Here is a 49,007-nt window from a genome sequence, read left to right on the forward strand (position 1 = left end):
ACGAGCCAAATTAAAGCACTTCTTGTGATGAAATCATGTCCCTGATTGTACAAAAAACAGTTACGGGACACACCCTAAATCTAGCACAGAATGGATAAGAATTACCCACAGCCCGTGAACCGAACTGTGGGTAAAGAAAGGCAGGAGAAAATCCGTGTGACGTATCAGGACGGACGGGATTCCGCCGCCGCGCCGTCATGACGACCGGACAGCACATCGTCCATCTGTTTGGAATCAAGCTGTTTACACCATTTGGCGACGACCACGGTTGCAACACCGTTACCGACCAGGTTGGTCAACGCACGGGCTTCGGACATGAAGCGGTCAATCCCCAGAATCAGCGCCAGACCGGCAATCGGCAGATGTCCTACAGCGGAAATCGTTGCCGCCAGTACGATAAAGCCACTGCCTGTCACGCCCGCAGCACCTTTCGACGACAGCAGCAGCACCACCAGCAAGGTGATCTGATGCCAGATATCCATGTGGCTGTTGGTCGCCTGAGCGATAAATACCGCCGCCATGGTCAGGTAAATCGAGGTGCCGTCCAGGTTGAAGGAGTAGCCGGTCGGAATCACCAGGCCCACGACTGATTTCTTACAACCCAGTTTTTCCATCTTCTCCAGCATACGCGGCAGCGCAGACTCCGAAGACGACGTTCCCAGAACGATCAACAGTTCTTCACGAATGTAACGAACGAACTTGAAGATGCTGAAACCGGTAGCTTTGGCGATAGAACCCAGCACCAACACCACGAACAGAATACAGGTGATGTAGAAGCAGATAATCAACTGGCCCAGTTGTACCAGCGTACCTACGCCATACTTGCCGATGGTGAAAGCCATCGCACCGAATGCCCCCAGCGGCGCCAGACGCATGATCATGTTGATGATGCCGAAAATGACATTGGAGAAACTTTCGATCACATCAAAAATCACCACACCTTTTGGCCCCAGACGGTGCAGAGCGAAACCGAACATCACCGCGAACAGCAGCACCTGCAAGATGTTGCCGCTGGCGAAAGCACCAATCACACTGGAAGGAATCACATCCATCAGGAATGGGATAACACCCTGCTTGCCGGCTTCAGTCGCATAATTCGCTACCGCTGCCGCATTCAGCGACGCCGGATCTACGTTCATGCCGACACCAGGCTGCAGCACATTCACCACTACCAGGCCGATGATCAACGCCAGCGTACTCACAATTTCAAAATAGAGCAGCGCGGCAGCGCCGGTACGTCCGACGGCTTTCATACTCTCCATCCCGGCGATCCCGGTGACGACGGTACAGAAGATGACAGGCGCGATCACCATTTTGATTAATTTCACGAATCCGTCGCCCAGAGGCTGCATCTGCTGCCCTAGTGCCGGGTAGAAATGCCCCAGCAGTATCCCGATGGTAATAGCTGTAAGCACCTGAAAGTAGAGACTTTTGAATATTGATTTTTTCATAGTGTGACGTCCTTTGATGGGAAAAAACACAGGGGACAAAGAACGATAAAATTGCCGCCTGTGCTTGCGCCGGAAAATAACACCCTGATAACAGAGTGAATACTTTTATAACTTTAGTTTGTGAACATCCGGTTAAAAACAAGAGCTGAATCGCTTCAACACCCCATTCCCAAAAAACATTACATTAATTTATTGATAACATCACGCACAACCAACACCCTCTTGCCGCGCGAACAAAGCGCGCTGCAGTACTATCTTGCGCTGATTCATAAGAATTTTTTGTGAATAGGATCACGAGTAACAATCAGGTTAACAAAGCGTGAAAAATAAGATGTGAACAGGGGAATACAGAGAGAGGAAAACAGAACAAAAAAGTGGCGGGAACGACATCCCCGCCATATGTGCCGCCGCGCCGTTACTGACCGCGCGCCAAGGCAACCAGCAAACGCAAGCTGGACGAGTAATAATCTTCCGCCGCGCCGGGCTGATCGCTAAGCCCGTCGAAACTGCCCATCGTCAGGTCACGCACCGCCAGTAAACCGCCCTGCATACTGTAAGGCGCGGTGTTATTGCTCAGCACATCGACCCAGGCCGGCGTCGCCAAACGGGGATAATTCCGCCAATACAGTTGGAACGGCACCAGCGCCATCGTTTTGGCGTCATACCAGTACAGGTACAACGGAATACGAATAGCATCATAACTGAAACGCGACGGCCAGGCGGTTGCCGGCGCCATGCTGCCATCGGCGTTTAACGCCACCCAATCCGTCGGCAATCCCGTCTGCCCGAAACGCATTTCTCCAACCAACGATAAGCTATCGTCAATCAGTTGCCGCCAGACCTGAAGGTGGCTGCGATTGGCAAAGTCGCGCCAGGCGGGGAACAAGAAATACGACGGGTTAAGGACGACATAGCTGTTCTTGTTGAAGCCATACGCGCCCGGCAACATCACGGTGCGCCCGGCGAACTGAATAATCTCGTTGCTGATGATCGCTTTCTGGATGCCGTCGGAAGCCTGCAAATAGCGGTTGTCCTGCCACTTGTTACCGGCCTTCAGCAACGCCCAGGCAATCAGCACATCGCCGTCCGATGCGTTGTTCCGATCGGCTACCGGGTTGGATGCCGCCGGGTCATAACGCCAGTAAAACAAGCCGTTGACGGTATTTTTCAGGTGGCTCTGCGTCCAGTTCCACAGGTTATCGAACGCCGCACGGTCATCGTAATGTACCGCCATCATCATGGCGAAACCCTGGCCTTCGGTATGGCTGACATTCTTATTGCCGGTATCCTGAATGCGCCCGTCTGCGGTCATGAAGCGGCTTTTATAGGTTTCCCAGCCGGTTGCCGCCGTCGCCGACACACTAAACCACACCATCAGCATCAATATCCAACCACGCCACATTGGCTTTAGCATGTTATGTCCCCGGCTCAGTGTTGGTAACGAAACAGCAGAACCGAACTATCGTCGGTTTCCTGATAAGACAACGGCACCTGTTCCGCACCGCCCTGCTCGCGCAACCAGCGACTGTACAGCCCCTGCAATACTGCCGCCATCGCCATACGCCAGCGTGTGCTGCCCGCCGTATTGAACAAGCCAGGCAATGCCAGATGGTAGATTTCCAGACGGTTTTCATACGGGCGCAGATCCACGCATCCCCAGTGAAACTGCGACAACACCTGATTCATCTCCCGCTCAAGATCCACCACGGTTATCGCTTCAGACAGCGGGTAGCGTTCAGCCAGTTGTTCACCCATGTGGCGTAAAAACGCCAGTCCTTCCTGTTCGCCGGCGTTATCCATCATCCCGTTGACGATCACGCCGAACAAATCCGCCCAGCCGGGTGGCAATTGCTGCTGGCGATAATAGTTCAGTGCATGTTGTTGCATGTCACTCATGCTTATTTGCCTCCGAGCCCATAGCGGAAATAGAGCTGGGCCGTGGTTTCGTTATAGTTGCCAAAGGTGTCGTAGCTCATCTGTCCGCCGACGGTCACATCTTTAGTTACGCGATAGTCCGCGCCGACATGCGCGTTATAGCCAACGCCGCTCTTACTCTCGCCGGCATAGTGGGATTCTTTGGCTAACCCAGCCGATTCGGCAGACTCCAGCAACGTCTGCCAGTCGGGATTATTGGGAAAATAGGCGCTGCGATCGCGTGAATAAGATTGGAAACCGACCGCTACGCCCGCTTTAACGCTCAGGTCATCATATTTCTGACTCCACTCCACCGGCAACGACACTGACACATAGTCCTGCGGGCTGAAATAGCCCCCCTGACCATAGCTGTAATAGCCGAGGTTTTTAGAGAAATTCATCCAGCTCAGGCTCACGCCGGTTTTCAGTTCACGATCACGGTCATGGAACGGCCGGATATAGGCGCCGGCATTCGCCATCACGCTGGTATTGCTCTTCACATTTTCGCCGAGATAGCTGTAAGCGCCGCCGCCGCCATAGAAACCGACATCGCCGTTGTCATAGCTCAGCAGTACGTTACCGCCGTTCTTGGTGACCTGCCCCCAGCGTTTGCCGGTCAAGGCATCTTTAGCGCCGACATACGACAACAGACTATCCGTTACCGCACGACGCTCGCCGGTCACCACCAGTGTCAGGAAGTCGGTCAGTTTGGGCGACCACTGCACCCCACCTACCAGTGTATTCAACTCCTGGCCCAACGGCGTACTACCGAAATCAACTTTATAATTCTTACCGATCAACGCCAGATTCAGCTCCGCCCCGGACGCACGCTGCCCACCGGGTGAATCAACATTCACCAGATCGATATTTGGCTTACGAGTCGAATTCTGCAGGATGCCTTGCATATTTTGCAGGTTTGTCAGCCCGGCGGTGGTGAGTGGGTTCAAATCGTTAAAACTGAGGTTAGGCACGTTGGCGCCATTCGCACGCTCGTTTTGCAGAGTCTGAACCGCTGCGGTAATCGACTGAGACAGCGCACCGGTGCCGAAACGTCGGCTGGTTGTACCGTCGGCCGCGCCGGCATTCATGGTGATCGGCGTAACACTAAAATTGATCCGCGCATCGCCAAACGAGCCGCTCGACCAGGTCAACGGAGCTTTGGCTTCGGTTAACCGGCTCAGGCCCGACTCGCCATCACGGCTACGAATCTGCACCCCGGTTTGCGCCCAGCCGCCGTTATCCCTCTCCAGATCGTCCATCATGGTGTTGATCTGGGTTAGCGTAGCCGCTGACTGCTGAGCCGGTGCGGTATCGCCGGCAGCAACATCATTACGTTGCTGCCACGGCATCACGGTGCCATAAGCGGAAGGATTACCGGCAGTACGGGCCGCCGCTGGCGTCGCACGATTGATGAACGGATTATCCGCCACGGCCAGACCGCCGATCGCAGGCGCTTTGCCGGGGGCGGCGCCTTCCAGCCCCACGGCTTTAGCACGGGCGGTTCTCAGGTAAGCCAAGGCCTGATCACGGTTGCCTTCGGCGTCCGCGACGCGGGCCAGCAGCAACAATCGCTCCGGCGTTTGCTCGCCCTGTAACCCGGCGGACAACGCCTGCGCCTTTTTCGCATCGCTACGCTCCAGCGCCACATTAATGGCGCCGACGCGCGCTTCCTGTGTCGGCGTATCGTGCGACAACAGGTAGTCGTAAACGTCCGCCGCCTCTTTGTGCATTTTGCCGGACTGGTATAACCGGGCCATGGCGAACATCAGATCGGTATTTTTCGGATCGCGCTGCAGCGCACGGGCCAGCTTGTCGTAGGCCTGTGCATACTGTTGGTTCTCTCGCAGACTGTCGGCTTCGCGCACGACGAAGCCGGTACGCAGCTGATCCAACTGCGCGGTGCTGCTGCGCGACACCAGCTCCGGGCGGCTCAGCCACGACTGCGCCTCGTCGCTCAATCCAGCCTGATTCAGCACGCCGACCTGATCGGCGTAATCGCCGGCGTTGCCCTGCACGCCGCGCTGCATGTTGTTGCGCACCAGCGCCACCGCCGCCGTAGCATCGCCCGCCGCCGCCAGCGACCGGGCCAGTTTGCCCGCATCGGCCGGGTTGTCCGGCGGTGTGACCGACAGCGCCCGCAAGGTATTGGCCGCCGCGGCGTTCTCGCCCCGCGACAAATACACCTGCGCGGTCGCCATCTGCAAATTGAAATTGACCCGCCGCGCCAGGCTCCGGGTATCCTCGTTCTGATTGCGCGGCGGAATGCGCGACAGCAACGTGCTGGCCTGCTGCCAGGCGTTATTTTCACTGGCGAACAGCGCCGCGGCGTACAGGTCTTCGGCACTGGCGCCGGTGCGGAATAACGGCTGCATCAACGCCGTCGCCGCCGCGGTATTGCCCTGCTGTTGGTAAATCCGCGCCAGATCGAGCTTCAACCAACCGTCGTTCGGGAAACGCTGCACACCCTGCTGTAGCAGGCCGATGGCCCGGGTGGTATCGCCCGCCGCCAGTGCCTGTTTAGCTTCATTACGAACCGGCGAGCTGGTGGCGACCGGGCGCGGCGCCATACTGCGACGCACGCTCTCCGGCAAAGCGGTAAACAGGGTATTGGCCTCGTCGGCACGATTCTGCTCACGCAGAACGTAATACAGCCCTTCTTTGGCGTTACGGTTATCCGCATCCGTTTGCAAAATATCGCGGTACAGCCGTTCCGCCTGCGAAAAATTGTTGGTACGACGCAGTACATCCGCCCGGAACAGTTTCGCCGTCAGCCCTTTATCGCCGCCGGCCTGCGCCAGCGGTTCGCTCAGCGTCAACGCCTGCGCCGTATCGCCGCTCTTCATCGCCTGCTGAGCATTCGCCAGTTGGGCGTAGAAACGGGCGTCGTCTGCCTGCTGCCGGCGTTGCGCACTGTTTTCGCCGCCTTGCCGGGCGGCCCGGTCCAGATAGGACGCCGCGGCGGCGAAATCGCCGCGACGCTGGGCGGCATACCCCATGCCCGCCAGCGCATCCGCGTCTTCCGGGTTAGCCTGTAGCACCTGGCCGAATGCGGTTTGCGCACTGGACAGATCGCCGCTGTTGAGCGCGGTAAAGCCTTTGTCTTTCTCGTTGCCGCCCACATTTTTGCGGTAATAGTCCATCACCGCGGAATCCTGCGGATGCCGCTGCTGGTAGAGCTGATAGAGCGGGGCGTCGTCTATCTTCGGCGCCAGCCACAGCAGCGCCTGCCGCATCGCCTGATCGGCATCGGCGCTGCCGGACGCCAGCCCGCTCAGCATCTGCATCCCTTCGCGGCGGGTCGATTCCTGATAGGTCAGCGCCTTGCCGAGCGCCACGGCGGCATGGGTATCTTGCGGGTGCGCCGCCGCAAACTCGCGCAGGTGGTCAATCGCCTGCGGCAATAATGTACGGTCGCCCGCCATGGTCAGGTAGTATTCCGCTGCGATGCTGGCCGGCGGCTGGCTGCCGCTAAACAGATTGCGCCAGGTTTGCAGCGACGCGCTGATATTACCGCTGCGCGCCTGCTGACGCGCCAGCGCCAGTTGCGACGGCGGAATAGTCGCGGCCTGTCGGGCATTATCCAGCGCCTGCAATAGCGGGTCCTGCGGCGATGCCTTGCTCAGGCGCTCACGCCATTTGGCGGCCTCGGCGTTGTCGCCGCCGTTTTGAGCGTACAACGCCATCAGGTACAACGCCTGCGTGTTGTTGGCATCCACCATCAGGATTTTTTGCAGCGCGTTGCGGGCAAGATCGTCGTGAGAACGCTGATGCCAGTAATCCGCCTGTTCAAACAGCGCCTGTAGCGCCGGATTGGCCTGTGCCGCCAGTGCACAGGTCGACAGCATACCGCCGACCACCACCCCGGTAAGAGACAGTGACTGACGGATGCGGGCTGTTAATGTCGTCATCTTCATAGGTGGCTCGCTTATTTTTTATCCGATCCCGCATCACGTCGGGTCGACAACCTTTTCTCCGCCAGCCGCCGGAGGATCGATGCCAGGCTCAGCCCTATGGCCGCCGCCAGCAGCATTGCGGCGACCGCCATCAACACCGAATGCTGATTGGCGTACCAGACAATCATCATGTACCAGGGCATTTCACCACTGGGGAACTGTGGCCCCACCCGGAAACTGCGCACGCCGTTTTCATCGGTAATGATGGCGGTATCGCCCCGCACCGCGGCGTTAATGTTCGGTGAGTTCAGATCGCCGTACAGCCGCAATAACTGCTCGTCGTCGCTGCCGGTGGCAACGACCACCACATGTTCGGGACTCCACGGCGAACGATAGCTCAGGAAACCGCGCCAGGCTTCGTTAGACGAGAAGTAACGGTCGGCATCCAGCGGTGTGCGGTCCCAGTCGCCGGTCACCAGGGTTCGCAAACGCTCCCAGATGCCGGGCGTTTTCACGCCAAAGGTACGGTCATTGACCATGTAGGGCGAATCGGCCAACAGTTTTTGATTGAACGCCGCCTGCTGCAACGTAGTCACCGTTAGAACATCGCTGTTTTCCAGTTTCTGGCGGTCAGCGGCGTTGCCCGGCAAGCCGAACATCACACGGTTGTGATTAAGGCTGACCCCTGTGGCGTCGCCGGCGCGGCCGGCCAGATCCAGCAATAGACCGATTTCGGCATCGGAGGGGTTTTCCGGCAACAGCATGACGGTTTGCGCGTAATCCGCCTGACGGGTGAACGGAAATGCCACGCCTACAAAATAGGACAGATTCGGCAACAAGGTGAAATGGCGCGTCCGGCTCAGATCGATCGACGCACTATCGGCAATCTGGCTCTTGATGTTGTTATTCAGCAGCACGCTGCACGGCGCATCCTCTTTCGCGCGGATGTTGAAGTAGAGCTGGAACTGGTTATAGCCGTAAATCAGATACGGGTCGACCTTCAGCGTATAGCTCTCCTGGCGGGTATCGCCGCCCATCTCGCGCCACAGTTGTTGCAACACGCCGATCTTGTTCACCGTCAGGTTGCGCAGGAACGTGCCGTTGAGCATCACGTTCAGGTACGAACGGTTTTCATCAATCCAGCTTTCCGACGGGAAACGGTAATCGACTTGTACCGGAATGGCATCGCCGTCCCACAGGAACAAATCCGGCGCCGCGCGGAAATTAATCCGCAGCGCCTCATGCCAGAGCCCGCTGACCGTCATATTTTGATCGGCGCGCAACAGTTCGCTCAACCGTACCGGCCGATCGGTGTTGATCCAACGCGGTGCGTCATAATTGCGGCGAAACGGTATTGTCTGCGGCGTGACCGAGAGGGTGGAAGCATCGCCGGTCAACGGCTGGCTGGCCAGACGGTACGCCGCCTGCCGCAGTTGCTCGTCATCCTTGCCGACCACCAGCATCAGTTTGTAAATGGGATTCACCGGGTTATCAATCAGTTGCAGCGTAGGCACGGCAACCTCCGGCAGCGTCAACGCGCCGACTTTCTCCCCTGGGCGGCCAAACACCATGCCGCTTTTTTCAGGCAACGCATCGCGTATTACCGGGAACGTCACGCCGTAGCCGTCCATCCGCATTCCCAACCAGGAGGCGACCAGCGATGCCGCGCTGACTTGCCCTGGCGTCACACTCGCCGGAAACACCATGGTTACCGAGGCGGGCGTCATCTGCAACGGGTCGACGAACGGACGCGGGAAATTCTCCAGCCGGGTGCCGATATCAAGCTGCTGACCTTCCAGATGCAGAATCGTGGTCGGCAGGATGGTCAGGTTGTAGCGGGTCGCGCTATCGCGCTCGCACAGCAGACGGTCGGCATCATTGACGCGAAAACTCAGGTTGTTGCTGGATACCACCATCGCGGCGGGAATATCCAGTTGAAACAGCGTGCTGTCGCCCGTCGCGGCATTCAGCGGCACGGTGCCCAACGGCTGACCGTTCAGCATCAGTTGCATCGAGGTATTCAGCGCCGCCAGCTCCGGCGACACCCGCAACGCCAGATCCAGTCGCGCGTTGGTGACTACCTGGTCGCCCGGCAGAGTAAAAATCACCCCGGCCTGCGCCTGACCGCCCGCCAGCGTGATCCCTTGCGTTTGCCCCATCTGCGCCACGGAAACATCGCTGGACAGCGGCTGGTAGCCTGCGCCGGCCTGATCGCCGACAGCCGCAGGCAGCAACATGGCCGGCGTCGTTAACGACGGCGATACCGGCAACGGAGACTCCGGCGCTATCGGCGCCGCATCCGGCTCCGCCGGGAGCGATGACGTTGATGATGTTGATAACGTTGATGACGTTGCCGGGGCCGGCGACGTTACCGGCGGCATCGCAGGTAACGATATCGTCGGCGCCGATTCCGTCATGGCCGGCGGCGGATTACCACCGCCGGGGCTGAGCATCGCAGGCAGCGGCTCATCCGCCGTATTATCGCCGGCCGCCAGCACACCGCCCGCGCCCAGCGTCAACACGCTGCTCACACACAGTGACAGCAGCGCTTTTAGAAAACGTGGCGTCATCATGCTGCGGCGTCCTCCTTTTTCAGGTCCGCTTTTCTGCCGCGGCCCCGCAAACTCATCCAGAAGAACGCGCAGACCGTACAGACTACCGCCCACAGCGAGCGCAAGGGGCGATCCTGCGGCCAGGGCTTGCCCATCCAGGCATCCGCTCGCGACAACACCACGCGTACCAGCGCCCGGCGCTGGGCCAGCGGAATATCATCGAATCGCAGGCGAATGGTGTCGTCGTCCGCCGCCACCGACTGCGCCGGCAGGCAGATTTCGCTGGATTGCAGCAACAGTTCAACCGCCTCAATCTCATCGGTTTTGTGGCGCTGGTCCGGCGCTTTAAGCTGCACCCCGCCCATCGACAGGTTGACGGTGGTGGTGCGGGATGCAATACCGCTGGCGTAATGGATAATGGCCGGCACATCCACATCAATACGGATGGTCTTGCGCACCTGTTTGGTTTCCCGCGCCACGGCGATCGCCGCCAGCAGGGTCAACAAGCTGAGCAGCGCCCATCCCACGTTCAGCAGCATCACATAAGGGTCAACATTGAAATAATCATGCGCGACGATACGGGTAATGCCGGCCACCACGCCTGCGCCCAGCAACACCGCCGCAACGATATGCGGCCGCACGATACGAAAATCAAAAAAACCTTCGTCCAGCAACCCGCCTTTATCGGTCACGTTAAATTTGCCGCGCGTCGGCGAAAACAGGGTGACGATCGTCGGAATCACCAGATGGAACGCCATCACCGTTTCGTAGATTTCGCCCCAGAAGCTGTACCGAAAACGCCCGTTCATACGCGAGTTAAGGTACATCGACACCATCAGATGCGGCAGCGCATAGGCAAAGATCATCGCCGCCGAAGCATGAATAATATTGAGATTAAACAGCAGGTAGGCCAGCGGCGCGGTCAGAAACACCACGCGCGGTAAGCCGAACTGGAAATGCAACATGGCATTGAGGTAGCACAACCGCTGCGGCCAGCTCAGCCCACGGCCGAATAACGGGTTATCGACCCGGAAGATTTGCGTCATGCCGCGCGCCCAGCGGGTACGCTGAATCACATGCAGCACCAGCCGTTCGGTCGCCAGCCCTGCCGCCAGCGGCATCGACAGAAAAGCCGACTTCCAGCCTTTGCGCTGCATCTTGATGGCGGTATGCGCGTCTTCCGTCACGGTTTCCACCGCAAAGCCGCCGATCTCGTCCAGCGCCGAACGACGAATCACCGCACAGGAGCCGCAGAAAAAGGCCGCGTTCCAGAGATCGTTGCCTTGTTGCACCGGCCCGTAAAACAGCGCGCCTTCGTTCGGCATATTACGCGCCGCGCGCAGGTTACGTTCGAACGGATCCGGCGAGTAGAAGTAATGCGGCGTCTGCAACAGCGCCAGCTTCGGGTCCGACAGGAACGGGCCGACCGTCGCCTGCAGGAAAATACGCTTGGCGACATGGTCGCAGTCAAACACGCAAATCAGTTCGCCCTGCGTCAACCTGAGCGCATGGTTGAGGTTACCGGCCTTGGCGTGAGCATTGTTATCGCGGGTGATATAACCGACGCCCGCTTGCGAAGCGAACACGGCGAACTCGCTGCGCTTGCCGTCATCCAGCAGATAGATTTTCATTTTTTCGCGCGGGTAGTCGATGCACTGCGCCGCCAGCACCGTATCACGCACCACATCCAGGCTCTCGTTATAGGTAGGGATATACACATCCACCGTCGGCCACGATTGGGTGTCCTCCGGCATCGGCTCAATCACCCGCTCCAGCGGCCAGGCCGTCTGGAGAAAACCTAATAACAAAATAACCCAGACATAGAGCTCGGCGATAAATAAGCCAATACCCAGAATGGCTTCAATTTCAGAATTGAAATGCAGGGTCGCCGTTGCCCGCCAGTATATATAGCGTGTCGAGGTCAATACCGACAAAACAATCAGTATGACCGTAACTTGCCGACTCTTGTTTAATCCCAGCAAAAACATCAGCGCCAGGCTAATCAGGCCGAATATATATTGTTTTTCACTGTCCATCGGGGTGATGACAATCACCGCCGCAACCGGTAGCAATAACAACAACACGGTTAAAAACAGGATTTTTTTCATCGATTATCCTGATACTTCATTGATGGAAAACGTTCGCGCGCACATACCTTGCGCTGAGAAAGCCAGCCGGGGAACATGAATTCCGTACGGATTAGGCCGAACCGGCGCTTAATTGGCCGGAACAGTCTGGTAGGCTGGAAAATCGGCGTGAACTTCTCCGTTACCGATGCGGATATCCAACAGCGACGCAACGCGTTTTCCAATCAGCTCAATATCAAACGCAGCGGCGGAAACCGGGCTGAAATCAAAAATAGATCGCTGGGAAGCGTTGGCTTCAGCGACGCTTTCATCACGGTGTACGCTGCCAATCAGTTTATCCGGCATACGTTGCTGGACAAACGACGCCACCTGGCTGCTGATCGTACGGCGGTTGTCCGTCTGGTTCAGCAACAGGTAAGATCCCTTGCGGCGGTTCAGCGCCTGGCCAGTCAGCTTGTTGCCCTCAATGTGCGGCATCAACGACAGAGAGGCGGTATCCGCCATCATCACCACCAGATGCAGATCGGCCAGTTCGGTCATGGCCTTCAGCGCCGGGCTCGGCCCGGGCGGGAAATCCGCCACGATCACCAGCCCCGGATAGTTCATCACCGTACTCAGACCGCGTTTAATAAACAGCGGGTCGGTCGTCAGACGGTGCTCAAACGCCAGCCGCTGCTCCTCGGTGACATTGCCGTAGGGCAATACGAAAATATTATCGTCCGTGGTCAGGATAGACTGGCTCCAGTCAGCCGTTTCATCGGATTTGGCGACGTAACCGCGCTCATCGCCCAGCGGCACGCCAAAATGCAGCCGCAGTGCGTTCTGTACATCAAAATCAATCGCCAGCACCTTGCTGCCGCCGCGGGCCAGCGCATAGGCCAGATTAGCCGCCAGGGTGGTTTTGCCGACGCCACCTTTCGGAGAACAAACACAAACTAACGGCATAACGCGATTCTCTCCAGCAAGGGTTTCAACAACATGGTCTTCGGTGCCGAATGGATTTCATCAGGGTGGTGACGAGTGAATAACTGGCGAAACCGGCCGGCTTCTGGAACAACCTGAGCCCCACCTATTACCGGGGCAGACGCCAGCGGATGCGGACGTGCCGCTTCCGGCGCAACGTCGCTCGCCGCCGCCGCTACCGGCACAGCGGCTGGCGCTGGCGCTGGCGCCGCCTCAACCGGCGGCAATGACGCAGCAACCGCATTAAACAGAGCAAGCGGGGTATCTTCGGAAGAACCGGAAACCAGAGCTGATGTTGGCGTTACACGCCGAGACGCTGACGGCGCCGGCGCAGACAAAGCATGTAGATTAGCCGCCACCGGTTGCGCAATACTCACCGATTGCGCGCCGGACAGCGAATCGTCGCTTGCCTGATTGCGCAACAGCTGTTTCATGATCGGCCAGACTACGGTGTCAGATTGCAATACCTGGCCGGACATGTCCCTGAAATTAATATCGTTTATCTGGGCTTTATCCTTAAAGCGCTGCATATCATCATAACTATTCATCTAACTGACATTTCCCTGGAAAAGGGTGACGGCGAATATAGCGCTGGGCGATAGCGCAAAAAACAATCTTTTAGGATTAGTCTTATACCGAGATTTGCGATGAAGGTAAATTACCCCGGAAAAATAAATAACATCATCCGCAAGTGAACATTATCTTCTTTAACGTGCTGAAAGCAGAGTAATTTATCGGGCTAAGATTTCACTGTATCAATAATCCCCTGGTGGTTAATCACCGAGGGAATTACCTGTTCGATGCCGAACAATAAATGACCGCGAGAAGATAGCGTAGTGTTCGCCTAAAATCCACGATTAAATATTAACCAGACGGTTAAAATAAATTAAATGATCCCACCCCTCGGATTACCACCCGACAGTACGTCATGACTGACGCGCCAGCCGCAACGGCCAGCACCGCGCGCCGAATACATTGACCAGCAATCCCAGCATCACCAGCAACCCTCCCGACAGTTGCCCGCCCGACAGACTTTCCCCCAGCAGTAGCGCCGCGCTCAGTATGCCAACCACCGGCACCAACAGCGATAACGGCGCGACCCGCCAGGTTTCATAGCGCGACAACAGATAACCCCAGATGGCGTATCCGAAAAGTGTAGAAATAAACGACAAATACATTAGCGCCATTACGGTAGGCAACCGAATCGTCGTCAGGCTGGCGACAATGGCGTCTCCGCCCTCAAATAACCAGGAGCACAGCAGGAACGGTCCCACCGGAATCAACGCACTACAGACCACCAGCGACATGGCGTTGACCTGATAACGACGCATAATCTGCTTGTTGCAGATATTGCCGCAGGCCCAGGACGCCGCAGCAGCCAGTGTCAGCAACAGCGTGGTCAGCGTCATGCCCGGCAGCGATGCGTTCACCGTATTGCTTTCGGCCAGCAGCGCAACATTGCCGCTCTCAAGTTCACTTCCACCATGGGCACCTCGCTGACGCCGCAGGTGGCACTGGCCGAGCTATTGCGCAACGGCGGTTACGACGCCCATCTGGGTCACGCTGCCGCCGGGCTGTCGCTCGTCGCGCGAGTTGTTTTCCCGCGCCCGGCAAGAGGGCATCGGTATCGCGCCGGGGCACATCTTTGCCACCGACCAGCGCTACGACCACTGCCTGCGCCTGAACGCCGGTTTCGGCTGGAACGAAGAGGTGCACGACGCTATTCGGCTGCTGGCGCGCTGGGTCCGGGAGAGCAGAACCGAGCGGCCATCGGGATTGATGACGTAGCCGACAACATTAGTTGCTACCATATTAGCAACGAATGTCATTTCTACGCCATATTTGCTAATATAGTAGCAAATATGGCGTATTCAGGAGCCTTGATATGCTATCGCTACACACGGCTTACGATATTCAACAAAACCTCAAACAGCACCTGAAAGCGATGCGCAAACATCGCAAACTCTCTGTCGATGCGCTGGCCCGACAGTCCGGTGTTCCCAACAGCACTATCCGCAAATTTGAAGCGACAGGTAACATCTCACTCAGACAGTTTCTGATGTTGTACGAAGTTCTGGGCAACCTGAACGATCTCAACACGCTCACCAATCAAGCGCATACGCCGACCAGCATCGAAGAGGTTCTCAAAAATGCTTAGTGTGCCTCTGGGTGTCATACGCCGCTTAAGTGATGGCCGGGACGAACGGGTTGGACAACTGGCGGAAAACCGCCAAGGTGTCTATTTCCAGTATGACGCAGACTATCTCGCCAGCCATACATCCTCTCTCGGCCCCTTCAATCTGGCGTTCAATAACCAGCTTCAGGCTGCGCCACGCCAGCCTCATTACGGCTTACACGGCATATTTGGCGACAGTCTGCCTGACGGCTGGGGTTTGTATCTGATGGACCGATTTTTCCGCCAGCAGGGTTATAACCCCGCTCGGATTACGGCTCTGGAAAGACTCGCTTTTATCGGTCACCGAGGTCCGGGTGCATTACGCTATGAGCCAGCAATGTCCCGTCCTGACGGCGTTGGTGAAGAGGCCATTGAGTTGATCCAACTGGGTCACGCCGCCGTCGAAGAGTTCGAAGGTACAGAATCCAGTCTGATTGCACACTTGATGAACGCTGGGGGTTCTGGTGGCGCCAGACCGAAGCTCAGCGTGACAAAAAAGCCTGACGGCACCTTTACCACTCGTCAGGATACGGCGGGCGACAAACTACTGGTCAAGCTCACATCAGAGAAATTCGCTCTCCAACATGCTGAAAGCCAAATCGAGTACCTCTATATGAAAATAGCCAGGCAAGTCGGTATTGATGTGGCCGACTTTGAGTTGCTGCCTGTCGGTGAAGGGCGCTACTGGTTACAACAGTCCAGATTTGACTGTGTCGGCGAAACAGGCCGGTTGCATATGGTGTCCGCCAGCGGCTTGCTGGATGCCTCCTTCCGTGCGCCTTCTCTGGATTATGTCGATCTGATCAAGGCAACACGCCTACTGTGCGGAGTGACAGAAGCCAGAAAGCTACTGCATCGAGCACTGTTCAATTACCTGTTGGTCAATCAGGACGACCACGCCAAAAATTTCTCGTTTCTGGCGGACGACCGGGACAACTGGCGACTTTCCCCGTTTTATGATGTGGTCTACAGTCCATCGCCACAGGGAGAGCATATGACGGCGTTTAATGGTCACGGTTCCCGAATTACCTTAAGCACAATGGAGCAACTGGCGGGACAGGCTGGGTTATCAAAGGCCAAAGCTGTACTCGACATGGCGGATGAGCTCTACGACGTCGCCAAAGGATTTCATCGGGAAGCCAGCCATTTCAACCTACCAGCTCCATTGATCACCACCATTCAGCGGGAGATCGATAGTAAGTGGCGGCAATTGAGAGAATAAAGCGCCCTATCCCGTCGAACGTCTAACACAATTACTGATGTTATAAGGATATAAAAATGAACAAGTTACTCCCTCTGGCGCTGCTATTTTCCGCAGCGGCCTATGCCGCCGGCACGCCAGCGCCAAAACATGCTGATGCGGATACACTCAAAGCCGAGCTGACGGCTCCCAGCGTCGCCCCTGCCGCTGAAGAGGAAGAAGAGGAATACGTGGATACCGATGGTGCGGCAAAACAGGCGATTGCCTTTTATCAGTGGTATCTCGGGCAAATTATCCAGGACAAGCACCCTATTCAGGATAATGACCCGGCACTGGAGAAGTATGTCACCCGCGACACCGTCAAGGCGCTGCGTACCTCAAAGGTTTCCATAGATGTGGATTTCTTTCTCCGGGTACAAGATTTTGACGATGAAGACTGGCGGCAGAATATCAGTATCGAAAGTACCGATGCCGACCCTGTCTGCGTCAACTTGTATATGGTGTTGGGCAAAAAAAGCCCGAAACGCCTCGTCAGTTGCTATGTGCAGGAAAACAGTGCCTGGAAGCTGCGATCGGTGACGGATCTGGACGAGATGTTTACTAAAAAATAGCTGATGCTGGCGAAAGCCGCTCAGCCGATTCTACGTATAAAAAAACAGCCCCGGTTTTAATCGGGGCCGTTTTTGTTTCACTACCGATGTTACTTACCACAGACGTCAGCTTACCTGGCTGTCCTCCTGCTCCACCGCGAAGCAGGCGACCAGTTGCTCGCCGTGCGGTTTCAGGTGCGGTTGCAACTGGGTGCAGGTGCCGAAGCGGTGCTGGCAACGGGCGTTGAAGGCACAGCCCGGCGGCGGACTGAGCGGGCTTGGCAGCTCGCCGGTCAGTTTGATGCGCTCACGGCGGGCGTCCGGGTTCAGGCGCGGCGTCGCAGACAACAGCGCCTGGGTGTACGGGTGGCGCGGATTGTTGAAAATCGCGTCTTTGCTGCCTTTTTCCACGCAGCGGCCCAAATACATCACCATCACTTCATCGGCGATGTGTTCCACCACCGACAGGTCGTGAGAGATAAACACGTAAGACAGCCCCAGATCCTGCTGCAAATCCATCATCAGGTTCAGCACCTGCGCTCGCACCGATACATCCAGCGCGGACACCGGTTCATCGGCGATCACTACGTCCGGGTCGAGCATCAACCCGCGGGCAATCGCGATACGCTGGCGCTGGCCGCCGGAAAACATGTGCGGGTAGCGGTCGTAATGCTCGGTTTTCAGGCCGACTTTCGCCATCATCGCCAGCGCTTTTTCACGGCGTTCCGCCTTGGTGAGATCGGTGTTGATCACCAGCGGCTCTTCCAGGATCTGGCCGACCTTTTTGCGCGGATTGAGCGACGCATACGGATTCTGGAACACGATCTGAATTTTCTGCCGACGCAGCTTCTGCGCCGCCGGGTCCGGCTTGAGCAGATCCTGGCCCTGATAATACAGCTCGCCGTGCGACGGCGTTTCGATCATGGTCAGCAAGCGGCCCAGCGTGGACTTGCCGCAACCGGACTCACCCACTACCGCCAGCGTTTTGCCGCGCTCCAGCGTAAAAGAGACGCCATCCAGCGCTTTCACCAGCCGCTCCGGCGCAAACAACCCTTTTTTCACCGGGTAGTGCTTTTTCAAATCAATCGCTTCGAGCAGGTACGGCTGCCCGGCGGCATTCATGGTCTGGCTCATACGGTTGGCCTCCCCGCATCATCCAGCGGTGTGTGACATTTCACCTGACGACCGGGGATATCCCGCATCTCAGGCTCTTCCTGACGGCAACGATCGCCGGCGTACGGGCAACGCGGATTGAGCAAACAGCCGGTCGGCCTGTCGTACTTGCCCGGCACCACGCCCGGCAGCGACGCCAGGCGGGACTTGTCCACCGCGAATTCCGGCAGCGCGCGCAGCAGCGCCTGGGTATAGGGGTGACGCGGAGCGCGGAAAATGTCCGCCGCTTTACCGGATTCCACCACCTGCCCGGCATACATCACGATGATGTGGTGCGCCGCTTCCGCCACCAGCGCCAGATCGTGGGTAATCAGGATCAGCGCCATGTTCTCTTTCTGCTGCAACTCCAGCAGCAGTTCGATGATCTGCGCCTGAATAGTCACATCCAGCGCCGTCGTCGGCTCGTCGGCGATCAACAGTTTCGGCCGACAGGCGATCGCCATCGCGATCATCACGCGCTGGCTCATCCCGCCCGACAACTGGTGCGGATACACATCGAGCCGCGATTCCGGGTCGGGAATGCCGACCTGATTCAACAGGTCGATCGCCCGCTGACGGCGGGTTTTACGGTTGCCGCCCTGATGCACCTTGATGGCTTCCATAATCTGGAAACCCACGGTGTAGCAAGGGTTTAGGCTGGTCATCGGGTCCTGGAAGATCATCGCCACTTCCGCCCCCACCAGTTGACGCCGCTCCTTGTCGGACAGCGTCTGCAAATCGCGCTGGTTGAACTCCAGCCGGTCGGCCATCACTTTACCGGGGAAATCAATCAACCCCATGATCGCCAGCGAACTGACGGATTTGCCGGAGCCGGACTCGCCGACGATGCCGACCACCTGCCCTTGTTCCACCTGATAGCTGATGCGGTCTACTGCGCGAAACGGCAACCCCTCATCACCAAAGTGAACGGACAGTTTCTCTACGTTGAGTAACGCCATCTCTCTACCTCTATAACTGCTTGCTCTATTACTGCTTGAGTTTGGGGTCGAGAGCATCACGCAGGCCGTCCCCCATCAGGTTAAATGCCAATACCGCCAGCAGGATCGCCAAACCGGGGAACGTCACCACCCACCAGGCGCTCTGCGCAAATTGCAGCACGTCGGAGAGCATGGTGCCCCATTCTGGCGTAGGCGGCTGTGCGCCCATACCGAGGAACCCAAGTGCAGCCATGTCGAGAATGGCGTTGGAAAAACCCATCGATGCCTGCACGATCAACGGCGCCAGGCAGTTAGGGAGAATGTTGACGAACATCTGGCGCAGCGGGCCGGCACCGGCCACGCGCGAGGCGGTCACATAGTCGCGGTTCACTTCCACCAGCACCGCGGCGCGGGTAAGGCGTACATAGTGCGGCAGCGATACGAAGGTCAGCGCCAGCGACGCATTGACGATAGACGGGCCGAAAATCGCCACCAGCACCAGCGCCAGCAGCAGGCTCGGCAGCGCCAGCATGATATCGACCAAACGCATAATGGCGGCGTCGACCGTACCGCCAAAGTAACCGGCAAGCAGCCCGAAAACGACGCCGAGGACAAGCGACATCACCACCACCAGACAGCCTACCAGCAGCGACAGGCGCGCGCCGTACATCAGGCGCGACAGCACGTCGCGACCCACATCGTCGGTACCGAGGATGTACTGCCAGCTGCCGCCGTCCTGCCAAACCGGCGGTTTAAGCAGCGCGTCGCGGAACTGTTCAGCCGGTGCGTGCGGCGCCAGTACGCCGGCGCCAATCGCGACCACCAGCATCAGGATGATGTAAACCAGGCCGACGACGGCCCCTTTATTACGTTTGAAATAGTGCCAGAACTCCTGCAACGGGGTCATGGGCTTCGGCGCAGCCGTCGCCGCGGATTCGGTAACGTGAGTCATCTCCGCGTCCCCCTTATTTCTTATGCCGGATGCGCGGGTTAACCACACCGTAGAGCACATCCACCAGCAGGTTCACCAGAATGATCATGGTGGCGACCAGCAATACCCCGCCTTGCACCACCGGGTAGTCACGGCGCTGCAATGCGTCTATCAACCAGCGGCCCAACCCCGGCCAGGAGAAAATGGTTTCGGTGAGGATCGCCCCGGCCAGCATGGTGCCCACCTGCAAACCAATCACCGTCACCACCGGCAGCATGGCGTTGCGCAATGCATGTACCACAATCACTCGCAGGCGGCTCAGCCCCTTGGCACGGGCGGTACGGATATAGTCTTCGCCCAGCACTTCCAGCATCGCCGAGCGCGTCATGCGTACAATCACCGCCAGCGGAATGGTGCCAAGCACAATGGCGGGCAGCACCATATGCATTACCGCGTCTTTGAAGTCACCTTCCGCACCCCAGATTAAGGTATCGATCAGCATAAAACCGGTCAGCGGCAGGGAGTCGTCCAGAAATACGGTGTCGCCCACCCGGCCGGACACCGGCGTCAGGTTAAGCTGTACCGATACCAGCATGATCATCATCATGCCCCACCAGAAAATCGGCATGGAGTAACCGGTCAGCGCCACGCTGACCGCGGTATGATCGAACACGGAACCGCGTTTGACCGCCGCCAGTACCCCAACCGGAATGCCGACGATCACCGCGAAAATCATCGCGCAGACGCCCAGTTCCAGCGTGGCTTTGAAACGCGGCACGAATTCATCCCAGACCGGGATGCGGCTCTTGAGCGATATGCCCAGATCGCCGTGCAGCACGCCGTTGATATAGTGGACATATTGCTCCCAGAGCGGCTTGTCCAGCCCGAGTTCCGCCATCAGTTGCGCGTGGCGCTCCGGCGAAATTCCGCGCTCTCCTGCCATGATCATCACCGGGTCGCCGGGGATCAGGTGCACGAAAGCGAAAGTCAGTAGGGTAATACCGATAAACGTTGGGATAACCAGCCCCAAACGACGGAGTATGAACTGCAACATATCCCGAACTCTCTGTGCTTTCTCGTATAGAGAATAAAGGGCCCGATGGTGCTCACCATCGAGCCTGACATTGCTCACTGCATTAAAACAGGCGTTGAAGCGCCCCCTGCCGTTCCCCTACGGAAACACAAGTTTCCAAAAAACTCACTTAAAGAAACACGCATTTCCAAAAACAACAGGGGCGATAGCGCTGCCATCGCCCATAAATGTGACGTGATAAGATAATTAATCTACTGATACGTGATTGAAGCTATGTACGCCGCGCGGCTCGATAACGTAGCCTTTCACGTTTTTACGGATCGGTTCATACACGGTAGAGTGCGCCACAATCAGTGCCGGAGCCTGATCGTGCATCACAACCTGAGCCTGTTTGTACAGTTCGATACGTTTAGCCTGATCGGACACCGCACGAGCCGGCTGGATCAGGTCTTCGAACGGCTTGTAGCACCACTTGGAGTAGTTGGAGCCTTTCTTCGCCGCATCGCAGCTGAACAACGTCGCCAGGAAGTTATCCGGATCCCCGTTGTCGCCGGTCCAGCCAATTAGCATGGTCTGATGCTCACCAGCCTTGGTGCGCTTGAGATACTCGCCCCACTCGTAGGTGACGATCTTGGCTTTCACACCGACTTTAGCCCAGTCAGCCTGAATCATCTCCGCCATACGGCGCGCATTCGGGTTGTACGGACGCTGTACCGGCATCGCCCACAGGTCTATCTCAAAGCCATTTTCCATACCGGCTTCTTTCAGCAACGCTTTGGCCTTGGCCGGATCGTAAGCGTAGTCCTTAACGTCGTCGTTATAGCCCCACATGGTCGGCGGAATCAGGTTTTTCGCTGCCTGACCGGCACCCTGATACACCGCTTCGATAATAGCCTGCTTGTTCACCGCGTAAGTCAGCGCCTGACGAATTTTCACGTTATCCAGCGGTTTCTTCTCAACGTTGAACGACAGGTAACCCACGTTCAGGCCCGGCTTCTGCAGCAGTTCGATGTTCTTGTCCTGCTTCATGTTGGTCAGATCGGCCGGGTTCGGGTACGGCATCACCTGGCATTCGTCTTTTTGCAGCTTGGCGTAACGCACAGAGGCGTCCGGCGTAATGGAGAACACCAGACGGTCGATACCCGGCTTGGTGCCCCAGAAGCTGTCAAAACGTTTGTAGAGAATGCGGGAATCTTTCTGGTACTGCTGCAACTGGAACGGACCGGTGCCGATCGGATCCAGGTCGATTTTCTCCGGCGTACCGGCTTTCAGCATTTTGTCGCCATACTCGGCAGACATGATGGAAGCAAAGTCCATCGCCAGGTCAGCCAGGAACGGCGCTTCGGCGCGGGTCAGTTGGAAGCGGACGGTATAGTCATCCACTTTCTCGATTTTGCCGATCAAGTCCGACATACCCATGCCTTCAAAGTACTCGTAGCTGCCGCCGGAGACTTTATGGAACGGGTGGTTGGCGTCCATCTGACGCTGGAAAGAGAACAGCACGTCGTCGGCGTTGAAGGTACGGCTCGGTTTAAACTCTTTGCTGTCCTGCCACTTCACGTCTTTACGCAGGTGGAAGGTGTAGGTTTTGCCGTCGGCGCTGATGTCCCACTTTTCGGCCAGGCCCGGCTCGATTTCGGTAGTCCCGCTTTTGAATTCAACCAGACGGTTATAGATAGGAATGGAGCTGGCATCAAACGTCGTACCGGACGTAAACAGCTGCGGGTTAAAGCCTTCTGGAGAACCTTCTGAGCAATACACCAGGGTTTTTGCCTGTACACCGGCGGCGACGGACAGCGCCAGCAAACCAAGGCTGAACTTCAGCACCCTTGATTTCATCAGGGATTTAGCCATTACATGAACTCCATTGTGGATGTTGTGTGTCAGTCAGACCTGTTGTTGTCATCGCGACTGTTGTGATTGCAACAGGGATATCGCAATTGGGGTTATCGCGATGATTCTTATCGCGGCGGTCTGTACTTTTCTTCTATTTCAGCCCGAGCAATGCACCCAAAGACTGATGTAATAGTAAACAGGGAGAGACAACAGTGCGGGACAAGCAGGAAAACTCCCGCCAGCCCTGTCGGATCAATCATGATGATTCCAGGTACTCTGCCGCCCTCCTCCTTGTGACGCCCACAATGTGTCAACAGATCACAATCGCGTCAATATAACCTGTTAGGATTTACAAACAGAAACCGCAGAATCAGCAAGATATAAAATTAGCTCAATTTGCCATTTGTTTGGTGACAACACCCACAAAATAACAAAAAATCAACAGATAAAACCACATCCTGTACAACATGCGATAATTATCACCAAACAATAACTCATAGGAAAATCCTCTCGAATGGTGAATTACTGCACAATAAAACGTGTTAAAAAGGTTAAATTCAGGTGAAAATACTGACAAAACCCCAACCGCGATGATGTATTCCTATCATCCCTGCTGAGAGTTCGCCAACTATTTGCGCATTATAAAAAAACTTTATCCCACCGCGCATAACTCACCCGGCGACAACCGACAATACCCTCGCCCGGCTTATACAAGCCCTTGCTTTGTTTCGTCTACCTGGTGCGATGCACAAACAAAAAGTGAGCGAGTCAATCGCCGAATGACCAATCCTGTCCTAATATCTTGTTACACATCAGTGTCTTTAAAGTTCAAAAAAAAAGCGCCGATAGTCAAATAACAGTAACTTCACTGTTAAGCGTTCGATATTGATTACGATAGGGATCAAGATCAGGAGAATCATATGGTCAACCAATCACTACCAAAAAAGACAATGAGTATCCGCACCCAAATGTTGTTAATGGGCTCATTAACGATTGCTCTTGGTTTTGCTGTCACCATCGGGGTACTGAGCTGGCAATCCAGTCGAGAACAAAAATCACTGGCGGAGAGTTATTTACAACAGATAGCCCAAAGTGAAGCGCTGAAAATTCAACAAAAACTCAACTATGACCGTGACGTGGCGCATAACCTCGGGCAGGCATTGATTTCGTTGCCGGCGGCGGGCATTAAAGACCGCGCAATAGTCGATAAGGTGACGGAATACGCTCTGCGGGATAATCCGGATTACCTTTCAGTGTCGGTTATTTTCGAAGAGAATGCGTTTGACGGACGCGATGCCGAATTTGCCGGTAAACCGGGTCAGGCTCCCAAAGGCCGCTACGCCTGGTTTGTCGACCGTGACCCGGCCGGCAATTACAAAATGAACCCGCTGCTTTCCTACCTGACGCCCGGTCAGGGCGATTACTATTTGCTGCCGCAAAAAAGCCAGAAAGATACATTAATCGAACCCTATTCGTATGCCTATAACGGCGTCCCAACGCTGTTGACATCGGTAGCGGCGCCAATGGTGTCTCAGGGAAAACTGTTTGGCGTGATCACTGCGGATATTTCTCTTGCATCATTACAGCAAACCGTTAATCAAATTAAACCCTGGTCAGGCAGCGGTTACGCGATGCTGCTCTCCAGCGCGGGCAAAGTGGTTTCTTATCCGGATAAATCCATGACGAGCAAGGTCTGGAACGAGAAAACGGATAGCCTTACCTCGGCCGTGGTGCAACGTGATGATGCGCTACTGGGCGAAAAAGCGCTGGTAACCTGGTACCCCATCACCATCGGCAACAGTACGGATAAATGGTATCTGGGTATCGCCGCGCCGGTGAACAAAGTCATGGAGGCTGCCCAACAGCAGTTAATCAATGCCGTGATTCTGATGGTTTTCAGCATCCTGTTGGTGAGCGCGTTGCTGGGAATGACCTTCAACCGGAAAGTACTTAAACCACTTGGCGGCGAACCACTCGAAGCAGCCACCATTGCGCTGTCGGTTGCGAGCGGGCAGCTCAACAATACGATTGCGATCAAACCGAATGATCGCAGCAGCCTGTTTTTCGCTTTGCACACCATGCAATTACAGTTACGTCAGGTGGTAGAGCAAATCAAGGAAGCAGGTGACGCGGTGCATCAAGGGGCGGCAGAGATCGCCAGCGGCAACATCAATCTCGCCTCACGCACTGAGCAGCAAGCCGCCGCACTAGAGCAAACCGCCGCCAGCATGGAGCAGATAACCGCAACCGTGAAACACAATGCCAACAATGCTCATCAGGCTACGGCATTAACAGAAAACGCCACACAAATCGCCCGTCGCGGTGAAACGCTGGTCGGCCAGGTGGTTCAGACGATGGCGCAGATTGACGATAGCGCGAAAAAGATCGGCGACATCACCACCATGATCAACAGCATTGCTTTCCAGACCAACATCCTGGCGCTGAACGCGGCGGTTGAAGCCGCTCGCGCAGGCGAACAAGGCAGAGGATTCGCCGTGGTGGCATCGGAAGTTCGCAGTCTGGCGCAACGCAGCGCCAACGCGGTGAAAGAGATTGCCGCGCTGATTGAAGAATCCGGCCAGCGTGTTGAGAATGGCGTACAACTGGTGAACGATGCCGGTAAAACCATGCAGGAAATGACCCAAGCCGTCAGCTCGGTACAAACTATTATCAATGAAATTGTTAATGCATCGGATGAGCAGGCGAAGGGGATAAGCCAGGTCACCATTGCCGTGAATGAGATGGACGGCGTTACACAGCAAAACTCGGCGCTGGTGCAGCAAATGTCTGCCGCAACCGGTTCACTGGAGGAGCAAGCCATGCTGTTGGCACAGGCGATAGAGCATTTCCATTTAGAACAACACGGTCATTCAGGGCGCCATGCCCCGTCGCGAGCGCAACACGCATTACCCAGAACGGTATAAAACCCCAAAGGGAAAACCAGCCACCCGGTGACCGTCAGGCAATCCATGCTGGAGCGGTTCACCGGGCCGGCAAATTGAATTATTTTGGGTATACAATCGATTTTTCCCTGCCGTTACTTAAAAAATTTTATTTATATAACTTTAAAAATTTATTTTTTATTTTACCCCTAACGTGTTACTTTTATATAGCAATAAATAACCCATCCATATAAATATCCCACCCACAACATTCACAAATTAATTTTAATTACAAAATGGCGAATTAAGTTATTTAAAGATGAATTGCTGTGAGGTTCACAATTCCCCTATATTTGTAGTGAACGGCTATTATTTTTAACATTTCTCCATGCTAGATTACCTGCCATATTCTTATAAAAATAACATCGCATTCGTCTTTGATGGTGTATCTCATATACCCAAAATAATTCGAGTTGCAGGAAGGCGGCAAGAGAGAGAATCCCGATGAGCTTACTCAGGTAAGTGATTCGGGTGAACGAACGCAGCCAACACACCTGCAACTTGAAGTATGACGGGTATGACCATGTGCTTTGCGCCCTAACGCCGTTTCCACGTCTTGCAGAGCAAGCTGATTATCTCTGTCCTATGCCGCTACAACAGGGTGAATATAATGAAAAATATTGAAACTGAAATCATGAGCGATAACACGCTCGCTACCGCCGTACCATCACCAGGTTTACTGGAAAGCATCAATAAAATACGTATTGGTTCTGTGCCTTTTATTCTCTTTCTGGTTATTTCCGCGATTGTTTTTATTGCTTCCTATGCAGGCTATTTGCCTAAAAACATGATCGGCGGTTTTGCCGTTATTATGACCATGGGATTCCTGCTGGCTTATATCGGCCAACGTATTCCGGTACTGAAAGAAATCGGCGGCCCGGCGATTCTCTGCCTGATGGTGCCGTCGATCCTAGTGTATTTTCATCTGTTTAACGCCAACACGCTGGATACCGTCAAGCTGTTGATGAAAGACGCCAACTTCCTCTACTTCGTCATCGCCAGTCTGGTGGTGGGCAGTATTCTGGGCATGAACCGCGTCATTCTGATTCAGGGCATGATCCGGATGTTCATTCCGCTGGTCGTGGGCACCGCTACAGCGGTAGTGACCGGTTTACTGGTCGGTAAACTGTTTGGCTACAGCTTCTATCACACCTTCTTCTTCATCATCGTGCCGATCATCGGCGGCGGTATCGGCGAAGGTATTCTGCCGCTGTCGCTGGCTTATTCCGCTATCCTCGGTCAGGCGCCGGATGTCTACGTCGCCCAGTTGGCGCCGGCAGCCGTAGTCGGCAACATTTTTGCCATCATCTGTGCCGGCGTGCTGGCCCGTATCGGCGTATGGCGCAGTGACCTGAACGGTAACGGCAATCTGGTGCGCAACGAAACCGACAACGCGTTGTTTGCGGTAAAAGACGCGCCGAAGACGGTGGATTTCCATCTGATGGGCGGCGGCCTGCTGCTGATCTGTACCTTCTTCATCGTCGGCGGGCTGTTTGAAAAAGTGCTGCATATCCCCGGCCCGGTACTGATGATTCTGATCGCGGTGTTGTGTAAATACGGCCGTGTTATCCCATCCAGCATGGAAACCGGTGCCAACAGCTTCTACAAATTCGTCTCCAGCTCACTGGTGTGGCCGTTGATGATTGGTCTGGGCATGTTGTATGTCCCGTTGGAAAGCGTGGTGGCGGTGTTCTCCATCGGTTACGTGGTGGTGTGTGGCTCCGTGGTGCTTTCGATGGCGCTGATCAGCTTCTTCATTGCACCGTACCTGAAGATGTATCCGGTCGAAGCCTCCATCGTGACCAGTTGCCACAGTGGTCTGGGCGGCACCGGCGATGTGGCGATCCTGTCGGCATCCAACCGCATGTCGCTGATGCCGTTCGCGCAAATCGCCACCCGTATCGGCGGTGCTTCCACCGTAATCGCCGCCACCCTGCTGCTGGGCTGGCTGGTGTAATTCTCCGCGGATTTATATGCGACAAGGCCACAGATAGCGTGGCCTTTTTCGTTTTACACGCCCGATAAAAAAGCCACGGTATCCGTGGCTTCAGACTGCTGACAGACGCATTAAGTACAGGATGAGGCATCTTTCCGGCGTCAAAAACTGCGCTGAGGTGGGCGGCTTCGCCGGGTGAGCGACAGGACGTCGCGAAAGCCCGTGCCGCTCCGGGAGAGCGTCACGGGCGGCCCGAACCGCGAAGTCGAACGCCGAAGGTAGCGCGTAGCGCCGCAGTTTAGCCACCAGCCAGTGGTCAAGGAGAGGTGGCGTTTGAACCTCTCCTTGTCGGGCGTGCGATGAAGCAGCAAAGAAATTACACCGTTTATCCCGCACGAAATTATTCACTGACCGGACAAACTTCACCATTCACAAGGCAATATAGCTGTTTGTCAACAGCCTCAAGCCACGGTATCCGTGGCTTCGTTGTTTTGATGTTATTCGCAGTACTGACGCAGTGCGTCCTGCTTTTCCGGCAGTAGCCGGTAGAGATAAACCGGGCGGCCGGTGGAACCGTAGAGAATATTGGTATCGAGAATACCGGTATCGGCAAGATAGATCAGATACTTGCGGCAGGAAACGCGGGAGATGCCAATCGCATTGGCCAACATCTCGGTAGAGAATTCCGCGCCCTGATTGCCCTCAATCCACTCACAAACGGTGCGCAACGTCAGGCTGGTCAGCCCTTTCGGCAATTTCTTGCGCTCCACCGTCGGCGTGCCGCTGGTGCGACGAATCAGGTTATCGATATCCGACTGCGCGACAAACTCACGATGTTTGAGCAGGTTGGCCTCTTCCCGGTAAGCCGTCAGCGCCTGCTCGAAACGGGCGAACTGGAACGGCTTAATCAGATAATCCACCACGCCGTAGTGCAGCGCTTTTTTGATGGTATACACATCGCTGGCCGACGAAATAATGATGACATCCGTGTGTTCGCTAAATTCACGGATCGTAGGCAGCAAATCCAGACCGTTATCCTGCTGCATATAAATATCCAACAGCACCAGATCAATTTCGCAGTCCGGCTGCATCAGCAAATTTCGCGCCTGCTGCAACGTCGGCACCGTCGCGTAGCAGCTAAACCCGGAAATCTGATTCAGATAACATTTATTCAACTCCGCCACCATGGCGTCGTCATCGACGATCAGTACATTTATCATGGTCAAATTGCCTTAATCATGGTCAAACTGCCTTGCTTGATAAGGGATATTCACAAAAAACTGGGTATAAACGTCCGGTTCGGATTCAAAATCGATGGTACCACCGATTTTTTCCAGACTCTGCCGGGTAAGATACAGGCCGATGCCGCGCCCGGAGCCTTTGGTGGAAAATCCTTCCTGGTAAATACGCTGCTGAATATCCGGCGCAATGCCCGGTCCGTCGTCACTGACCGTGCAGTGCAACTGCCCATCCTGATGATGGAACGTCACGGTAATCTCACGGTTTTCCAGACCGGATAAGGCATCCATCGCATTTTCGATGAGATTACCCAGCACGGTAATCAATTCATTGGTGGACTGCGAATCGTCGGTATCCGGCAACAGGCTGTCTTCGCTGATGGACAACGTGACGCCCAGATCCCGCGCACGGTTGATTTTACCCAACAGGAACCCGGCAATCACCGGCGATTTTACTTTTCGGATAATCGAACCGATTTCCGCCTGATAATTATTGGCGGTTTTTAAAATATATTCTTCCAGCTGTGGGTAATATTTCAAATGTAGCATCCCGAGAATCACATGCAGTTTGTTCATGAATTCATGCGACTGGGCACGCAAGGCGTCGGCGTAATACGACATCCCGGTCAGGCGTTGCAGTAACTGGCTGACTTCCGTTTTATCACGGAAGGTGGCGATGGCGCCGATGATATCGCCCTTCACCACCACCGGTACGGTGTTAATCAGCAGCAGGTTGCCGTTGAAATTGATTTCTTCATCCTGCCGCGGCGAACCGGACTCCAGCACCTTTTCCAGATTCATCAACGCCGGCCAGTGACTAATCGTGCTGCCGATCGCCAGCGTTTCACCGGACCCATGCTGGCTGAACAACCGCTTGGCTTCGTCGTTGATGATGGTAACGCGCAAGTCGGTATCGACCGCGATCACCCCTTCCTTGATTTGTTTGAGCATCGCATTACGCTGCTCAAACAGATTGGAAATCTCGAACGGTTCAAACCCCAGCATGATGCGTTTAAGGGTTTTCACCAGGAAATAGGTGCCCAGCAGGCCGACCAGCGCACCAAACAGAATGGTCCAGGGAATAATCCAACGATTCTCATTGATGACGGACTGTACGCTGGAAAGCGAAATCCCCACCACGACCACACCGAGTTGGCGGTTATTTTCGTCAAATACCGGCGTAAACACGCGTAGCGCCGGGTCCAATACCCCGCGATTCACCGCCGTATTCTCCAACCCCAGCAACGCCGGGTAGAGATCATCGCCGATAAAGTGACGGCCGATCTGTCCCGGCTCCGGGTGAGAATGACGGATGCCGCCCATATCGGTCACAATCACAAACAACAGGTGGTTGCGGCTTTTCACATTCTCGGAAAAGTTTTGTACCAGCATCGGGTCGCCGATGCCTTTCAGGTCATTCACCACGAGCGGCGAATTGGCAACCGTGCGAGCAATCGCAAAAGCTTTATCTTTGAGGTGCGTTTCGGTCAGTTCGGTAATACGGAAAAACAGCAGCGCGTAAACCACCAGCAGTACGGAGCCAATCACCGCCGACACCATCAGAATGATCGACGTGCCTAACTTCAGCGGTGTCTTTTTTTTACTCATTTCTCGCTCCGGAATTCGCATCATCGATCCCGTTATCTTAACCTGTTCAGGCTATTTCTGCGCGTGCTGATAACAAAACCGCCGCCCGTATTCGGCGGCGGTAAATCCCATTTTGGCGGGCAGCAGGTTATTACCACAGCCCCAGCACTTTCCACCACAGGCTGCCGACACCCAGCCAGATAGGAATGACGACCAGTCCAATCAGGAAGCCGATTTTCCACCAGGTTCCCAGCGGCAGGTAGCCGCAACCGAACATGATCGGCGCCGGGCCGCCGGAATAATGCGTGGTCGCCATGAACAGGTTACTGAATGCCGCAAACGCCAGCACCGTCAACACCGGCGGTGCTCCGGCCGCAATGGCGATCGATACGAAAATCGCGTACATGGCGCTGATATGCGCCACCGCGCTGGCCATGAAGTAATGGCTGTAGTAGTACACCAGCAGCAACAAGCCCAGCATCGGCAACCAGTGCATTCCAGCAACGGCGTGACCGGCCATGCCGCCCAGCCAGGCAATCAACCCCATCTTGTTCAGTTGGGTCGCCAACATCATCAACACGGCAAACCACACCACCGTGTGCCAGGCTTCTTTCTCGCCGGTGACGTCTTCCCAGCTCAACGCACGAGTCAGCAACAGCACGCTCAGCCCACCCAGTGCGGTCAGGGTCGCGTCGATATTCAGCGACGATCCCAACACCCAGAACACCACCAGCCCGAGGAAGACGCACAGTACAATCCATTCGTTGCGGCTCATCGGCCCCATTTCCTGCAGACGAACCTTGGCCAGTTCACGCATTTCCGGCGTTTTCTTCAGCTCCGGCGGATAGAAACGGTAGAGCACCAACGGGATGACTATCAACGATAGCAGCCCCGGCACCAGCGTCGCCGCCGCCCATTCGGTCCAGGTCAGGTGCACGCCGAACTGGGTGGCCAGCTTGCTGATCAACGGGTTACCGGCCATTGAGGTCATGAACATCGCCGACGTGATGGCGTTACACTGGAAAATGGTCTGCACCAGAAACGCGCCGATACGCCGCTGAGTGCCCTGTTCCGGCGTTGAGCCGTAGGCTTCGGCGATGGAACGGAACAGCGGGGTGATAATGCCGCCGCAACGTGCGGAGGTTGACGGCATCGCCGGGGAAAACAGCAGGTCGGTAAACACCAGACCATACGCCAGCCCAAGACTGCTGTTACCAAGTTTACTGATGAACAGAAATCCGATACGGCGACCGAACCCGGTTTTGATGAAGCTACGCGAAATAAAAAAGGCGCAGGCAATCATCCAGATAGTGGGGTCGCTAAACCCGACCAACACATCCTTGACCGGCAGCAAACCGAGCGCCGACACCGTGGTAATACTAAAAATGGCAATGGCGCCAAGGGGATAGGGGGAAAGGATTAGCCCGACGACTGTGGCAATAAATATCGCCAGCAGATGCCATGCGGTGGGATTAACACCCTCAGGAACCGGAACAAACCAAAATATAACGGCTATACCGAGGATAATAAGAAGCTTCACTAACCTGCTATTATTTGCAGACATAACAACACCACTCAAAATTAAAACGAAATCGGCCGCCTTTACCGGAGGTCCCGCATTATGAGTGGAGGAGTTATTTTATTTCTTCATCACCCTTAATTTCGCTATCTGACAAAACAGGTAAATGCAAAAGGCATAAATAAATGCAGATAACGAGTTTCGGCGTGCCATCGCCATCTTTCATGGCGGGATACGACCTGACAAACACAACGGGTACAGCATCAGTAAAAAAAAGACGAGAAAACAATAAAGAGCAGGGTGCTTTTCTCGTCCCATCAAAATCAAGTGAAGTGATCAACGAGGGAAATAGTATTATAAAAACGGAATACACCATTGTTATTTTAATTACTAAACAGATTTAATAATTTACTTTTTAAAATAAAAACACCATTTCAAAAATAAATAAAAGTGAATTATTAAGCTATAAAATAACAATTATCAAACATGATATTAACGATGATGTTAATAACAATCTATTAATAGATATTTTTTCTACCGTGATTATTTATCGGTTTATTTCACCCTATTTGGTCAGGAAGTAAAATAATTTTGAAGTGTTTTCCAACATTTTTCCTGCAAATGAAAAAAACTATTCAGCCGGCATAAAGCAAACTCTCGCCCACCGTAGTTCGACAACCGGGGAAAACGCGAGGAGATGTTAAAAAACCGCTCGCCAACACCGTGCGAGCGGCTAGTGATGACCGGTTACGCCTGTTCGTTCGGCGCACCGTCAATACGTTCAGGCGCCGGGCGACCAATAGCGATGCGCTGCGGCTGCAATGCCTGCGGCACCTCGCGGATCAGGTCGATATGCAGTAACCCATGCTGGAACTGCGCTTGCGAAACATGCAGATGCTCGGCCAGGGTAAAACTCAACGAAAATGGTTTGAACACCAGCCCCTGATGCAGATACTGCACTTTTTTCTCCGGTAATGTCGGCGTGCCCTTCACGGTCAGACGCTGGCCTTCCACTTCAATATCCAGCTCCGGCTGGCGGAACCCGGCCAGCGCCAGTGTAATGCGGTAATGATTATCGTCGATTTTCTCGATGTTGTACGGCGGGAACTCCACCGCGTCCTGATTCCCCATGGAACTGGCAAGCTTGTCAAAACCGATCCACTGACGCAGCAGGGGGGACAAATCGTAATTGCGCATATTCATAACTCCTTCTGTGAAGCGAGATAATGGTTTCCGGTCGATAGCCGGGCGTCCCCGTACGGCGGACGAATAGCGAGACAGACGCCAGGCGACGTTATCGCTCCAGGCGGCTCTCTGATCGCCGCGGCGTAAGATGCCGGCGGCCGTCGCGATTATTTGATGTCGATGCGGCGCGGTTTCAGCGTTTCCGGAATCACCCGCTGTAACTCGATGAACAGCAACCCATTCTCCAGGCTGGCGCCGTTAATCTGAATGTGTTCGGCCAGTTGGAATTTGCGTTCGAAATTGCGCTCGGCAATCCCCTGATAGAGGTAATTGCGCGGGGTGGCGTCGCCGCGGTGTGATCCTTTGACAATCAGCATATTGTCGTGCGCGGTGATCTCCAGTTCGCTTTCAGCAAAACCGGCCACGGCAATCGCGATGCGATACTGGTTTTCGTCAACCAGCTCGACGTTATAAGGAGGATATCCGCCATTACCCTGGCTCTGGCCAGCTTCCAGCAGATTAAACAGACGATCAAAACCAATAGCGGAGCGATACAGCGGGGAAAAATCGGGATTACGCATACAATAATCTCCTGGCATACAGCGAGGTTAAAATAGGGCGGCCCTCCATCCGGACGGGCTCCTGACCGCAGCAACTGTATTCAGGAACACAGCCTTATACCCTGTCGGCGTATGTCTGCAGGTCTGATAGGGATATGGTGATTTATCTCTGCTTTTCAACAAGGCAGACGGGAAAATTTTCTTATTCTTTACCCGGCTCCGATGTAATCGCATACACTGGACAACAAGCACATTTAGCTAAAGCATGTGAAGGCCGCAGCGCAAGGTTGCTGTAAGCACAGCCAACCGCGTAACCGGGACGATTTTCCTCAAGGTAACATGATGACCATACTGAGAAATACCTCATTGTCGCTCGTACTGTCAGGCGGGATACTGGCGACATGCAGCGGTTGTTCCAGCGTGATGACTCACTCTGGCGGCGAGCAGGGGTACTATTCCGGCACCCAAGCCAGCATGGCTACGCTGAAGGATGAGAACACCAGTTGGGCGATGATGCCGATGGTGGTGCTTGATGTCCCTTTTTCCGCCATGCTGGATACGTTGCTGCTGCCCTATGATTATTACCGTACCCACAGCGACAGCCACAGCACCTCGGCCCGTGATCGACTGGAAGAATATGAACGCCGTCAGCCGATGGGCAACCCTCCGCCATTGATGGTCATCCCCGCATCGGCGAATAACCCCCGTCAGTGATGTTCCGCCTGATGCGGTTGTGCCGCCGTTTAACGCCAACGGCATCGCCGTCAATGCCCACCCGGCCCACGCCCCTCGTTTTGACGCCTCAACCACAAGATATTCTGCAAGAATCCCAGCATAGCGCTCATGGGCGACGTGATTGACGGTATAACCGTACTCGGTCGCACGCGAGTGGATGTCGCACACGGATGGATGTGTTGCCGGGTTTTGGCACGGATACGGTACTGTTTTGCTTTTCCGTACCAGACGTACCTCGTTGCGGACAGCTTCACGGCACTGGCAATCCGTTCAACTGTTTACACCATGAAACAACCTACCCCGGCCGCGACAATCAATCATACGTCCTTGGTCATATCCCGGCGCGAGGTTTCCGGCGCTTTCCAGGCGGCGAATGCCGCCACCAGCGCGGCCACCATGACGTAGGTCGCCACCAGCGTCCAGGATTCGTTATCCATTGCGGTGAGCCCCTTGGCGATAAACGGGGTGAAACCACCGGCTACAATCGCCCCCAGTTGTGCGCCGATAGACGCGCCGCTATAACGAACCTTCGGGCCGAACAGCTCGGTAAAGAACGCCGGTTGCACCGAATTAATAGAGTTATGGGCGATGTTGATCAGCAGAATGTAACCCAGCACCATCAACCCAAAAGAGCCGCTTTCCAGCAGATAGAAGAACGGAAACGCCATTGCCGCGGCGCACAGCGCCCCAAAGATGTAGATCGGGCGGCGACCCACCCGGTCAGACAGCGCGCCAAACAGCACATGCATCGGAAACGCCAATACGCAGGTCGCCATGATCACGTTCAGCATGGTCTGCTTGGGCACGCCCAACTGCACGGTGGCGTAGGAGACGGCGAACACCGTCGCCAGGAAAAACGGCACGCTTTCCGCAAAACGCAGCACCATGATCAGGCAGACGCTGCGCCACTGTTTACGCAGCACTTCCACCACCGGACTTTGACGAGGCGCCGCTTCGCACTGATGTACCTGCTGTTGTTGCCGAACCTGCCGGAATACCGGCGTTTCGTCCACCTTGCGGCGCATGTACAACCCCACCAACACCAGCGCCACGCTCAGCATGAACGGCACACGCCAGCCCCAGGACATCAGTTGATCTTCCGGCAGCATCGACACCAGCGCGAATATCGCCGTCGCCAGTAATTGCCCGGAAAAACCGCCGGTCTGCGGGATAGCCCCCAGCAGGCCGCGACGGTTAGCCGGCGCGGTTTCCACCACCATCAGCATCGCGCCGCCCCATTCGCCGCCCACCAGAAAACCCTGCACGAAACGCAGCACCACCAGCAAGATCGGCGCCCAGACACCAATCTGGTGATAAGTAGGCAGGCAGCCGATCAGAAAGGTCGCCAACCCCATGCCGCCGAGGGTAATCAGCAGCGTTAACTTACGCCCCAGGGTGTCTCCCATGTGGCCGAAAAAGATACCGCCCAGCGGGCGGGCAATGAACCCCACGCCGAAGGTGGCGAACGAGGCCAGCATCGCCGCGACCGGGCTGGCGGTAGGAAAGAACAATTTGCCAAATACCAGCGCGCTCGCCAGTCCGTAGAGCAGAAAATCGTAAAACTCGATGGTGTTGCCAATCCAACTGGAAATCACCACGCGGTGAATATTGGATTTATTGTGCATCGACTGGTGTTGGGGTAATTCCACGGAAATCGACATGATGTTCCTCGTTTGATGATTTTATCGCCCCGCAGGCAACGCCATCCGGACGCCGCCGATCCCGAAGGTCGGCGGGGGATGTAGGGTACAGGTTTTTTTGAGTGCGACAACGACTACCCGCTGAATATCAGCGCGCCATAAACGATATTTTTTCGATTCCAGCGGTAGGTCACATGTCATGTGTCGCCATCGGTAATCATGGCGGGATAAGAAAATTCGCCGGGCTCCTGCTCAAAACAGATCAAGTCCTCGCGATGTTCGCCGTTGTCAGTAACTCACCGTTACCACAAAAATCTGGTTGCAACCGTCGATTTCACGCAAATAGGCGATGCGATCGCCATTCGGTGAAAATACCACCGCATCCGCTACCGGCGGCGTTTCGCTGCGTGCGGTCTGACGAGTCAACCGGCCGGTCGCCGCCTCGCACAGCATCACGCTGTTGTCGCCAATGAACGCCAGGTATTCGCCGTCCGGATGCCAGCTAAATGCCGATTGCACCGGCCAGTCGCCCTGCGTCACCTGACGTGGTTCACCGCCGATCGGCGATACCGTCCACAGTTGCACGACACCGCGATCGTCTTTCATCAGAAAGGCGATTTGGCTGCCGTCCGGCGAACTGCGTAACCAGTGACGCGGCTGGTTAACCACGCCGGGATACGGCCTATCGGCGGTGAAGGTGAGCCGGCGCTGACGCACGCCGGCAGGCGGCGCAGGCAGTTCTGTTTCGGTGCCGCCTAGCGGGCGCTCGCCGGTTCGGGCGTAATCATCCATTTTTTCCGGTAAATCAACGAGAAACACCTCCGGCACTTTTTCGCCGCGCGCCGACAACGTATCGCCGATAAACGCCAGCGCCCAGCGCTGGCGACAACCGTCCGAGCGTAAATAGCCGGTATTTCCTACCCAACCTTCCTCATAGGCGCGGTTGATATCATCGCTGCCGGGGCGCGGCTGCGGCGTGGTGTCGCTTACCAGCACACAAAAATGGCTGCCATCGTGCTCACGCGGATGGCGGTGTGGCGCCGCCACTGTATGCAACGGCACCGCCACCCCGACGTTGCGCAAGTCCAGCGCCGGGTCGCGCTCGTGCAGCACATGGTCGTTATAGGTAAAGCTCAGGCGGGTGCCGTCCGGGCTGAACACATGCACATGAGAACCCCCACGCAACGCACCGGCCAGATACGGTGCCGTCAACACGCAGGCATCCAACGTCGTCGCCTGCCGGTGGTCATCATCCGCCAGCACCACGCCTCGACGATGGTGGAAATCGTACTGCCAGTGCACGTCCGGGTTTTCAGGGCCGTGGATAAACACATAGCGCTGCGGCGGCACCGGGCTACCGGTCGCCACGCCGACATGCGCCCCCTGCCCGGCACGGTAAATCACCTCACGCCGGTGGGTTTCCACATTAACGCGTTCAATCGTCAAACCGGTAAACGAAGATCCGTGCGGCCTGACATCATAAATCAACCAATTACCGTCACAGGACCAGATATTTATATTGGTCAACTGATGCGAAAAAGCATCGAATGTTATCTGCCGGTCTTCATTCATCACAGATTTTCCGTCTTAATAAATTAACTTGGCATATCATAAAAAATCGCGCAATGAATGACAAAAACAATGAAAATCAGCGCTTTATTTACAATAGCTGACTGTATTCTCGGTCAAAAAAATAGAAAGATATCGTCAACAACCTCCGTTTTCCACGCAGGTCAACAAGGCGTAACCTTTCCGTTATCGAAAGGACAAGCGCCTTTCAACTCAGTTACCGAAGAAGGAAAGAGACATGAAAAACATCAAAACCATCGCTATCGCCGCTGCCCTTGCTACCGTATCGTTTGGCTCTTTCGCCGCGCAAAGCGTCAGCTATGACCAGGCCCAGCAGTTGGAAAAAATCGGTTCGGTTTCCGCCACCGCCAACGATCTGAGCTCGCTGCAAGCCAAACTGGCCGACAAAGCCAGCGAAGCCGGCGCTTCGGCGTACACCATTACCTATGCCAGCGGCGACGATACCCTGCACGGCAACGCGACTATCTACAAATAATCCCCGCCTGCACGGTCATCATTACCCCTCAGCCCCGGTGCCTGTGTCCCCCCGGGGTTTTTTTATGCCCGCGGAACACCGTGGCTTTACTCATCGCCGCTGAACAGATGATCGTACACATGCTGAAGGTGACGCGCCATGTTGGTCCGTGCCCGTGCCGGGTCGCGCGCGATGATGGCATCGGCGATGTCGGCGTGGTCCTGATTCATGGTGCGGGGAAAATCGGAATCGGCGTACAGTGTTTCCAGCCGCACGAACCGGCTGCTCTGACGCTTGTTCCACAGGTACTCCATCATGTCCTGCAACACTTCATTGCCGGACATCTCGCTAATCAACAGGTGGAAACGCTTGTCTTCATGCAGAAACTGCGCGTCATTGACATTAAGGCGGGACAGATCGCGGGTGATCGCCTGTAGCGCAGCACGCTGCTCGTCGGTGGCATGTACCGCCGCCAGCTCCGCCATCATCGCTTCATACACCTGCCGGGCCTGAATAAACGCCCGCAGGCTGAATTCATCTTCCGGTATTGCCGCGGGCGGCGCCTCCGGCAGCGGATCGTTGACGTACACACCGTTCCCGGTACGGATTTCCACCCAACCGGTGATTTCCAGCGCAATCAGCGCCTCACGGATGGACGAGCGGCTTACCCCCAGCTGTTTCGCCAGTTCTCGCTCCGAGGGCAGCAGTTGCCCGGCCGCAAACTGACCGTTCCTGATGCAGTTAATCAGCAGCGTGGATATCTGCCGGTAAAGCCGCTCAACTTTCAGTGTGGGTAACACCATATCCCCTCCGGATCCCCCGTCAGTCATGACCTGTCAACGTCTGTTCCGCCAATAACAGCCTGAAGCTTACCATAGCCGCCAAAACGCCAGAAAATTAAATGCCGCCACCGCATGTTCAGGTTTCATTACCATCCCGGCCTGACATTTACGTGATCAAAATCACAGAAATATCGCCACAGGTGGTGAATAGTGAACCGGTCCGGTGGTCAGGCCACCAGACCGACTATTGACCTCAACAGAGTTTAAGGAGCTGCATTATGGAACACACCTGGCGCTGGTACGGCCCCAACGATCCGGTGTCGCTGGATGATGCCCGCCAGGCGGGCGCGACCGGTATCGTCACGGCCCTGCACCATATCCCGAATGGTGAAGTGTGGAGCATCGAAGAGATTAAGCAACGTCAGGCGATACTGGCGGAAAAAGGGCTGACCTGGTCAGTGGTGGAAAGCGTGCCGGTGCACGAAGCCATCAAAACCCAGACCGGCGATTACCGGCGTTATATCGCCAATTACCAGCAGTCGCTGCGTAATCTGGGCGCCTGCGGCATCGATACCGTGTGCTACAACTTCATGCCGGTGCTGGACTGGACCCGTACCGACCTGGAATACCCAATGCCGGACGGCTCCCGGGCGCTGCGTTTTGATCACACCGCCTTCGCGGCGTTTGAGCTGCACCTGCTCAAGCGTGACGGCGCCGCCGCCGACTACACCGATGAAGAACAGCGTCAGGCCGCTGCGTATTTCGCCGCCATGACCGATGCCGACAAAGACAAGCTGACCCGCAATATTATCGCCGGTCTGCCGGGTGCCGAAGAAGGCTATACGCTGGAGCAGTTCCGCGAACAACTGGCGCAGTACGACGGTATCGATAAAGCGAAGCTGCGTGAGCACATGGCGGAATTCCTGCGGGCGATCGTGCCGGTAGCGGAAGAAGCCGGTATCGTGCTGGCGGTACACCCGGACGATCCGCCGCGCCCGATCCTCGGCCTGCCGCGCATCGTTTCGACCATTGAGGATATGCAGTGGCTGAAAAATACTGTCGACAGCATCCATAACGGCTTCACTATGTGCACCGGGTCTTACGGCGTACGGGCAGACAACGATCTGGTGAAAATGATCGAAACCTTCGCCGACCGTATCCACTTCACTCATTTGCGCGCCACCTGCCGCGAAGACAACCCGAAAAGCTTCCACGAAGCGGCTCATCTGCATGGCGATGTAGACATGGTGCAGGTGGTGAAAGCGATTCTGGCGGAAGAACATCGCCGCCGTCAGCAGGGCAATGCCCGCGCCATTCCGATGCGCCCCGACCACGGCCACCAGATGCTGGATGACCTGAAGAAGAAAACCAACCCCGGCTATTCCGCCATCGGGCGGCTGAAAGGGCTGGCGGAAGTGCGCGGCGTCGAACTGGCGATCAGACAGACGTTCTTTAACGACTGACCCGCTGTTCGTCTTATACCCTGAATAATTCGAGTTGCAGGAAAGCCAACGCACCTGCAACTTGAAGTATGACGGGTTATACGTCTGGCCCGCGTGGGTCAGACGTTCAACACAAACTTCTCAATGGCGTACGCCACGCCGTCTTCACTGTTAGACCGGGTGACGAATTGGCTCACCGCCTTGACGCTATCAATCGCATTGCCCATCGCCACACCCAGCCCGGCAAATTCGAGCATCGCCAAATCGTTTTCCTGATCGCCCAGCGCCATCACTTCATCAGCGTCCAGACCGAGGTGTTGCGCCAGCATTTTCACCCCTTCGCCTTTATTGACGCGCTTGTCCAGAATCTCGAGATAGAAAGCTGCGCTTTTCATGATGGTATAACGGGCGAAATCTTCGTGCGGAATACGGGCGATAGCGGCATCCAGCACCTCAGGTTCATCGATCATCATCACTTTTGGAAAACGCAGGCTGCTGTCCATTTCCTCTACCGCCCGGTATTTCAGCGGCATACTGGTCAGGTGGGACTCATGCACCGTGTAGGCGCTGATATCTTTGTTGGCGGTATACACGTAATTGAAATCAAGCGCATGGAAATGGACGCCCAACTCGCGCGACAACGCCTCGAAATGGAGGTAATCCTCAAAGCTCAGCGTAGTTTGCGCCACACATTCGCCTGTCGATGTGCGCTGCACCAGCGCGCCGTTATTGGTGATGCAGTAGTGCCCGTCCTGCTGCAACCCCAATTGTTTCAGATAGCGTTCGACGCCGATGAACGGACGCCCGGTCGCCAGCGCCACATAAACGCCTTTTTCGCGGGCAGCGGCAATCGCCTGTTTCACCGCCGGTGAAATCTGGTTTTCCGGCGTTAGCAGCGTGCCGTCCATATCAATCGCAATCAGTTTTATCGCCATGATTTCCCCAATCATTAACCTCACTGCCGGTATCCTAGCGTGATTAGGTTGGGTAAAACCAGAAAATCCACCGGCGTATCATCCTTAGGTGATTAAAGAAACCCACACTAAGAGCCTATCTCACCGGGCATAATTAAGTTTTGATAAGGGCAGACAGACTTTGATCAGGACAAACATGCTTTGATCAGGCCAGACAGACAAAGAGGCATAGCCAATCGCGATTGGCTATGCCTCATATTCGTCAGATCATTTCAGGCGCATCAAAACCACTGGCGCGACTTATTCCTCTTCTTCACGCAACGGCACAATCAGCATGTCGATGTGCACCGTATTGATCAACTGGCGCGCAGACGACATCAGTTTACTCCAGAAATCCTGATGGTGGCCGCATAGCACCAGATCAACGTCATACTTGCGAATCGCATCAACCAGCACCTGGCCCAGATCGCCGCTGCCGCTCAGGGTTTCCGAGATCGGATAACCGGCGTTTTCCGCCAGATCTTTCAGGGCATTCTGGGTTTCTTCGGAAATGCGTTGCTGCATGTCACCCAGATTGACATCGATCAGCCCGGTGTAGAGATCAGAGTAATTCACGTCAACATGGATCAAAGAGACTTTGGCATCATACGGCCGCGCCATGGAGACCGCTTTTTCCACTAACACCTTACTTTCCGGTGACAGGTCAACCGCAATAAGGATGTGCTTGTAAGCCATGATTAAGCTCCTTCCGTAATGACTAACTGATGAGTCAGCAGATATTTCTCCTGCCAGTCTGATAACCTATGGCAGTTATGAGCATAACACCCCGCTTATTCCAGGTTATGTTCAACGGATCACAACGCCACACATTTTGTAACGGTTCTGCGAATGCGGATAACCGCTTACCCTGAAGTGATCGCCCATTGCGCCGATACTCTCTATATCCGTCATACATCAAGCTGCAAAGGTGTTGGCTTTCCTGCAACTCGAATTGTTTAGGGATACCAGGGGAAAGCCTGAATAACGGTGAAACCGCTATCCCGTACATAAAGTGTAGTTGAAAAGGACGGGGCCTACGGCGAAGAAAACCGGTGCCGGATCAAAAGTCATCATGATGTTTTTGGCTGTCAGGAACCTTGCGCCGGGTATGGAAAAAAATCGCAAGGCTCTTCTACAATGAAATTGGGGGGGAACCTCAACGGGTTCATCTCCAGGCAGGGATACAAAGGTGAAGAAGAACACCCGGGCAACTCGCCATGGTCGGGCAGCCCCATAACATCGCGTGAAAAACGTGTGGCATAAATACCCACAGATGTGATGTCAGCAGGATACGACACATGCCAGCATCTGGGGTCATAATCCGGGAGGGGAGCATGATGATTAGTACATTTGCGCTTTTCTGGGCTTTATGTGTCGTCTGTATCATCAATATGGCGCGATATTATTCTTCGTTGCGAGTGCTGCTGCTGATACTGAGAGACTGTGATCCGCTACTGTATCAGTATGTGGATGGAAGCGGATTTTTCACCTCCCACGGGCAACCCAGCAAGCAGTTACGGTTGGTTCGTTACATCTATGCACAACGTTATCTTGACCATCACGACCCGGAATTTATCCGTCGTTGCGCACGAGTGCGCGGTCAGTTTTTGCTGGCTTCCGCCTTGTGCGGGCTGGTCGTCGTCAGCCTCATCGGCCTTATCATCTGGCATTGAAGTGCGGCGGCAACAGTGACGGCATAAGCAGGTTGTGTTCCCATCAACCCATTAACGATACGCTGAAAGCAGAAAGGCGACCTGATGGCCGCCTTTCTTATTTGTCTACACGCTGATGGATGCAACGTTTACGCGCTATGAGCGCACGTCAGATCAGTTTCAGCGCCAGCCAGTACAGCACGCCGGACAGCAGCATTGATACCGGCAGGGTGAAAACCCAAGCCAACAGAATGCTTTTCACCGTTTTGCCCTGCACGCCGCCGCCGTCCACGATCATGGTGCCGGCCACCGCGGAGGAAAGCACGTGCGTCGTGGATACCGGCATACCGGTATAGCTGGCAATGCCAATCGACATGGCGGCCGTCAACTGTGCGGAGACGCCTTGTGCGTAAGTCATGCCTTTTTTACCGATTTTCTCGCCGATAGTGACCGCCACACGCTGCCAGCCCACCATCGTACCGAGCGACAACGCCAGCGCCACCGCCACAATAATCCACAGCGGAGCATATTCCACCGTGTACAGCAGATCGCTACGCAGATTGTTGAGCAGGCGTTTGTCATCGGCCGAGGTTTCCGGCAGCTTAACGACGCGATCCAACGTATCGGAAATACACATCAACAGACGACGGGCACGGGCACGATCATCCGCAGGCAGATCGCTGTAGTTTTTCACGTTATTCAGCAACGTCAGCGCACGGTCAATGGCGATCATGGCACGAGACGTATCACAGTGAAAATCCGGTTTGTTGCCGGTCGCAGGAATCACGGTTTCCGGAGCCGGAATCGGCGTCGACAGGTCTATAACATGCGCCAGCGACGCGCTATGAGACTGATAATACCCCTGCAGGTTCATCACCGCATCGCGGGTACGGCTAATATCGTAGCCTGAGGCATTCATATTCAGCATAAACCCGGCCGGCGCCACGCCAATCAACACCAGCATGATCAGGCCAATGCCTTTTTGCCCGTCGTTAGCGCCGTGAGAAAAGCTCACCCCCACCGCAGACAAGATCAGCGCGGTACGCGTCCAGAACGGCGGCTTACGCTTACCATCCTGCTTTTCGCGCTCCGCCGGCGTCAGGTGAACACGCTGGCGTTTCTTATTATTACTCCAGTAACGACGCAGCAGATAGACCATCAACCCGGCGACGATCATGCCGACCACCGGAGACACCAGCAGCGACAGGAAGATACTGACCATTTTAGGGATATTCAGCGCATCCACCACCGAGGTCTGGGTCACCAGCGCGTTGGTTAAACCGATACCGATGATGGAGCCTATCAAGGTATGAGAACTGGAAGCCGGCAACCCGAAATACCAGGTCCCCAGGTTCCAGATGATCGCCGCCAGCAGCATCGAAAACACCATCGCCAGCCCATGAGTGGAACTGACATTCAGCAGCAAATCGGTTGGCAGCAGATGGACGATGGCATACGCCACGCTCAGCCCGCCCAGCAATACCCCAAGGAAATTGAAAACACCGGCCATGACAACCGCCAGTTGAGCACGCATCGCCCGGGTATAAATAACCGTAGCGACCGCGTTGGCGGTATCGTGAAAACCGTTGATAGCTTCATAGAACAGAACGAATAGCAGGGCGAGAACCAGCATCAGACCGGTATGGAAATCAAGCCCGGCAAATAAATGTAACATAAGTGTTAGGCCATGTAGTGGTCATGAACGCGGCGCATTATCGGTGACAAGCTGAAACGGGAAAAGCAAAATATGACATTATTTTGACTTAATTTACGCCACTTCTGCCGGTTAAAAGGATTTAATTAATTAAAATCAATGCATTATTGTTTTTATCCATCCACACATTTTGTTACCGGTACATCGCCCCGATACGGCGGCGGAACGGCATGAAACAAGGCGCTGTTGGGCGAGTGACCGATGGGGGGACATCGCCTATAATCGGCCGCCCGGACATCACCGGCGCAACAGCGGGAGAATAATGTGGAACAGTTTGACGTCATCATCATCGGCGCAGGGGCGGCCGGCCTATTCTGCGCGGCACAGGCAGGCCAGAAAGGGCTGCGGGTGCTGCTGGTGGATAACGGCAAAAAACCGGGCCGCAAGATTTTGATGTCCGGCGGCGGGCGTTGCAACTTTACCAATCTGTACGCCGAGCCGGGTGCTTACCTGTCGCACAATCCGCACTTCTGCAAATCCGCCCTCGCCCGCTACACCCAGTGGGATTTCATCAGTCTGGTTAACCGCCACGGCATCGCATATCACGAAAAAACCCTTGGTCAGTTGTTCTGCGACGATTCCGCGCAGCAGATTGTCGATATGCTGATGACAGAGTGCGATGCCGGTAAAGTGACGTTGCGATTGCGCAGCGAGGTGCTGTCGGTGGAAAAACACGCACAGTTTCAGGTGAAGCTCAACAACGGCGTAGTACAGGCGCGGGCGCTGGTCGTCGCCACCGGCGGGCTATCGATGCCGGGGCTGGGCGCCACGCCGTTCGGTTATCAACTGGCGGCGCAATTCGGCCTCAACGTGTTGCCCACCCGCGCCGCGCTGGTGCCGTTTACCCTGCATAAACCGCTGTTGGAGCAATTACAGACGCTCTCCGGCGTGTCGGTGCCGGCGGTGGCGACGGCCGAAAACGGCACCACCTTCCGTGAAAATATTCTGTTTACTCACCGCGGCCTGTCGGGCCCGGCGATTCTGCAACTGTCCAGCTACTGGCACCCAGGGGAATTCGTCACCATCAACCTGTTGCCCACGCTTGATCTGGCCGAAAACCTCAATGCCGAGCGTCAGGCGCACCCGAATCAGAGCCTGAAAAACACTCTGTCGCAATGGTTGCCGAAACGGCTGGTGGAATGCCTGCAAACATTGGGGCAATTGCCGGACGTCACGCTGAAACAGCTCAACAAGCCGCAGCAGGCCGAGGTAGCAGCCACACTGCAACAATGGCGGGTTCAGCCTAACGGCACCGAGGGCTATCGCACGGCGGAAGTGACGCTCGGCGGCATCGACACCCGCGAACTGTCGTCAAAAACGATGGAAGCCGGCAAAACACCGGGCCTGTATTTTATCGGCGAAGTGGTGGACGTCACCGGCTGGCTCGGCGGTTACAACTTTCAGTGGGCGTGGAGCTCCGCCTGGGCCTGCGCGCAGGCGCTGGAGTAAAGCTTGCTCCCCACAATGAATCCCGGAAAGGGATGTATCATTGCCAGAAGATTTGTACACTGCGCAGGCGACTTAACGTCTGATTAAGGAATGGATGATGAAAATAAAGCAATTCCGGTTGCACCATGTCGGGCGCTTTACCTCTCTCGACGCTCTCATCGCGCCAACGGCTGATTATCCTTCCAATGTAACGGTGCTGGTCGGCAATAACGGCGCCGGGAAAACCTCTATTTTGCAGGCGCTGGCAACCTCGCTCAGTTGGCTGGTAGCGCGGGTGCGTAGTGAAAAAGGCAGCGGCAGCGTTATTAGTGAAGATACCATCACCAACGGGCAGACTTCCGCCGCGATTGAGGTCATGGCACAAGATACTCCTCCGCGCTCAGGCCATGCTGCCGACAACGATGCTGAATACCATTGGACCTTGGCAAAAGCCCGCAGCGGCAAAAAAGGGCAGCACGCCAGCCAGCTTAATGCGCTCACCACACTTGCCGATCGCTATCGTACTGCCTTGACTCAAGATCAACAAAGCAGCCTGCCGTTAATCGCCTTTTATCCGGTCGAACGCAGCGTGCTGGATATTCCGCTGAAAATAAGAAATAAACACCATTTTCAACAAATAGATGGATATGACAACGCGCTGAATCAGGGAGTGGATTTCCGGCGTTTTTTCGAATGGTTTCGTGAGCGGGAAGATATTGAAAACGAAGATGGTATGCCATTGGCATTATTAAAAATAATGGAGAAAGACCCTGAAAGGGTTTCAGATATTCTCAATTATATTGACGATGCTCCAGGTAGATTAGAAAAAATGGATCCAAGTAATTTTAAAGGAATTAAAAGTGAGTTTGAAAAAATCTCGAGTGCATTACAACTTATCCGGGAAATAGAAAGCGCGTCAAAAGACTCACAGCTTAAAGCTGTACGCTCAGCCATTACAGCCTTTATGCCAAACTTTTCTAATTTACGTGTGCGGCGTAAACCCCGGCTATATATGTCGGTCGATAAAAACGGTGAAGCCTTTAACGTGCTGCAACTGTCGCAGGGCGAAAAATCGCTGATGGCGCTGGTGGGTGATATCGCACGTCGTCTGGCGATAATGAACCCGGCGCTGGACAACCCGCTGCACGGCCAAGGTATTGTGCTGATCGATGAAGTGGATATGCACCTGCACCCGTCGTGGCAGCGCAGCATTATCGAACGGCTCACTACCACCTTCCCTCACTGCCAATTTATTTTGACCACTCACTCGCCGCTGGTGATCAGCGATTACAAGGATGTGTTGGTGTATTCACTGGATAACGGCGAATTGACCGTAGTGCCATCCCAATACGGTCAGGATGCCAACAGCGTCTTACTTGAAGTGATGGATACGCATATCCGTAACGCACGAATCGCAGAAAAATTGGGTGACCTGCTGGACATGATCCAGCGCCAGCAATTAACGCAAGCCAAAGCGTTGCTGGATGAACTGACCGCGGAGTTGCCCGCCACCAATCTGGAACTGACCAAAGCCCGCCTATTACTGCGCAAACAGGAGTTACGCGGTGAGAGAAATCACTAAAGGCACCGAACCTGCCAGCCTGACAGGCTGGAAACGCGCCAACCCCACAGGCCGGTATGACGATTTGACCGAAACCGAGCGGCAAGACATCCGCGATGCCTGCGTCAAAGAGCAGTTTTACCTGTGCGCTTATTGCTGCAAACCGATCAGCGGTGATAACAACGACACCATGAACGAGCATGTACAGGCACGAAAACTGGCGCCTCGCCGTAGCCTTGATTTCACCAACATCGTCGCCAGTTGTACCACGCCAAATCAGTGCGACGCCGCCCACGGTTCACAGCCGTTTTCGCTGACCCCACTCATGGCGGAATGCGAAACCGAATTGCAATTTATGATTAGCGGGCGCGTCGAAGGCAAGACAGCACGCGCGCAGGGGGCCATTAAGGTACTAAACCTGGGTGATCATGAAACGAATAACAAAAAGCTGATTGAGGCACGCAAAAAATTTATCGATAGCCTGTTATGGGCTAACGGTATCGATCCTAATGAAGGGCTGGAAGACGACGATCTGCTAAGAGCCGTTATTAATGATTTCAGTTCCCCGCAAAACGGCAGGCTGGAGCCTTACGCACCGGTGCTGGTTAATATCCTGAAAGGATGGTTGTCGGCATAAACGCCAACGCGATTTACCCCCGCAACTCTTCCTGCAAAACAACAAAGCCGCCCGAAGGCTAACACCGTTCACTTAAGGTGTTTTGAGTGAACGGGATACTGGGTTTTTGAGATCCGAACGGCCCTCGCTTTGGGCCGTTTTCTCTTTTCCGGCAGGATGAACTGCTTCACATTCTCCCGCATCTTTCTCAGCTTTGTCGGGATTGTCCCCGGTTTTCCCAGCGAGCACCAGATGAGCTCATCCTGAATCAGCCTCATCGCCATCACGAAGCTTATCCGCAGCGGGGGGACCCTGGCTTCCCGCGCTATCTGACTCATTTCCACTCTGATCAGATTATAGGCTGTCAGTAGCCCCCAGATTTCCTGGTAAATTCCGCTCGTTTTCTGGCTTCGCAGCAGCGTGGCCGTGCTCAGCTGGAACTGTTTCAGCTCGCCGTACCCATTCTCTATACTCCAGCGCTCCTGATAGACATAACGCAGAGCCTCTGCCGGATACGACCCCGGCTCCGTCAGCGAGGTGATAAAACCTTTGTAATCTCCCGCGCCCTCTTCGCACTCTATCAGCCGGGCCTGCCAGTATTCAGGCAGGGTAGTGTCCAGCTTTCGAGCCTGGGGTGAGACCTGCATCTCCACCAGATGGTCACCTTCGCTGAACGTGTCCAGTATTCGGTATGTCGTGTTTGCCTTCAGCGGTACCAGCCAGTGCGCCTCCGGCTCTCTGCGTTGCCAGTTAATC

The 49,007-nt window shown here is 55.3% G+C and carries 38 protein-coding genes and 2 pseudogenes; 14 read left to right on the plus strand and 26 right to left on the minus strand.

Translation table 11 applies throughout. From position 1 onward, the window contains the following. Positions 1-164: 164 nt before the first annotated feature. The 9 genes and pseudogenes from FDP13_RS19475 to FDP13_RS19515 all read right to left on the minus strand — a co-directional run. The gene (locus FDP13_RS19475; RefSeq protein ID WP_033577142.1) at positions 165-1,451 is read right to left on the minus strand and encodes a dicarboxylate/amino acid:cation symporter; all 1,287 of its coding nucleotides are present in this window, start codon (positions 1,449-1,451) and stop codon (positions 165-167) included. A 415-nt stretch (positions 1,452-1,866) separates the two neighbouring features. Beyond that, the gene (locus tag FDP13_RS19480; RefSeq protein WP_143840206.1) at positions 1,867-2,865 is read right to left on the minus strand and encodes a glycosyl hydrolase family 8; all 999 of its coding nucleotides are present in this window, start codon (positions 2,863-2,865) and stop codon (positions 1,867-1,869) included. A 14-nt stretch (positions 2,866-2,879) separates the two neighbouring features. Then, positions 2,880-3,347 carry a cellulose biosynthesis protein BcsD gene (gene bcsD / locus FDP13_RS19485; RefSeq protein ID WP_015848372.1) on the minus strand — a complete coding sequence of 156 codons (468 nt, stop codon included), beginning with the start codon at positions 3,345-3,347 and terminating at the stop codon, positions 2,880-2,882. A gap of 2 nt (positions 3,348-3,349) precedes the next feature. Further along, positions 3,350-7,279, minus strand: a complete 3,930-nt coding sequence (locus FDP13_RS19490; protein ID WP_143840207.1) for a cellulose biosynthesis protein BcsC — start codon at positions 7,277-7,279, stop codon at positions 3,350-3,352. An 11-nt stretch (positions 7,280-7,290) separates the two neighbouring features. Then, on the minus strand, positions 7,291-9,831 hold the full coding sequence (gene bcsB, locus FDP13_RS19495; protein WP_143840208.1) for a cellulose biosynthesis cyclic di-GMP-binding regulatory protein BcsB: 2,541 nt from the start codon (positions 9,829-9,831) through the stop codon (positions 7,291-7,293). Then, entirely contained in the window at positions 9,828-11,918 is a 2,091-nt protein-coding gene (gene bcsA, locus FDP13_RS19500) for a UDP-forming cellulose synthase catalytic subunit (RefSeq protein ID WP_050516059.1), read from the minus strand. The genes bcsB and bcsA overlap by 4 nt, the downstream gene beginning before the upstream one ends. A gap of 108 nt (positions 11,919-12,026) precedes the next feature. Beyond that, a complete protein-coding gene (bcsQ, locus tag FDP13_RS19505; RefSeq protein WP_033575679.1) occupies positions 12,027-12,842 on the minus strand; it encodes a cellulose biosynthesis protein BcsQ in 816 nt (271 codons plus the stop codon). Next, entirely contained in the window at positions 12,833-13,408 is a 576-nt protein-coding gene (gene bcsO, locus FDP13_RS19510; RefSeq protein WP_143840209.1) for a cellulose biosynthesis protein BcsO, read from the minus strand. Before bcsO ends, bcsQ begins: the two co-directional genes overlap by 10 nt. A 378-nt stretch (positions 13,409-13,786) precedes the next feature. Next, positions 13,787-14,287, minus strand: a pseudogene (locus FDP13_RS19515) (EamA family transporter); the annotation flags it as partial. A gap of 21 nt (positions 14,288-14,308) precedes the next feature. On the opposite strand from FDP13_RS19515, the pseudogene FDP13_RS21860 reads away from it, so the two are divergent. The 4 genes and pseudogenes from FDP13_RS21860 to FDP13_RS19535 all read left to right on the plus strand — a co-directional run. Continuing rightward, positions 14,309-14,648 (plus strand): annotated as a pseudogene (locus FDP13_RS21860) (PLP-dependent aminotransferase family protein); the annotation flags it as partial. 97 nt (positions 14,649-14,745) lie between these two features. Further along, positions 14,746-15,018, plus strand: a complete 273-nt coding sequence (locus tag FDP13_RS19525) for a helix-turn-helix domain-containing protein (RefSeq protein ID WP_022635379.1) — start codon at positions 14,746-14,748, stop codon at positions 15,016-15,018. Then, complete coding sequence (locus tag FDP13_RS19530) at positions 15,011-16,258, plus strand: type II toxin-antitoxin system HipA family toxin (protein WP_143840210.1); 1,248 nt, start codon at positions 15,011-15,013, stop codon at positions 16,256-16,258. The genes FDP13_RS19525 and FDP13_RS19530 overlap by 8 nt, the downstream gene beginning before the upstream one ends. A 56-nt stretch (positions 16,259-16,314) precedes the next feature. Beyond that, positions 16,315-16,848 (plus strand): DUF3828 domain-containing protein, encoded by a 534-nt coding sequence (locus FDP13_RS19535; protein WP_143840211.1) that lies wholly within the window; start codon positions 16,315-16,317, stop codon positions 16,846-16,848. 105 nt (positions 16,849-16,953) lie between these two features. Here the strand turns inward: FDP13_RS19535 and dppF are convergent, their stop codons facing one another. From dppF to dppA, 5 genes are all read right to left on the minus strand, one after another. Beyond that, positions 16,954-17,949 carry a dipeptide ABC transporter ATP-binding subunit DppF gene (gene dppF / locus FDP13_RS19540; RefSeq protein WP_370512564.1) on the minus strand — a complete coding sequence of 332 codons (996 nt, stop codon included), beginning with the start codon at positions 17,947-17,949 and terminating at the stop codon, positions 16,954-16,956. Positions 17,950-17,957: 8 nt separating this feature from the next. Next, entirely contained in the window at positions 17,958-18,938 is a 981-nt protein-coding gene (gene dppD, locus FDP13_RS19545; protein WP_015848386.1) for a dipeptide ABC transporter ATP-binding protein, read from the minus strand. 28 nt (positions 18,939-18,966) lie between these two features. Further along, positions 18,967-19,869, minus strand: coding sequence for a dipeptide ABC transporter permease DppC (gene dppC, locus FDP13_RS19550; protein ID WP_143840212.1), 903 nt, complete (start codon positions 19,867-19,869; stop codon positions 18,967-18,969). Positions 19,870-19,882: 13 nt separating this feature from the next. Then, positions 19,883-20,902, minus strand: coding sequence for a dipeptide ABC transporter permease DppB (dppB, locus tag FDP13_RS19555; protein ID WP_143840213.1), 1,020 nt, complete (start codon positions 20,900-20,902; stop codon positions 19,883-19,885). Positions 20,903-21,127: 225 nt separating this feature from the next. After that, a complete protein-coding gene (gene dppA, locus FDP13_RS19560) occupies positions 21,128-22,735 on the minus strand; it encodes a dipeptide ABC transporter periplasmic-binding protein DppA (RefSeq protein WP_015848389.1) in 1,608 nt (535 codons plus the stop codon). 902 nt (positions 22,736-23,637) lie between these two features. Here dppA and FDP13_RS19565 point away from each other — a divergent pair. After that, positions 23,638-25,641 carry a methyl-accepting chemotaxis protein gene (locus FDP13_RS19565; RefSeq protein WP_143840214.1) on the plus strand — a complete coding sequence of 668 codons (2,004 nt, stop codon included), beginning with the start codon at positions 23,638-23,640 and terminating at the stop codon, positions 25,639-25,641. 628 nt (positions 25,642-26,269) lie between these two features. After that, positions 26,270-27,616, plus strand: coding sequence for a 2-hydroxycarboxylate transporter family protein (locus FDP13_RS19570; RefSeq protein ID WP_143840215.1), 1,347 nt, complete (start codon positions 26,270-26,272; stop codon positions 27,614-27,616). 476 nt (positions 27,617-28,092) lie between these two features. On the opposite strand, the gene dcuR is transcribed toward FDP13_RS19570, so the two are convergent. The 3 genes from dcuR to FDP13_RS19590 form a co-directional block, all read right to left on the minus strand. Further along, positions 28,093-28,815: a two-component system response regulator DcuR gene (gene dcuR / locus FDP13_RS19580; protein ID WP_027713552.1), complete on the minus strand. Its 723-nt coding sequence runs from the start codon at positions 28,813-28,815 to the stop codon at positions 28,093-28,095. 12 nt (positions 28,816-28,827) lie between these two features. Beyond that, the gene (locus FDP13_RS19585) at positions 28,828-30,441 is read right to left on the minus strand and encodes a sensor histidine kinase (RefSeq protein WP_143840216.1); all 1,614 of its coding nucleotides are present in this window, start codon (positions 30,439-30,441) and stop codon (positions 28,828-28,830) included. Positions 30,442-30,571: 130 nt separating this feature from the next. After that, entirely contained in the window at positions 30,572-31,984 is a 1,413-nt protein-coding gene (locus FDP13_RS19590) for an anion permease (RefSeq protein WP_143840217.1), read from the minus strand. A gap of 140 nt (positions 31,985-32,124) precedes the next feature. Here FDP13_RS19590 and FDP13_RS19595 point away from each other — a divergent pair, with 140 nt between their 5' ends. Further along, entirely contained in the window at positions 32,125-32,343 is a 219-nt protein-coding gene (locus FDP13_RS19595) for a hypothetical protein (RefSeq protein ID WP_143840218.1), read from the plus strand. A 343-nt stretch (positions 32,344-32,686) separates the two neighbouring features. On the opposite strand, the gene ibpB is transcribed toward FDP13_RS19595, so the two are convergent. Together ibpB and ibpA are read right to left on the minus strand one after the other, a co-directional pair. Beyond that, complete coding sequence (gene ibpB, locus FDP13_RS19600) at positions 32,687-33,136, minus strand: small heat shock chaperone IbpB (protein ID WP_015848395.1); 450 nt, start codon at positions 33,134-33,136, stop codon at positions 32,687-32,689. Positions 33,137-33,291: 155 nt separating this feature from the next. Continuing rightward, complete coding sequence (gene ibpA / locus FDP13_RS19605; RefSeq protein WP_015848396.1) at positions 33,292-33,705, minus strand: small heat shock chaperone IbpA; 414 nt, start codon at positions 33,703-33,705, stop codon at positions 33,292-33,294. Positions 33,706-34,023: 318 nt separating this feature from the next. On the opposite strand from ibpA, the gene FDP13_RS19610 reads away from it, so the two are divergent. Then, the gene (locus FDP13_RS19610) at positions 34,024-34,398 is read left to right on the plus strand and encodes a YceK/YidQ family lipoprotein (RefSeq protein ID WP_027713556.1); all 375 of its coding nucleotides are present in this window, start codon (positions 34,024-34,026) and stop codon (positions 34,396-34,398) included. A gap of 338 nt (positions 34,399-34,736) precedes the next feature. On the opposite strand, the gene FDP13_RS19615 is transcribed toward FDP13_RS19610, so the two are convergent. Together FDP13_RS19615 and FDP13_RS19620 are read right to left on the minus strand one after the other, a co-directional pair. After that, on the minus strand, positions 34,737-36,080 hold the full coding sequence (locus FDP13_RS19615; protein ID WP_143840219.1) for an MFS transporter: 1,344 nt from the start codon (positions 36,078-36,080) through the stop codon (positions 34,737-34,739). A 267-nt stretch (positions 36,081-36,347) separates the two neighbouring features. Continuing rightward, positions 36,348-37,631, minus strand: a complete 1,284-nt coding sequence (locus FDP13_RS19620) for a DUF3748 domain-containing protein (RefSeq protein ID WP_143840223.1) — start codon at positions 37,629-37,631, stop codon at positions 36,348-36,350. Between the two features lie 235 nt (positions 37,632-37,866). On the opposite strand from FDP13_RS19620, the gene FDP13_RS19625 reads away from it, so the two are divergent. Then, positions 37,867-38,124 carry a YdgH/BhsA/McbA-like domain containing protein gene (locus tag FDP13_RS19625; RefSeq protein ID WP_015848400.1) on the plus strand — a complete coding sequence of 86 codons (258 nt, stop codon included), beginning with the start codon at positions 37,867-37,869 and terminating at the stop codon, positions 38,122-38,124. An 86-nt stretch (positions 38,125-38,210) separates the two neighbouring features. Here the strand turns inward: FDP13_RS19625 and FDP13_RS19630 are convergent, their stop codons facing one another. Continuing rightward, on the minus strand, positions 38,211-38,906 hold the full coding sequence (locus FDP13_RS19630) for a FadR/GntR family transcriptional regulator (RefSeq protein WP_015848401.1): 696 nt from the start codon (positions 38,904-38,906) through the stop codon (positions 38,211-38,213). Between the two features lie 257 nt (positions 38,907-39,163). Here FDP13_RS19630 and uxuA point away from each other — a divergent pair, with 257 nt between their 5' ends. Beyond that, on the plus strand, positions 39,164-40,348 hold the full coding sequence (gene uxuA / locus FDP13_RS19635; RefSeq protein WP_143840220.1) for a mannonate dehydratase: 1,185 nt from the start codon (positions 39,164-39,166) through the stop codon (positions 40,346-40,348). A 98-nt stretch (positions 40,349-40,446) separates the two neighbouring features. Here the strand turns inward: uxuA and yidA are convergent, their stop codons facing one another. Together yidA and uspA are read right to left on the minus strand one after the other, a co-directional pair. Continuing rightward, positions 40,447-41,262 carry a sugar-phosphatase gene (gene yidA, locus FDP13_RS19640; RefSeq protein WP_143840224.1) on the minus strand — a complete coding sequence of 272 codons (816 nt, stop codon included), beginning with the start codon at positions 41,260-41,262 and terminating at the stop codon, positions 40,447-40,449. Between the two features lie 279 nt (positions 41,263-41,541). Further along, positions 41,542-41,976, minus strand: a complete 435-nt coding sequence (uspA, locus tag FDP13_RS19645) for a universal stress protein UspA (protein ID WP_015848404.1) — start codon at positions 41,974-41,976, stop codon at positions 41,542-41,544. Between the two features lie 641 nt (positions 41,977-42,617). Between uspA and uspB the strand changes: the two genes are divergently transcribed. After that, positions 42,618-42,953, plus strand: coding sequence for a universal stress protein UspB (uspB, locus tag FDP13_RS19650; protein WP_038927361.1), 336 nt, complete (start codon positions 42,618-42,620; stop codon positions 42,951-42,953). Between the two features lie 148 nt (positions 42,954-43,101). Here the strand turns inward: uspB and pitA are convergent, their stop codons facing one another. Continuing rightward, the gene (gene pitA, locus FDP13_RS19655) at positions 43,102-44,607 is read right to left on the minus strand and encodes an inorganic phosphate transporter PitA (RefSeq protein WP_027713563.1); all 1,506 of its coding nucleotides are present in this window, start codon (positions 44,605-44,607) and stop codon (positions 43,102-43,104) included. A gap of 303 nt (positions 44,608-44,910) precedes the next feature. Here pitA and FDP13_RS19660 point away from each other — a divergent pair, with 303 nt between their 5' ends. From FDP13_RS19660 to FDP13_RS19670, 3 genes are all read left to right on the plus strand, one after another. After that, positions 44,911-46,095: an NAD(P)/FAD-dependent oxidoreductase gene (locus tag FDP13_RS19660; RefSeq protein ID WP_143840221.1), complete on the plus strand. Its 1,185-nt coding sequence runs from the start codon at positions 44,911-44,913 to the stop codon at positions 46,093-46,095. A 97-nt stretch (positions 46,096-46,192) separates the two neighbouring features. Next, positions 46,193-47,656, plus strand: a complete 1,464-nt coding sequence (locus FDP13_RS19665; protein ID WP_033581053.1) for an AAA family ATPase — start codon at positions 46,193-46,195, stop codon at positions 47,654-47,656. Further along, a complete protein-coding gene (locus FDP13_RS19670) occupies positions 47,640-48,272 on the plus strand; it encodes a hypothetical protein (RefSeq protein WP_027713566.1) in 633 nt (210 codons plus the stop codon). The genes FDP13_RS19665 and FDP13_RS19670 overlap by 17 nt, the downstream gene beginning before the upstream one ends. 68 nt (positions 48,273-48,340) lie before the next feature. On the opposite strand, the gene FDP13_RS19675 is transcribed toward FDP13_RS19670, so the two are convergent. Beyond that, on the minus strand, positions 48,341-49,007 hold a 667-nt coding region (locus FDP13_RS19675; protein ID WP_143840222.1), incomplete at its 5' end, for a transposase.

Source organism: Dickeya sp. ws52, assembly GCF_007210685.1.
Taxonomy (GTDB): Bacteria; Pseudomonadota; Gammaproteobacteria; order Enterobacterales; family Enterobacteriaceae; genus Dickeya; species Dickeya chrysanthemi.

Excerpts from the sequence above, each read along its gene's own strand:
- FDP13_RS19475 (WP_033577142.1), bottom strand. The coding sequence starts at position 1,451 with ATGAAAAAATCAATATTCAAAAGTCTCTACTTTCAGGTGCTTACAGCT.
- FDP13_RS19480 (WP_143840206.1), bottom strand. The coding sequence starts at position 2,865 with ATGCTAAAGCCAATGTGGCGTGGTTGGATATTGATGCTGATGGTGTGG.
- bcsD (WP_015848372.1), bottom strand. The coding sequence starts at position 3,347 with ATGAGTGACATGCAACAACATGCACTGAACTATTATCGCCAGCAGCAA.
- FDP13_RS19490 (WP_143840207.1), bottom strand. The coding sequence starts at position 7,279 with ATGAAGATGACGACATTAACAGCCCGCATCCGTCAGTCACTGTCTCTT.
- bcsB (WP_143840208.1), bottom strand. The coding sequence starts at position 9,831 with ATGATGACGCCACGTTTTCTAAAAGCGCTGCTGTCACTGTGTGTGAGC.
- bcsA (WP_050516059.1), bottom strand. The coding sequence starts at position 11,918 with ATGAAAAAAATCCTGTTTTTAACCGTGTTGTTGTTATTGCTACCGGTT.
- bcsQ (WP_033575679.1), bottom strand. The coding sequence starts at position 12,842 with ATGCCGTTAGTTTGTGTTTGTTCTCCGAAAGGTGGCGTCGGCAAAACC.
- bcsO (WP_143840209.1), bottom strand. The coding sequence starts at position 13,408 with ATGAATAGTTATGATGATATGCAGCGCTTTAAGGATAAAGCCCAGATA.
- FDP13_RS19525 (WP_022635379.1), top strand. The coding sequence starts at position 14,746 with ATGCTATCGCTACACACGGCTTACGATATTCAACAAAACCTCAAACAG.
- FDP13_RS19530 (WP_143840210.1), top strand. The coding sequence starts at position 15,011 with ATGCTTAGTGTGCCTCTGGGTGTCATACGCCGCTTAAGTGATGGCCGG.
- FDP13_RS19535 (WP_143840211.1), top strand. The coding sequence starts at position 16,315 with ATGAACAAGTTACTCCCTCTGGCGCTGCTATTTTCCGCAGCGGCCTAT.
- dppF (WP_370512564.1), bottom strand. The coding sequence starts at position 17,949 with ATGAATGCCGCCGGGCAGCCGTACCTGCTCGAAGCGATTGATTTGAAA.
- dppD (WP_015848386.1), bottom strand. The coding sequence starts at position 18,938 with ATGGCGTTACTCAACGTAGAGAAACTGTCCGTTCACTTTGGTGATGAG.
- dppC (WP_143840212.1), bottom strand. The coding sequence starts at position 19,869 with ATGACTCACGTTACCGAATCCGCGGCGACGGCTGCGCCGAAGCCCATG.
- dppB (WP_143840213.1), bottom strand. The coding sequence starts at position 20,902 with ATGTTGCAGTTCATACTCCGTCGTTTGGGGCTGGTTATCCCAACGTTT.
- dppA (WP_015848389.1), bottom strand. The coding sequence starts at position 22,735 with ATGGCTAAATCCCTGATGAAATCAAGGGTGCTGAAGTTCAGCCTTGGT.
- FDP13_RS19565 (WP_143840214.1), top strand. The coding sequence starts at position 23,638 with ATGGTCAACCAATCACTACCAAAAAAGACAATGAGTATCCGCACCCAA.
- FDP13_RS19570 (WP_143840215.1), top strand. The coding sequence starts at position 26,270 with ATGAAAAATATTGAAACTGAAATCATGAGCGATAACACGCTCGCTACC.
- dcuR (WP_027713552.1), bottom strand. The coding sequence starts at position 28,815 with ATGATAAATGTACTGATCGTCGATGACGACGCCATGGTGGCGGAGTTG.
- FDP13_RS19585 (WP_143840216.1), bottom strand. The coding sequence starts at position 30,441 with ATGAGTAAAAAAAAGACACCGCTGAAGTTAGGCACGTCGATCATTCTG.
- FDP13_RS19590 (WP_143840217.1), bottom strand. The coding sequence starts at position 31,984 with ATGTCTGCAAATAATAGCAGGTTAGTGAAGCTTCTTATTATCCTCGGT.
- FDP13_RS19595 (WP_143840218.1), top strand. The coding sequence starts at position 32,125 with ATGCAGATAACGAGTTTCGGCGTGCCATCGCCATCTTTCATGGCGGGA.
- ibpB (WP_015848395.1), bottom strand. The coding sequence starts at position 33,136 with ATGCGCAATTACGATTTGTCCCCCCTGCTGCGTCAGTGGATCGGTTTT.
- ibpA (WP_015848396.1), bottom strand. The coding sequence starts at position 33,705 with ATGCGTAATCCCGATTTTTCCCCGCTGTATCGCTCCGCTATTGGTTTT.
- FDP13_RS19610 (WP_027713556.1), top strand. The coding sequence starts at position 34,024 with ATGATGACCATACTGAGAAATACCTCATTGTCGCTCGTACTGTCAGGC.
- FDP13_RS19615 (WP_143840219.1), bottom strand. The coding sequence starts at position 36,080 with ATGTCGATTTCCGTGGAATTACCCCAACACCAGTCGATGCACAATAAA.
- FDP13_RS19620 (WP_143840223.1), bottom strand. The coding sequence starts at position 37,631 with ATGAATGAAGACCGGCAGATAACATTCGATGCTTTTTCGCATCAGTTG.
- FDP13_RS19625 (WP_015848400.1), top strand. The coding sequence starts at position 37,867 with ATGAAAAACATCAAAACCATCGCTATCGCCGCTGCCCTTGCTACCGTA.
- FDP13_RS19630 (WP_015848401.1), bottom strand. The coding sequence starts at position 38,906 with ATGGTGTTACCCACACTGAAAGTTGAGCGGCTTTACCGGCAGATATCC.
- uxuA (WP_143840220.1), top strand. The coding sequence starts at position 39,164 with ATGGAACACACCTGGCGCTGGTACGGCCCCAACGATCCGGTGTCGCTG.
- yidA (WP_143840224.1), bottom strand. The coding sequence starts at position 41,262 with ATGGCGATAAAACTGATTGCGATTGATATGGACGGCACGCTGCTAACG.
- uspA (WP_015848404.1), bottom strand. The coding sequence starts at position 41,976 with ATGGCTTACAAGCACATCCTTATTGCGGTTGACCTGTCACCGGAAAGT.
- uspB (WP_038927361.1), top strand. The coding sequence starts at position 42,618 with ATGATTAGTACATTTGCGCTTTTCTGGGCTTTATGTGTCGTCTGTATC.
- pitA (WP_027713563.1), bottom strand. The coding sequence starts at position 44,607 with ATGTTACATTTATTTGCCGGGCTTGATTTCCATACCGGTCTGATGCTG.
- FDP13_RS19665 (WP_033581053.1), top strand. The coding sequence starts at position 46,193 with ATGAAAATAAAGCAATTCCGGTTGCACCATGTCGGGCGCTTTACCTCT.